A 56,805-nucleotide genomic window follows, 5' to 3' on the forward strand; every position below is an offset into this window, starting at 1 on the left:
TTGTCGAGGACGCCGACCACCAGGAAGAACAGCGTCAGCGCGAGCGCCGTCGCGAAGTCCTTGGTCGACCAGAGCCAGATGATAACGGGGAACAGCACGATCGCCGCCCCGATCTGCACGATCGCAAGCAGCATCACGACCAGCGCCAGCAGCCCCGCGCTCGGAATTCCCGCCAGCTTGAAGCCGATGCCGGCCAGGAGCGCTTGCAGGACGGCGACGCCGATGACGCCCTGGGAGACCGCTCGAATCGTTGCGCCGGCAAGGTCGAGGAAGTGCTCGCTCTGCTCGGGCACGATACGGGACAGGAAGCCCCTGCACGCCGCGGCAAGCTGCCGTCCGTGGGGAAGCAGGAAACCCGCCACGACGACCGCCAGCACAAACTTCAGTGCTCCGACCCCTGCGTTGCTGGCAAACGCAAACAGGATCCCGGCCAGCGGCTTCAGATGCGGCACGACCTCGCGCAACACGGCGCGCAGATTGGTCGATGCCCGATCCCAGAGGTCATGGAGCGGGCCGCCGATCAGCGGCCAATCCCTGATCTCCGGCATCGGCGACGGCACGACGACGTTGCCGGCGCTCAGCTGTTCGGCGAGCTCCCTCACCCCCTCCACCGCCCCGATCCCGAGCCAGGCCGCCGGTCCGATGACGACACCCAATGCCATCAAGGTCAGGACCAGAGCGGCAATGCCCGCGTGGCCGGCGAGCATCGCGGTGAGCCAGTTGAATACCGGATAGAGCGCGACCGCGAGCACGACGCTCCAGGCCAGGATCGGCACGAACGGGCGGACCAGGACGAACGACCAGTAGATCAGCAACGCCAGCAATCCGAGACGGATTGCGAGTTGGATGAACTCGTCTCCGGCCACGAGTTGGCGAGGGGTTTTCAAGGGCGCGCTTCCGATTGAGCGTCAGCAGGCACGGAGGAAGCCGTGGCATCGCCTTGGCACACGCTGCTTGATCCAGATCAAGCGTCGGATGGTGCCGGCTGACAGGCTTGCCTCCGCATGATCCGGAATTTGGTCATGCACTTGCGCGCCGTGTCGATCGCGGCCGCACGCGTCACCCCGATGTGGAGGACATCATGAAGAACACCAACACCCTGCTGGCCACGATCCTGCTTGCGAGCACGATCGGCATTGGCGCAGGCCAGGCGGCCCCGCTGCCGACCAACGTCGCAGCCATGAAAGGCATGGTCGACAATGGCGTCGTTGAGGCTCGTTGGGGCGGCTGGGGTGGCGGCTGGCGCGGTGGCTGGGGCTATCGCGGCTGGCGAGGCGGCTACGGCGGCTGGGGTTATCGAGGATGGGGCGCCGCCGCTGCCGGCGCGATCGTTGGCGGAGCCATCGCGAGCTCGGCCTATGGTGGATACCCCTATTACGGCGGATATGGCTATGGTTATGGATACGGCTATTGCCCGCCTGGTGGCGGTTACGGCTATTCGCGGGCCTACTACGCCCAGCCGCGCTACTATTACGGATGGTAGCGAATTTGCAGCGATCTTGATGCGGATTTAGCGCTCAGGGCGACAGCAGTCCAAAGGCAAACGCGACAGTCGACACCATCCCGGCTGTCATGACGACCATTCTGAAAGCAAAATCGCCGTCGATCGCTTCAAGCCAATGACGCAACCGACCGCGAACGTGGGCCGGCCGGCATGCGCGAAGCATTTGACCAAATATGTCGCTGCCGTTCCCCATGGTGTCTACGTAGATCACGGTGGAACCGGGTGTCCAGTGCAGCTTGTGCCACACGATCGAGATCAGACGCGACAACCTGCCTAACCCAATCGGGCTATAGGAGCCGGGCGGTTGACGCCGTGACACCTGAGCGGCGTATGACCTGACAGCGTTGTCTGCTGCCAGCTGTCGCGCCGGAAGTCAGGGCGTCTCCGCGACCGGGGGAAATTCAGTTCATCAGCGCCTTGCCGTCCCGCCCTTGCCCGTCGCCGCCTCGTAGGCATCGCGATAGCCTCTGGCGATGGTCCGGACGCCGCGTCCGATGTCGTCGTAGACATCATCAGGGAGGTTCGCGAGCGACACGCGAAGCGACCATTCCGGCGCATCGAAGCCGCCTCCGTTCAACAGCACGATGCCGTGGGCCTCGGCCAGCCTGAACGCGAGATCCAGCGGATGGACACTCTTCTTCAGGTGTTCCACGGCATCATCGCCGATGTTCTTTCGAGCCCAGAACTCGAAATCGATGAGGGCGTAGTAGGCATCATAGTTCGGATTCGGGGTCAACTTGTCGGCAAGGCCGAGGCCGTCGAGCATCGACCACAGGCGCTTGTTGACGATTTCCATGCAGGCGGCCTGATAGGCCTTGTTCACGTCCATCATCTCCGCCAGCGAGAACAGGCTCATCATGACCTGCTGCGGCAACGACAGCCCGGCGGTGTGATTGAGGGCCACGTCGCGGCTGTCGGCGACGATGCGGTCGATCAGCTTGAGCTTGCGCGGTTCGAGCGTCAGCGGCCCGTAGCGCTTGTCGAGTGCCTTGACGGCCTCGTCCGGGAGCCTGGCGATCATCTTGTCGAAGACGTTGTCTTCGTTGATGGCGATGGCCCCTAACCGCCAACCCGTGCAGCCGAAATACTTCGAATAGGAGTAGACGCCGATGGTGTTGTGCGGCAATTCGCCGAGCAACGAACGGAAGCCGTGCACGAAGGTACCATAGACGTCGTCGGTGAGGATCATCAGGTCCGGGCGCTTGGTCTTGACCAAATTGGCCAACTTGGCAATCGTCTCCTTACTTAACGCCATCCCCGGAGGGTTGGACGGATTGACGACGAAGAAGGCCTTGATCTTCGGATCTTCCAGCTTCCTGATTTCCTCGTCGGTGAACTGGAATTTGTTTTCCTGCGGCGCCCTGATCTGAACCACCTTCAAGTCGTAGTCTTCAAGGTGCGTCATCTCGATGTAGGGCGTGAAAATCGGCGTCGCCAGGGCAATCGTATCGCCGGGCACCAGCAGCCGATTGGCCTTCAGCGACTTGAAGAGGTAGCACATCGCCGCCGTGCCGCCCTCGACCGCATAGATGTCGAATTTTCCCGCCGGCCGGGGCTCGCCACAAACCGCCCACATCAGGTACTCGTGCACGATCTTCTCGTTATGCACCAGCATGCGGTCCGGTACCGGGTAATTGTCGCCGATGATCGAATCAACCAGTTCGTGGACGAAGGCATCCGGATCGAAGCCGAATTTCTTCACCGCGAAGGGCAGCATCTCGGTCAGGAAGCTCGCGCCTGGCATGTCCTTGTGCAGTTTGAGCCAGGTCTCGAACCGCCCGGCAATGCCCTTTGCCTGCGGCATGCCGCCGATCCCCGCCGGATGCTCCAACACCCGCTTGCTCTCCGTGATGGCGAATTGGCCCAGCAGGAAGAAACCTTCACGCGGCGTCGTCGCCACCCAGTTCGGATTGCCCCGTCCGGCGTTCAGGAAGGGCATCTGGCTCAGCTTCGAAGTGCTCTTCGCGAGGTTGATCAGCTCGTCCTTGATCTCGAACGGGCTCAACGCTTCGAATTTCTTTAGGGTCAGAAGATCGGCCATTTGACACTCCGGGGCGATGCAAGCTGTTGGGATGGAGGCGGACAGGCGCCTTGCGCTCAGCATGATCGGCGGCCGGGGACGCGCCTTGATCTATGTCAACGGTCTCGTGCAGCCGATGCGACTGCAGCGACGCACGCGTGCGTCGTCGGCAAGACGATGAAATCGCAAGGCTCCCGCAGTTGCGGTTGACATAGATCAACATCTATCTCGCCAACCACCGTCTGATGCTGATCGAAGCAGTTGCTCGCCCTTTTCGGCCCCCTGCGCGAGACCGAAGCAGGCGCATGCCGAAGCCCCGGGACAGCATGAACGGGTGACATCATGATCGATTGGCTATTCCAGACGCTCCGCACCTATCCCGAAATCGCGATCTTCCTCTCTCTGGCCCTGGGCTACTATTTCGGATCCTTCACCTTCAAGGGTCTCGGTCTTGGCGCCGTCACCGCGACACTGATCGCCGCGGTCATCATCGGCCAGATCGGCATCACCATCTCAGGGCCGCTCAAGCCGTTTTTCTTTCTGATGTTCCTGTTTGCGATCGGATATGGCGTCGGGCCGCAGTTCGTGCGCGGCATCGCGCAGGACGGCGTTCCGCAGGCGATCTTCGCCGCCGTGGTTTGTGTCTTCTGTCTGCTCTCTGCGTATTTCGGCGCAAAGATCGCCGGCTACGACGTCGGATCGGCCATCGGGCTCTATGCCGGCTCGCAGACGATCTCCGCGTCGATGGGGCTTGCGACCGACGCCATCAATCGCCTCGGCCTGCCCGCGGACGAAGCCAAGAAGCTGCTGGATGCCATGCCGGTCGCCTATGCCGTGACCTACATTTTCGGCACGGTCGGGTCGGCGATCGTGCTGGCCCTGCTCGGTCCCGCGCTGCTCGGCATCGATCTCGAGGCCGCATGCAAGAAATATGAGGAAGAGCATGGCGGCAAGAAGGAGCTGGGCGGTCCTGGGACGTCCTGGCACCAGTTCGATGTGCGCGCCTATCGCGTACGCGAGCGTGGGCCTGTCGTCGGCAAGACGGTCGCGCAGGCCGAGGCGCTGATTCCCGATCATCGGGTCTTCGTCCTCCGGCTGCGGCAAGGTGGCAAGATCGTGGAAGCCACCTCCGACACCGTGATCCATGCCGGCGATGTCGTCGCCGTCGCCGGCCGCCGCGATGTCCTGGTGCAGCTGATCGGCGAGCAGGCGGAGGAAGTCGACGACCGTGAGCTGCTGGCGGTGCCGATCGAGGGCGTCGATGTCTACGTAACCAGCAAGGACGTCGATGGCAAGACGCTGGAGGAACTGGCGAGGGAACCGGGCGCGCGCGGTGTATTCCTGCGCAGGATCGTGCGGGGCGCGATCGCGACCGAGATTCCGATCCTGCCGAACACCAAGATCAACCGGGGCGACATCGTCACCCTGGTCGGTCGCACCTCCGACGTGGCCGCCACGACAAAGATGCTGGGCCGGCCGGATCGCGCGACCGACGTTGCCGACGTCGCGTTCATTGGGGCAGCCATTGCGATCGGCGCCCTGGTCGGCGCCTTCGTCTACAAGATCGGGAGCGTGCCGCTCACCCTGTCCACCTCCGGCGGCGCGCTGATCTCCGGCCTGTTTTTCGGCTGGCTCCGATCCGTGCACCCGACGTTCGGCCGCATCCCGTCACCCACCGTGTGGTTCATGAACTCGGTCGGCCTGAACGTCTTCATTGCCGTGGTCGGCATCTCCTCGGGGCCGGGATTTGTCGCCGGATTGCAGAAGCTCGGCTTCAGCCTGTTCCTCTGGGGTGTCATCGTGACCACCGTGCCGCTGATCCTGGCGATGTTCGTCGGCAAATATGTGTTCCGTTTCCACGACGCGATCCTGCTCGGATGCTGCTCCGGCGCGCGTACGACCACCGCTTCGCTCGGCATGATCAACGATCGCGCCAAGAGCCAGATTCCCGGCCTTGGCTACACCGTCACCTACGCGGTCGGAAACACGCTGCTGACGATCTGGGGCATGGTGCTGGTGATGATGATGACCTAGCCGCGGCCCGGACCATGTTGATCTGGCTGCAGCAGTTTCTCGTTCGCTATCCGGAACTCGCGTTATTTCTGGTGATCGCGGCGGGCTACTGGATCGGAAGCTTCAGGATCGGCGCTTTCAGCCTTGGCCCGGTAACCGGCGCGCTCTTCGCCGGCCTCGCGGTCGGCGACTTCGCGCATGTGCCGGTCGCCGGCATGACCAAATCGTTCCTGTTCCTGCTGTTCCTGTTCGGGGTTGGCTATTCGGTCGGACCGCAATTCGTGCTGGCGATGAAACGCGATGGGTTGAAGCCGATGCTGATGGCCGTCGTCGTGAGCCTAACCGGCCTTGCAACCGCGATCGTTGTGGCACGCGCGCTGCAACTCGACCCCGGTTTTGCGGCCGGGCTGATGTCCGGCGCCCTGAGTCAGAGCGCTGCAATGGGAACGGCGACCGACGCAGTCAACGGACTGCCGGTGTCCGACGCACAGCGCGCGCTGTTCGTTTCGCACATCGCAGTCGCCGATGCGGTCTGCTACATTTTCGGCTATGCCGGCGTGATCACATTCTGCACGATCGTCGTTCCAGCGCTGCTCAAGATCGATCTGAAGACGGAAGCGCTCAAGCTGGAACAGACGCTGGGCATCACGCGCGCCAAGCCCGGCCTGGCGTCGGCCTGGCGCAAGTTCGAAATGCGCGCCTACCGGCTGGATGATGACGCGGCGATCGCCGGACTGACGGTCGCTGCCGCCGAAGCCCGCGTGCCCGGACAACGCGTGTTCATCCATCGCATCCGCCGCGGCGAGCGCATTCTCGAGGCGGAGCCTGGAACGGTGCTGGCGGCCGGCGATGTCATCGCGCTGTCAGCACCGCGCCAGATCATCGTCGAGCTGATCGAACCGCGCGGCGAGGAGGTCGAGGACCGGGAGCTGCTCGATATCCCGCTGGTCTCGGCCGACGTGTTCCTGATCAACCCAAAACTCGCGGGCACCAGTCTCCAGCAGGCGTCGGAACAGAGCTGGTCGCGCGGCCTCTATTTGCGCGCGGTGAGCCGCGGTGGTGAAGCGCTTCCGATCGCCGCCGGCACGGTCCTGCAGCGCGGCGATCTGCTTCGCATCGTCGGTTCTGACGCCGTGGTGCAGAACGCCGCCAAGAGCATCGGCGTCATCGTTGCGCCGAGCAACACCATCGATTTCGTCGTGCTGGGGCTTGCGATTTTCCTCGGCGGCCTCGTTGGCGTTCTCGCGGGATTTACGGTTGGTGGCGTCACGATCTCGCTGAGCACCAGCGTCGGCACGCTGCTCGCCGGACTTCTGGTCGGCTATCTGCGCACCCGCCTGCCGTATTTCGGCCGGATCCCCGACGGCGCCATCAGCCTGATGACGTCACTCGGACTGGCGGCGTTCGTCGGCCTGACCGGAATTCATGCCGGCCCGATCTTCCTGTCCGCCATCAAGGAATCCGGCATCGGCCTGTTGCTGGGCGGCATGATCGTCACCCTGCTGCCGCAGATCGTCGGCTTCTGCTTCGGCCATTTCGTGTTGCGCATGAACCCTATCCTCCTGCTCGGCGCATTGACCGGGGCACAGACGGTCACGGCAGCGATGGCTGCCATTCAGGAGCGTTCCGGCAGCTCCGTGGTGGTGCTTGGCTATACGCCCGCCTATCCGATCTCGAATATTCTGCTGACGACCTGGGGATCGGTCATGGTGGTGGTCTTCGCCGGATGAGCCAACGCACCTCGATGCGCAGGTTTTAGTCGAGCGGCGGACGGCGGGTATGCCAGTCGGTTGCGGATTGAAATGCGTGGCCGGCCCGGGCAAGCACGTCTTCGGACAGATGCGGGCCGACCAGCTGCATGCTCAAGGGCATATTGTCCGAAGCAAGGCCCATCGGCAGGGTTATCGTCGGGCTGCCGCTGAAATCGAACACGGCGGTAAAGCGCAGGATGCTCAGCAGCACATTTGGGTCGGTGCCGTATTCGCCCATCTTGGTGAGCGTCGGGATCGGCACGGGCATCGTCGGGATCAGCAGAAGGTCGATATCCCCGAACAACGCAGCCAGGCTGCCGCTGAACTTCAGCCGCTCATGATGGACGGCGGCGATCTCGATGCCGCTCATCGACCGTCCCTGCTCGATCAGTTGCGCGAGGTCGGGGCCATATTCCGATTTGCGCGACGGATAGGTCCCGAGATGAGCCTCCGCCGTCTCAATCGAGCACATCGGAATCCACATGCTGACAAGCTTCTCGTAGGCCGGGAACTTGATCTCGCGAATGTCGGCGCCGAGATCCGCAAGCATGCGCTCGGCATCCTTCAAGGCCGCCACCACCTGAGGGTCAATTCCCTCCTGGGTATATTTGCGATCGACCCCGATCCTCAGGCCACGGATGCCGTCCCCGAGTCCGGCCAGATAGTTCGGCACCGGCGCTCGCAAGGTCGTCGGATCGTTGATGTCCGCACCCGCGATGACACCGAGCATCGCTGCGGCGTCGGCCGCGCTCCGGCACATTGGGCCGACATGATCGAGCGAGTCGGCCAGCGGGAAGACGCCGTGCCGGCTGACACGGCCCCAAGTCGGCTTGATCCCGGTCAACCCGCAGGTCGCCGACGGGAACCTGATCGAGCCGCCGGTATCACTGCCGATCGAGCCGTAACAGAGGCCCGCCGATGTCACCACGCCGGAGCCGCTCGACGAGGAGCCGACCCAATAGTCGATATTCCAGGGATTGAGCGGCGCCTGATCGTTGGGATGATGGCTGGTATAGGCCCCCTCCGTCATCTTGAGCTTGCCGAGCGTGACAGCGCCGGCACGCTCAAGCCGATCGACAATCGTTGCATTGAAGGACGGCACGAAGTTGGCGTGGATCGTCGTGCCGCCCGCGGTCGGCGCAAATGTCGTGTAGCAGAGGTCCTTCAACCCGATCGGAACGCCGTGCAACGGACCGCGCCAAATGCCTTTAGCGATCTCGTCGTCACAGCGCTTCGCCTGCGCCATGGCGCGCTCGGCGAGAACCGTCGCATAGCCATGGAATCGTCCGTCCAGCTCCGCGATCCGGTTCAACATCGCCGCGGTCACTTCCGACGGCTGCAACTCGCCATGGCGGAACAGCCCGGAGATTTCGGTGATCGACTTGTAGTGTAACGGATCCGCTGACATCTGACGCCCTGCTGCTATTGAAAATATCATCACCGGCCGCGCCGTCGTCGGCGCGGTCGCGCTCCTCGTCGCGTCAAAGCGACTAGAACTGCACCCCACGGGTCAAGGCGCCGTCCACCACGAGATTTGTCCCCGTGATGAAGCTCGCCGCCTTGCTGGCAAGGAATACGGCGGCGTTCGCCATTTCCTGCGGCGTACCCATTCGCCCCGTCGGGTTCAGCGCCAGCGCGGTCTTGTACAGCTCGGGATTCCCGTCCTTGATCATGTTCCAGACGCCGCCCTCGAAATAGGTATTTCCCGGCGACACCGAGTTCGCGCGAATGCTCTTGCTGGCAAGCTGGTAGGCCAGGCCCTGCGTGTAATGGATGATGGCGGCCTTGAAGGTCCCATAGGGGCCGCTCGCAAAGTCGACCTCACGGCCCGACACGCTGGAGATGGTGACGATTGCAGCAGCCTTGCTCTTTTCCAGATAGGGCATCGCGGCGTTGACCAGCCGCACCGTACCCATCATGTCGGTCGAGAACTCTTTCTCCCAGCTCTCTTCGTCCTGTCCGATCGACAGCGCGCTGACATTGGCGACGACGACATCGATGCCGCCGAGCTTCGAGGCCATGTCGCCGACCCAGGCTTTCAGCGCCGGGCCGTTGGAGACGTCGACCGCACCGCCAAACGCCGCAACGCCCTTCGCCTTTATATCAGCGACCGCGCGATCCACGTCGGCCTGGTTGCGCGCGCAAATGCCGACATCGGCGCCTTCGGCGGCGAAGGTGTCGGCGATCGCCCGACCGATCCCCTTGGTGCTGCCCGTGACGAGAACCTTTGCTCCTTTGAGTCCCAGATCCATGTCCGTTCCCTCCATTTATTGTCGACTTTAAAGCGCGCGATTCCCGGCCATGCCGCCGCGGCCTGTCAGAGCAAGAGCTGGGCGCGGACATTGTCCGCATCGACCTGCTCGCCGGCCAGCGACCGCGTGATCTTACCCTTCTCCATGATGTAGCAGCGCTCGGCGATCGCCAGGATGGTGTCGAGATTCTGCTCGACGAAGATGATCGTGGTACCGAGCTCGTCCCTGAACGATTTCAGCGCGTCGCAGATATGCTGCACGATCGACGGCTGGATGCCCTCCGACGGTTCGTCCAGGATCATCAGGGCCGGATTGCCGATCAGCGCACGCCCGATGGCGAGCTGCTGCTGCTCACCGCCGGACGTGGTGCCGGCGGCCTGCCGCCGTCGCTCCTTCAGCCGTGGAAAATACTCATAGACCAATTCCGGCAATTTCTTTCCATCCGGCCCGCCGATCAGTTCGCCGACCTGCAGGTTCTCCTCGACGCTCATTTGCGGAAAGACGTCGCGGCCTTGTGGAATATAGCCGAAGCCGGCCCGCGCCCGCGCGTCGGCCTCGAGCTGGGTCACGTCCCGGCCCATAAAGGTGATCGTGCCACGCCAGGTCTGCAGCAGTCCGATCAGGCAGCGCATCAGGGTGGACTTGCCGACGCCATTGCGGCCGATCACGCCGACGATCTCGCCGCGTGCGACCTGCATGCTGACGCCCTGCAGGATCGGCGTCGCGCCGTAACCTGCCCAGAGTCCCGAAACGTCCAGGATGCGATCAGTGGGCATGAGCCTTACCCAGATAGATTTCCGCGACCTTCTCGTCCTGCAGGATGGCCTCCAGGCTGCCGCGGGCAAATATCTTGCCGAGGTGCAGCACGGTCACCCGCTGCGCGACCTGGCGCACAAACGCCATGTCGTGCTCGACGACCAGAACCGTCATTCCCTCTGAATTGAACGACTTGATTAGCTCGCCGGTCTTGAAGGTTTCCTCCGGCGACATGCCGGCCGTCGGCTCGTCAAGCAGCAGGAGCTGCGGCTTGAGCGCCAGCGCCATCCCGATCTCCAGCCACTGCTGCTGGCCGTGCGACAGCGCGCCCGCAAGCTTGCCGCTGTCCGGCGCCAGATCGAGCAGCGTCAGCAGACGCTCCTCCTCGGCGCTGCGCTCCGCACCAGAAAAGCGCTCCTGCAGTGCAATCTGGATATTCTGCCGCACCGGCAGTTCCTTGAACACGCTCGGCGCCTGCATCTTGATGCTCATGCCTCGCTGCACGCGGGCATGGGGGCGCTCGTTGGTGATATCGACAGTATCGAAGAAAATGCTGCCCTTGGTCGGCGGATAGAGTCCGACGATCAGCTTGAACAGCGTGCTTTTCCCGGCCCCGTTAGGCCCGATCAGGCAGTGAATTTCTCCGGTGTTGACGGTGAGATCGACGTCGGAGACGGCGGTCAATCCACCGAAGCGCTTGGATACGCCCTGGACATCGACAATCGCCATGGTCAGGTCTCGTCCGACTGGAGGCGGCCGGCGGCCAGCGCGGGGCCGGAGTCAGGCCGGCGGCGCCCGGTCCACCAATCGACGACAAGCTTGCCGATGCCGAGCACAAAGCCTTGCGGCGCCAGCATCACGGTGGCAAGGAGCAACGCGCCCATCAGCACCAGCGCGGCCTGCTGACTGTAGATCGTGATGGTCTGGAAGCCGAAAAGCAACAGGAAAGACCCGACCAGCGTCGCCGTCAGATCGCTGCGTCCGGAGAATGCGACCCACACAATCGGCATGGCCGCCGCCGGGAGGCCAATGCTCGACGGCGTGATGAACTGTCCCCAGGAGGTGTACAGCGCGCCGCTGAGGCCGGCGAGGCCGCTGCCGATCACGAAAGTCAGAAGCTGATACTTGCGGACGTCGTAGCCGAGCATCTCGGCGCGCTGCGGATTTTCCCGCGTCGCCACGATCACGTTGCCGACGCTTGAGTTCACCAGCATGCGCAGCGCGACGTAGACGATCACGATCAGGGCGATCATGACGTAGTAGAGCGCCGAACCTTCGATATAAAAGTCGCCGACGGCAAGCGGATCCATGCCCTTCATGCCGTTGAAGCCGTTCAGCCGCGCGGTGCCGATGTGCCATTCCGGCCCCGCCGTCTGTCCGAGGAAGAAGGCGAGAACAAGCGTCGCCGAGAGGGTGACGATGCCGAAGAAGATGCCGCTGATGCCGCCCCAGATCATGAAGTAGCCGAGAATTCCGGCCGCAACCATCGCGACAATGACCGAAAGGACGAGCGCGGCGATCGTCATCGTGCCACCGCCCATGTTGATCGCCAGCACGCCGTATCCGTAACCGGCGATGCCGAAAAACAAGGTTTGGCCGAACGACAGCATACCGCCATAGCCCCACATCAGGCATAGGCCGAGCGCCATGAAGATCCAGATCAGGAAGTAGGAGAAGTTGCCGACATCATAGGAATCGGCGAACAGCGGATAGATCAGCGCGCCCGCCAGCACCGCGAGGAAGCAGGACCAGAAGATCTTTCCCCGTCCGAGTGTCTGTGGGCCTTCGAGCAATTTCAACATCGAGAGAATTCCCGTCTAGCGCCCACGCCGAACCAGTACGCTGGATAGTCCTTCAGGCAGCACACGGACGATCAGGATGACGGCAACCAGCATGCCGATCTGGCCGATGATCTGGCCGTAGCTCGCATTCAATGCCATCCGGATCATCGCCAGGAACACCGCGGCCGGCGCGGTTCCGAGCAGCACATTCGCGCCTCCGATCACGACGGTGACAAAGCTCTCGACAACGAAGGTCGCGCCCATGGTCGGGATCAGCGTCATGGTCGGGGCGTACAGTGCCCCGCAGAGCCCCGCGAGGGCCGTTCCGATGCCGAAACTGATGGAATAAATTCGCCCGGTGCGCGCCCCCAGCGCCTTCGCCATCGCCGCGTTCTGCATCGTAGCGCGCGCGATCACGCCAAAGGGGGTCTTCATGAAGATGATATAGAGCCCGGCGAGTACCGCCACCGCGCAGCCGAACAAGACGAGCCGGTAGGTCGAGAACGTGTATTCGCCGATCGCAAAGCTTCCCTCGGGCGTGCCGATGCCCCGCACCGCAGAGCCGACGATCAGGAGCATCGACTGCGTCACGATCAGGCTGAGACCCCAGGTCGCGAGCAGCGAGTCGAGTGGACGCTTGTAGAAGCGCCGCACGATGAGAAATTCGACGGCAACGCCAATGATGCCCGCGGTCAGCGCGGCCAGGATCTGGGCGATCGGCAGCGGCACGCCGAGATTCACCAGGCCGACCGTCACATAGGCGCCGCACATGATGAACTCGCCATGCGCCATGTTGATGACGCCCATCATGCCGAACACGATGGCAAGGCCCGCCGCCGAGAGGATCAGGAACGCGAAGACGTCGGCGAACTGATAGAATACCGAGAAGAGTTCAGCCGACATCCTGGTCTCCGTGTTCGCGGCGCCACAGCATCGCGGCGCCGGCGTGGTTCAAGGTCGCGACATCTGACACACCTGGCACGGCTGTCACGCGTGACACCAGCAAGATCCGTGCCCGCCGCGCGTCACGATTTGTTCGGAAGATGGCTCGGCGTGTACTGATCCTTGTCGTTCTTCTTTGTGAGGTCGCAGCCGATCTCGCCGAGCCAGTAGGGCTGGATCGTGCCGTAGTCCTTCTCCACGGTCACCTCATGCTTGGGCCCGACCGAGATCAGACGCATGCGGTGCGAGGTATGCTGGCTCTTCGGATCGATGCAGACCTTGCCTTCGGGCGCGTCGATGCAGGCATCACCCGCCGCGATCACCTTGCGCATATCCTCGAGCTTGATCGACTTCGCCTTCTCGACCAGCGTCTTGTACATGTAGAGCGCGTTGTAGGCGTTGTAGCCCATGTCGTTGATGTAGAGCTCGTCCGGGAATTTGGCGTGCCAGCGCTTTTTGAAGTCATTGGCTTCGGGCGTGTCGATTTCTTCGAACCAGTTTGCGGTGGCATGCATGTTATTGAGGGCCGGCGGTTTGAACCGCTTGTGCTCGAAGCCGAGCATGACCTTGATCGACGAGCCCATCGGCAGATTGAGGTTGGCCGCAGCGGCCTGCTCGAAGAACGAGTCCTGCGCAGCGCCGACATTGATCGTCAGCAACCAATCCGGCTTGGCCTTCTGGATGTTCTGGATCGTCTGTGCGAATTGCGAGACGCCGAGCGGGATGAACTCCTCGCCCACGACCTCGCCGCCCAGATCTTTCATGATCTTCCGGTTCCACTCCGCCGAGATCTGGCCGAAATTATAGTCGGCGGCGATGACGTAAACCTTCTTGCCGAATTTCTGGACCATCCACGGAATTAGCGTCGAGAACTGCTGCTCGGGCACCGCGCCCATGCTGACCATGCTGGCGTCGCAGACCCCGCCCTCATACTGGTTGGTGTAGAAATATGGCGTGGTGGTGCGATCCACGATCGGCCGCAGCGCCTCGCGCGAGGCCGAAGTGATGCCGCCGATCAGCACGTCGACCTTGTCGCGGTTGAGCAACCGCCGGCCGAATTCCTGGTACCGCGCATTGTCGCCCTGCGGATCGAGATGGATAAGTTCGATCTGCCGCCCGAGGATGCCGCCGCTCTTGTTGATCTCTTCGACCGCAAGCTGCGAGCCGTGCAGCTTCGGCATGCCCATGAATGCCAGGTCGCCGGAGACGTCTTCGAGCAGACCGATCTTCAGCGGCGGCTCGGCCGCCTGAGCGGCACCAATTGCCGCGGTCCCCAGCATTGCACCAAGCAAAGCCATTCCAGCTAGTCGCCCCGAATACATCGCGAAATCCCCTGTCGTTGAAGGATGTTTGAAGTCACGCCTTGAGGTAGTTCTTCAGGATCGACGCCCCCATCGTGTATTTGGGATCGACCATATTGCCGAGCCGCATGCGGCCCGCCTGGCTGAGCAGCATGTAGGCGTCGATCTCGTCGAAGCCGTAGTCGGCCGCCATCCATCGCACCAGTTCGCGATAGGCGATGCGCGCCGCGTCCTCGAGCGGGCGCGCGCTGCCGATCGTCATGATGAAGTCGCGCGTCTCGAGCCGCGGCCAGGCAAAACTCCAGTTCTTGATCAGGTCGATCTGCAGCGTCACAGTTGCACGCTGCTCCATCGCGACGCCCGAGAGCTCGCCGTCGCCCTGCGTGGCGTGGCAGTCGCCGACGTAGAGCAGCCCGCCTTCGGTGTGCACCGGAAAATAGATGATCGCGCCAGGCGCGACGTCGGGCAGATCCATGTTGCCGCCGTGATAGTCGGGCTGCAGCGAGGAGATCGCCTCGATTTCCGGTGAGACGCCGATCGTGCCGATGAACGGCTCGTACGGCAGCGTGATCTTGTCGTTCCAGCGCACCCCGTTGCGGTCGACATGCAGCTTCTTGACGCGTTCAGGCAGTGGCGGATTGAGCATGGCCGTGGCGGCGGTGCCGACCAACCCGCCGAACTCCGGAATGATGCAGGTCGTTCCTGCCGGCTGCGCGCCGCGTGTCTCGACGTCGCGGATGTAGACAGCGAGGCAATCGCCCTTCTTGGCGCCCTTGACCGCAATCGGTCCGCATTGCGGGTTCAGGTACGGAAAGTTCAGCTTTGCCGTGGGGCTGTCGCTCTCGCTGGTGATGACGCCGCCGAAAGCATCTTCGGTCTCGACGACGACCACCCCGCCAGGATCGATCGACAACGTCGGCTTAGCGTATGGGCCGTAGACGTAGTGAAACCCACCCTGCTGCTCGATCGTCAAACCATGGGTCGTGCCGGTGGCGCCCTTGGCGAGGGCCCGCTTCGCCATGATTGAATTCTTCAACCAGTCTTCTGCGCTCATGCGATAGCTCCTCAAGCTCTCAGATACCGGGATGGCGCTTGTGCCAGTCGGTGACGCGCTGGAATGCGTCGCCGGCGCGGACGAGGCTTGCCTCCTCGAAATGGCGGCCGACAAACTGGAAAGCGACCGGCCCGCCGTTTGCCGCAAAACCGCCCGGCAGTGTCACCGTCGGACTTCCGGTCATGTCGAACGGACAGGTGAAACGAAGCAGCCCGGCGATGAGCGAGGCGTCCTCGCCGAGCGCCGCCATCTTGGCGAGCGTAGGCGCGGCAAACGCCTGGGCCGGAACCGCGATAAGATCGACTGTTTCGAACAGAAGCCGCACCGCACCGCGGAATGCTTCACGCCGCAGCACGATCTTCTGATAGTCCATGCCGGACTGCTGCCGGCCGAGGTCGAGCAGGCCAGCGAGCGCCGGCCCGTATTCGTCTTTGCGCGCCGGATAGGTTGCCTCATGCGCGACAGCCACCTCGATGCCGCACAGCGGAAACCAGTCCTCGATCACGGCCTTGGGGTCGGGGAACGTGATATCCCTGATTTTCGCGCCCAGATCGGCCGCAACGCGCAGCCCCTCGGCGAGCACCTTGCTCGCGGCCTCGTCGGTTCCTTCACTGGTCCAGCGCCGGTCGACGCCGATGGTCACGCCGCGCAGGTCGCCGGACAGGCCGGCGAGATAGTCCGGCACGGGCAGCGGCACCGACGTCGTGTCCTTGGGATCCTGCCCTGCGACCACACTGAGCATCGCACCGCAATCAACAGCGCTGCGCGCCATCGGCCCGATGTGGTCCAGCGTCGCAGCAAGTTCGAACGCGCCGTAGCGGCTGACCCGCCCCCAGGTCGGCTTCAGCCCGGTGATGCCATTGGCCGCCGAGGGAAAGCGGATCGATCCGCCGGTATCGGTGCCGAGCGATCCGAAGCACAGGCCCGCCGCAGTAGCGACACCCGAGCCGCTCGAGGATGCGCCGGACCACAGATCCGCGTTCCAGGGATTCTTCGGCGGGTCGATCTGCGGGTGATGATCGGCGTAAGCGCCCTCGGTCTGCTGCAGCTTGCCGAGGATGACCGCGCCGGCATCCTTCAGCCGTGCCACCACGGTGGCATCCTCGCTCGGGCGGAAGTCGCGGTGAATGGTCATGCCATGCGCCGCCGGCGCACTCTTGACCCAGCAGAGGTCCTTGATCGCGATCGGGACGCCGTGCAGCGGCCCCTTGATCTTGCCCGACGCGATCTCCTTCTCGGCCGCGGCCGCCGCCGCGAGCGCCGCATCGGCCATCACATGGGCATAGCTCTTGAGCTTACCGTCGAGCTGCCCGATCCGTTCGAGCACCGCCTTCGTCACCTCGACGGGCGACAGCTTCTTCCTTTGGATCTGCTGCCCGACTTCAACCAGTCCGAGATAGTGAAGATCTGTGGTCGCCATCGCATTCATCCCCGCGCTCAATCCGGCGCAAGCGCAGGCGGGCCAATCACCGCGCATGCACCACCGGCTTGGCGACACGGATGCATCGCCAATGTGTTTGGCAGCAAAAGAAAAAAGCCACCCGCACCTCGGAAACGAGGTGGCGAATGGCTCTAATGCCGCGGCTATGATCTATCGCATGGGGTCCAGGATCGAACGGAGCACTTAGTGCAGGGACCAGGACGTCATAGGCCGGATCGACGCACGCAAGGTTCGACAGGAAACCCGTAGGAGAAAATTCTAAGGAAGTGTCCGGCGCATTGTCAACGAGGCGAGCTGCACAAATTTCGCGATGTGCATGCGCAGCAATTCGGCATGACCTCTTGCACCGGCATCGGCGAAGATGGTTTCCTGTATCCCTCGCCGCCGAAGGCCTTCAATGACAAAGCCGTCCATTCCAGTTGGCATCATCTGCTCGCAGCACGGGCCCTATCAGGCGATGGGGCGCGAGATCCTGAAGAGCACGCTGATGGCGGTCGACGAGATCAACAACCAGGCCGAGTTCGACTTCACCGTTACCGCCCATGTCCGCGATCCGCGCGGCGTCATTGCGGAGTATCACACGGTCTGCGACGACCTCATTCGCAACGTCGGCGTGGAGCACATTATCGGCTGCTACACCTCGGCTTCGCGCAAGCAGGTGTTGCCGATCGTTGAGCGTACGGATCGTCTGCTGTGGTATCCCGCGCGATACGAGGGCTTCGAGTGCTCCGACAACGTCATCTATGTCGGCGCCTCACCCAACCATAACGTACTGCCGCTGGTGCGTTACGTTCTGGACAATTTGTCGCGCGAGATATTCTGTGTCGGCTCCAACTATGTCTGGACCTGGGAGACCAATCGGGTCACCCGCGAGCTCGTGACTGCATCGGGCGGGCGAATTGTCGCCGAACGGCTGCTTGAGCTCGGCGAAAGCGCGGTCGGACACATCGTCGACGAGATTGTGCGCCGCCGGCCGCCGGTGGTGTTCAACACGCTGGTCGGCAGCTCGAGCTACGACTTCATCCGCGCGTTTCACGCCGCAACCACGGCGGCCGGCCTCGACATCCCGATGTTGAGCTGCAGCCTGTGCGAGCCTGAGCTCAAGATCGTCGGATCCGCATCGGCCGGATGCATCACCTCATCGGCCTATTTCGAAAGCATTCGCCTGCCCGAGAACCGCGCCTTCGTCGCACGCTGGAAGGCGCGCTATGGCGACGACAGCAGTCCCTCCGTCGACGGCCAATCGGCCTATGTCGCGGTCTATCTCTTGGCGCGCGCGCTGCAGCGCGCTGGCGCGTCCAACATCGGCGAGGTCAGACGCGCCGCTGCCGGATTTCGCTACAATTCGCCGCAGGGCCCGGTGTGGATCGACGGCGGCAACAATCATTGCGTCCTGACGCCGCGGCTCGCCGTGTCCAACGCCGATGGACAGTTTGATATCTTCTGGGAAGCTGACGCACCGGTAAAGCCTGATCCCTATCTGACGCAGCTCGACGTCGCCGTCAGTCCCGCAAGGGACGGAGCCTCGCCGAATGCGCCGCATTTGCGGGTGGTGAAATGAGCAAGCCGTCTTCATTTTCGCTGCGCGGGCGCAAGGCGCTCCTTGTCATCAAGGACGAACGCGACGCCTCGATCGTCAAACGTCAGTTCGAACGCCTCGGCATCGACATCGTCGCATCGGAGCCCGGCGGCGTCATCGGCGGCCGCCCTGATATCGCGCTGGTCGACGATGAATTCCTGCCGCTGGCCTCGCCTGCACAGCGCAAGTTCCTTGCCGGATGCCCAATCATCGCGTTGGTCGGCACCGAGACGCCCAGCCGCCTGAAGCTGGTGCTTGAGCTAGATCCGGCATCCTTCCTGATCAAGCCATTGCGCTCGGCTGGCATTTACGCTGCGCTCGTCATGGCATTGGAAAAGAACGAGCGCACCAACGAGCTGAAGCAGCAGGTCTTCAAGCTTGAACAGCGTCTTCGCTCGCGCCGGATTGTGCTAGCTGCCGTCCTTCAGGTCATGCACTCTCGTGCGCTGGCGGAGCCGGCCGCATTTGCACTAATTCGGCGAACCGCCATGGAGCAGCGCAAGACCATCGAGGAAATTTCTGCGGAGATCACCATGAACGGCTGCCTGCCTCGCGCCGGCTAGACCAGCGCTCGATCTCGCGCGGCACACAACCGACTGTGTCGGCTGACCCGATGCCGAGGTTCGGGCCGGGACGCAAATTATTTCCGGCGTCAAGATGGCGGTGCAATATAGTCACTGCCGTCGGGTAGTTCTGCGAACTCGAACCTGAAGAACCGGGTCGCCAGAAAATAGAGGCCGATGGAAAAAAGCACGGTGTAGGGAAACCAATAGAGCGGCCAGTCGACGTAGCCGACCTGGACCTGGCCGGCTCCGGTCAGGAAATCGACCATCACCGGATTGGGTGCAGCTCCGGTGAGCACGCCTAGTCCGGTCACCGACGGCAGAATCCAAGCGAGAAGGAGCATGGCCTTGCCGATCTGACTGCTGCGCGGAAGGCCAACAGCCTCGGTCAACCCGATCACGATCGGAACGAGCGTCGCCGCACGCGATAAGGCCGAAACCAACCATTGATGCGTTGCACTCACTGAACATCGGGCACATCGCTCTTCTTTGCCTACCGCTCAAAAGTGCATAGGGCGCTTGCGGTGCCGCCTATCTCTCACTCGGTTCGTCGTGAGCCTTCGCGAGAGCGTTGGGCTTGGTGCGCCATCGCAAGACATCTGGAATAATCGATCAATCTGCGCCCGCGGATGGCAGGCGTATCGTTACTCGAAGTCCGCCGAGTGGAGACCGGTCCAAAGTAAGGGATCCGGCGTAAAGCTCGGCTAGCTCGCGCGTGATCGACAGGCCGAAGCCAAATCCCGGAGAGCTTTCGTCGAGCCGTTGGCCGGCCTGCATCGCCTGCGACATCTGCTCTGGCGAAAGTCCTGGTCCATCGTCCTCGACGACGAGAACGACGCTCCGCGTCTCTTCGCGAGATCCGACCGCGATTTTGCTGCGGCACCAGGAAAAAGCGTTCTCCAGCACGTTACCCAGCATTTCGTCGACGTCTTGCTGTTCACAGGCCACCGCGAGGCCGGCTGGTATGTGGTTGGCGAAATCGATCGCCTTGTCGGCGTTCACTTTGCCGAGGACGAGACCGAGATCCGCGACCCGTGGCGCGATCGCCGTTCTGGTCCGAACCGGACCGCCAAGTGCGGCCGATCGGGCGCGACCCAGATGATGCCGGATGCGCCGGTCCATCAACACGACGAGGCCATGAAGATCCTCGGAGCCCGGGGTTTGCTTCTGAAGCGCGATCGCCAGCGTCGCGAGCGGCGTTTTCAGGCCGTGGGCCAGATTCGAAACGTGTTTGCGCGCCCGCTCCAGGTTGGTGGCGTTCTGAACCAGCAGCGCATTGAGTTCTGCCGCCAGTGGCTGCACCTCGCCCGGCTGCGCGTCAGGCACATTGTCACGAAGTCCAGCTCTCACATCGGCGACAGCTTGACGAAGTCGTTCGAGGGGACGCAATCCCAGGCGAACCTGGATCAGCATCGCTGAGATCAATGCGATGCCGAGCGCCGCGAGCGACAGGGCCAATGTACGCATCGCTTCCCACAACGGCCCGCGCACCGCGTCTCTCGGAGCGGAGGCCACGATCCTGACGGGGGCACCGGACACCGCCACATCGAGGATGCGGAAGTGAAGCATGCGGTCGTATGGGCCCTTGCCGTCGGCAGGCAGCGGGTGTTCTCGCGGAGGCGGATCGTCGCCGATCGGGGGAGGCGGCGGGGGCGGCAAGGGTCTGCTGCTGATGTCGGGCGGAGCCAGATCCGCCGCCTCGAGCGACCGCGACCGTAAGACATTCTTTGGTCCGGAAATCTGCCAGTACCAGCCGTGTCGGCGCCGGTCGAACGGCGGTCCGTCGGCGGATCCCACGAGACGCATGTTGCCGCCGCCATCGGCTTCAAGCATAGAGGCGAGGAAGAGAATCTGCGCGTCGAGCCTCTGATCGATCTGTCCCTGCACGAAACGATGCAGCACGAATGATATCAGGATCGCGGAAACGATCAGGGCCGCGGTGATGAACACTCCGGCTCCGATCATGAGGCGCCGGCCGAGCGATGCCTTCCGGCTCATCATGGGGATCCCGAGTTGAGCTTGTAGCCGCGGCCCCTTTCGGTCTCGATCAGTGCCTTGCCGACCTTGCGCCGGAGCCGCGCAACGATCACTTCGATGGAATTCGAATCCGTCCCGACGTCGCCCTCATAGACCTTTTCCGACAGCAGGCCTCGCTCGACCACGGTATCCTTGCGCAGGATCAGGCATTCGAGAACACGCCACTCCAACCCCGTCAGTTTCAACGGCAGTCCATCGAGCTCGAACACACCGGTTTGCGTTTCGAAGCTCAGGGGTCCGCAGGAAATTCGCGGCGCAGCATGCCCGGAGGCGCGACGGACCAGCGCGCGAAGGCGCATGACCAATTCCTCGATCCGGAATGGCTTGGTGAGATAGTCATCGGCCCCGGCCTTGAAGCCTTCCACTTTGTCGGTCCAGCCGTCGCGCGCAGTCAGGATCAGCACCGGCAGATGCCGGCCCTGCTTCCGCCAACCGCGCAGCACCTCGGCGCCGGGCACCTTGGGCAGCCCGAGATCGAGCACCGCGGCATCGTAGGACTCGGTTTCGCCGAGGTGCTGTCCGTCCTCGCCGTTGGCGGCGATGTCGACCGCGAAATTCTCCTCGCGCAAGGCTCGGGCGATCTCTTGCGCGAGCAGGCGATCGTCTTCGACCAGAAGGATTTTCATTCGGCTTACACCTCGGACCGGAACTAGGCGCCCAAGCTTAACCCAACCTGAACGGAACGGTTCAGGCTGGATTGGGGACGGTGCCCTAGGCTCCAGGTATCGCAATCACGAAAGGAGCGCTCAATGACCGAAAGCGATGCACAGAGGGATGCGAGCCCCTCGCTGCCCGGACGCCGGCAGACCCGGCATCATGGCCTGTTGGCAGGGGCCGCGCTTGCCGTGCTTGCCGCCGGCGCGGCTGCCGGTGCCGGCGGCGTTCGCGTCGCCCAGAATTGGCAGCCGCGAAGCATCATGCTGTTACGGCCAACCGCGATCGAGAGGTTGCAGTCCGGCCCGTCTGCAGTCAGGGGCAACGTGGCTGAGATCTTCGGCCACCTGTTCGTCGTCGAAGACGGCAGCGGCCGCGCACTGGTCGACCTCGGACCGCGTGGAGATAACGCCGACGTCGTCACCAAGGGAGAGACGGTTACGATTCAGGGCATGTTCGATCAGGGGATCATCCACGCTCAGATCGTATCGCATGCCGACGGCCGCACGGAAGCGTTCGGTCCTCCGCCGCATCCGCCTCGCGGGGCGCCCCCACCTCCTCCGCGGGCCGATGCGCCGCCAACCCCGCCTCCTCCAGGGGCGCCGCCTCCGCCACCGCGGGCCGACGCTCCGCTACCTCCTCCTCCGGGGGCACCGCCTCCGCCGCCGCGGGCTGACGCTCCGCCACCTCCGCCTCCTCCGGGACTCAAGGCGCTGTGACCGAATGACGAATGGATGAAAACCAGGAGACCAGGATGTCCGAAGACCAGATCAAATTGTCCGGCAAGATCGTGCACGTGTTCGCGCACCGGTTTGTGGTTCAGACCTCGAAGGGCGTAGTGCTTGCCGATCTCACGCCGCACGGAGCGGATCTCGTCGAGCTCAGGATCGGTGCCGATGTCGAGCTGGAAGGAGAACAGAAGCCTTCTGAGCTCAAGGTGACGCGCTTCGCGTGCGATGGCGCAAGCCTGGCGATCCAGCGCAAGGAGAAGCCAGATCACGGCCATCACAAGCCAGCGGATCCCGCCACGGCGATCGAGGCCGCTCGGTCGGCCGGGTTCGAACCGATGGGTGCGCCCCGCCGCAAGCCGAAGCATTTCGAAATCGACGGCCGGCGCAACGGCGAGACCTACGAACTGCACATCGAACTGGATGGACGGATCCGAAAAGCCAAGCTCATCGGCAACGGACATGAAGCTGCTTGACGCTTAAGGGGACGACTGACGTTGCTCTGAGCAGCCGTAGTCGGCAGTCGGGACAACGGGCCCGAGCCGGACTCAGTCGAGGATCTTATCGGACGGGCAGATTGTCTAATCAAGCATCGGGATACAACGTGTCGATAGCACCAGCGACCTCATACAGCGCAAGTCCAGAGAAGGCGCTTCGCCCGCTGCTCGCGCTGAATTTCTTCATGGCGGACATGCAGGCCGGCGTCGGCCCGTTCCTGGGCGTATTTCTCCTCGCTCACGGCTGGCAGAGCGGCTGGATTGGGACGGTGATGACGGCGGGCGGCGTCGCCGGCATGCTGATGACAACGCCGGCTGGCGCTCTGATCGACGCCACGCACAGCAAGAAACTGTTCGTCATCATTCCCGGCATCTGCACCGTCGTTGCGTCCGGCATCGTACTGCTGTCGCAGGAATTCTGGCTGGTGGCAGCCTCACAGGTCGCGACCGCGATTGCAGGCGCCGCGATCGGTCCGGCCGTCGCTGGCATCACGCTCGGCATCGTGCGCCAAGCCGGCTTGAACCGGCAAATTGGCCGCAACCAGGCCTTCAACCACGCCGGCAACATGGTGGGTGCCGGACTTTCTGGATTCATTGGCTGGGTATACGGCTTCACGGCAGTGTTCTGGCTCGCCGCGCTATTTGGCGTCCTGTCCATCGTCTCGGTGCTGATGATCCCGAGCGCGTCGATCGACGACGCTGCAGCTTGCGGGCTCGGACGCGAAGGCAATGATGACACGCCGGCGAGCGGATTGCAGGTGCTGGTCGAATCGAAACCGTTGCTGGTCCTCGCCGCAGCGCTGTTATTCTTTCACCTCGGCAATGCGGCGATGCTTCCACTCTACGGATTGGCCGTCGTCGCCGACAAGCAGGCCGATCCGGCAAGCTTCGTCGCCATGACCATCGTCATCGCCCAGGCCACTATGATTCTCACCTCGCTGGCTGCGATGCGGATGACCGAGAGGGAAGGATACTGGCTGGTCCTGCTGGTGTCGTTCATGGCCCTGCCGATCCGGGGTATTATAGCTGCGTGGCTCTTGAACAGATGGGGTGTCTATCCGGTGCAGATTCTCGATGGTGTCGGGGCAGGCCTGCAAAGCGTCGCCGTGCCGGGACTGGTCGCCCGAATCCTCGATGGCAGCGGGCGGATCAACGCAGGCCAGGGGGCGGTCATGACGGTCCAGGGCATCGGCGCTTCCCTCAGCCCTGCGATCAGCGGCTGGATTGCGCAGGAGTTCGGCTATGGTCCGATGTTTCTCATTCTCGGCGGCTTCGCCACAGTCTCGGTCGTGCTGTGGAGCGTCTTCGTTCCGTTGCTGAGGCCAGTTTGCGCGACGAAACCTGCGCGCACATCAGACGGATTGGCGCCACAGGTCGTGGGTGTTGCCTGATGCTTGTCAACAACGCCGCGACCTGCGGAATCGCGGGTCTTGCGACCCTGGGCGTCATCGCTCGTCCGTGGAATCTTCCAGAATACATCTGGGCGGTGACCGGAGCCATCTCGCTTATTGCCTTCGACCTATTGCCATGGCGAGACGCCGTCACGGCCGCTGGGAAGGGCACGGACGTGTACTTCTTTCTGATCGGCATGATGCTGCTGGCCGAGGTCGCGCGGAAAGAGGGCCTGTTCGACTGGCTCGCCGAACAGGCCGTCATTCATTCGCGCAACTCGGCCTCCCAACTGTTTTCGATCGTCTACGCGGTCGGGACGCTGGTCACCATCTTCTTGTCGAACGATGCCACTGCGGTCGTGCTGACGCCCGCGGTTTATGCCGCGACGCGTACCGCAAAGGTCGAACCGCTGCCTTATCTGTTCGCCTGCGCGTTTATCGCCAACGCGGCGAGTTTCGTGCTGCCGATCTCGAACCCGGCGAACCTCGTATTGTTCGGCGCCCGGATGCCGACGCTGCTGGAGTGGCTGCACCACTTCCTGCTGCCATCGATCGCAGCGGCCGCAGCGACATTCATCATGCTCCGGATCAGCCTGCGGAACAGCCTGTTGGGTGGCGTCGATGAACTCGAGGGAGAGCGCGCCGGACCGACGAGGAATGCTGCGATCGTCGCAGCCGGGATCGGTGCGACGGCGTTGGTTCTGCTCGCCGTGTCGGCCTTTGGCCTCGATCTTGGAATCCCGACTTTCGCCTGCGGTGCGGTGGTGACCGCGATCGTGCTCCTGCTCGGCCGCAAATCGCCGCTCTCTGTCGCACGTGATATCTCCTGGTCGGTGCTGCCCCTCGTCGCCGGACTGTTCATTCTGGTCGAAGGTCTCAACCGAACGGGCGTCCTGCCGACACTGGCCGAAGAACTCAGGCGAGCCGCCGTGCTTTCGCCGCATGGAGCTTCATGGGGAGCCGGCATCATCACGGCGATGGCGTCGAACCTCATCAACAACCTGCCAATGGGACTGATCGCGGCGACCACGACGCAAACCGCGCAGGTCTCCCACTACACCATTGGGGCGGTGCTGATCGGCGTCGATCTCGGACCCAACCTTTCGGTCACCGGATCGCTCGCGACGATCCTGTGGCTGATTGCGCTGCGGCGCGAAGGTGAGCACGTAGGTGCGCTTCGCTTTCTGCGGCTCGGCGTTCTGGTCATGCCGCCGGCATTGGCGCTGTCGCTTCTTGCGCTATCGCTAGTCGCGTCATGAGGTCGCGTAAGAGCAATGCGAAGCCTAAGCCGCTGATCTGGCCGGCGAGCTCTAAACCACCGCGACTGGCGAAGTGTTGCCGAGATTGACCTCCCAAGCCGTGGGTGCGCTCAACTCGACCGAGCGCAGTTGGCGCGCCGCAATCGGTGGCGGCCGCATTCCGCTTGTGGTCCACTAAGGACCTCTGCTTCGTCCTCGTCTGGCCACATGTCGTGCACTTCGGCCGATGCTGTTGGCTCCGCGCAGTGGCCAACCATTGTCTCGAAAACGGAATCTTTGTTCGCGCCCTTGGCGATACGCTGATCCTCTCACCCCCCTTGTCATCGATGAGGAGCAGATTGGTCAGATCGCCGATGGTATCAAGAACGGCATTCGGACATTGTGAGCTGCGGAGGCGCCGACGGCGGCACGCCGACCAACTTGCGGCCGTCGGAAAACATCCTTTGAGGTCATCAGGTCGGCTACTACCGATCCGTTCCGGTAGCGTGCGTTGCCTTGGCTCGCTTCCCGCACTTGAAGGAGTTATAGGAATTTCTCTCGACCTTTCGCTTTGATCTCGGTCTCCAGTTGACGATCAAGCTTGTCGAGGCTTCGCCTCAGAACCTCGATTTCGTGCGGATCGAGCGCGGCCGTGAGCTTACGCTCGACCCGAACAACGAATTTCTCAATATCCTTGTAAACCTTGCGGCCCTCGGCTGACAATCTAAGGCTGGCGCGTCGTCGATCGGCCTTGTCCAGGTCTCGATGAATGAGCCCGCGGCGTACCAACAAATCAATCGCCCGGGCAACCTTGGAGGCGTCCGACGAGGTTAGCGTTGCAAGCCGTGCAGCGGTCAGGGGCTGATGCCTGGCAATGACCGCAAGGCTTCGCCAGGCTGGCATCGTCAGCTCGTAACGTTCTTCATACATGGGAGCAATGAAGCTACCCAGCCGCGAAGCGATGAGACCAAAACGGTATCCGGTCCAATTCTCAAGCGGAAGGATCGTGCTGAGTTTGTTCAAGAAGATTCGCTCGCGATGATGGGAGCAGAACCATAACGAGTCGTGCCGCACCTCTCAACCCGTCGGGTATTCGGAGATCGCGCCATTGACGCAGGATCAAATTACTTGCATAATGAAAATAATAAGCAATCAAAAGAAGCAAGGAGGTCACTATGTCGAAATCGACTGACGGCCAGGATCTGACGCTGGTTGGCCCAGGCACGGTCATGGGCGAGATGATGCGGCAGTACTGGATCCCCGCCGCGCTCTCTTCGGAACTATCAGTCGACGGCGACCCGATGCGCTTGATGCTGCTCGGTGAACAGCTGATCGCCTTCCGTGACAGTTCGGGGCGGGTCGGCGTGCTGGACCATCAATGTCCGCACCGCTGCGCCTCGCTGTTCCTCGGCCGCAACGAACACGACGGCATCCGCTGCGTCTATCACGGCTGGAAATTCGACGTTGACGGCCGCTGCCTCGAAATGCCGAACGTGCCCCCTCCGCAGGACTTCAAGGAAAAGGTCCGAGCAAAGAGCTACAAAGTGCGCGAAAGCGCCGGCCTCATCTGGGTCTACATGGGCGCCCGCGCCGAAGCGCCGCCGATGCCGATGCTCGAGGCGCTGTTCGTTCCCGAGCAGGATTTGACGGTCACCATTCTGCAGCGCGAGGCCAACTGGCTCCAAGGCCTCGAAGGCGACATCGACACATCGCATTTCGGCTTTCTGCACGCGGGACACATCAATCCGGACGATTTCGAGGAGGGCCATCCGGCCCGGCACACCGTATCCAACCGCGCGCCGGAGTACAAAGTCACCGAGACCGACTGGGGAACGATGTACGGTGCGTTCCGGCCGGAGACGGACGGCCAGATGCACTGGCGCATGGCGCATTTCTGCCTGCCGTTCTGGACCCAGACACCGAACGCCGATTTCGCCGACCATGTGGTCGCGAAGGCCTGGGTGCCCATGGACGACACCCACACGATGCTGATCTCGATCTATGGCGGCCGCGCCAAGGGGGCGACTTACTCGAGCTCCAAGCTGAAATCCGGCGGCGGCATCCCGGGAGCCGACGGTCTCGATTATCTGCCCAACACCACGGACTGGTTTGGACGCTGGCGTCCGGTCCAGAACATCGGCAATGACTGGCAGATCGATCGCGAGGCTCAGCGTAGCAACAAGATCTACACCGGCATCCGCAACATCGTGATGCAGGACCAGGCCGTCACGGAGAGCATGGGGCCTATCGTCGATCATACCAAGGAACATCTCGCACCGAGCGACGTGATGATCTCGCGGACGAGACGCCGCCTGCTAAACGCGGCACGGGCATTCGCCAACAGCGGCACCGTGCCGTCCGGCGTTGACGATGCCGAGGTGTTCTTCAACGCGCGCGCAGGATCGTACTACGCGGACGCGAAGCTCGACTGGCTCGAGGCTTATCAGGACAAGTTGAAGACCGCCATTCGCTGGCGTGCACCGAGCCAGCAGGCGGCGGAGTAGCGCCGATGTCCGCGCCGGATTGGAAGCAGCGCGCGCGCATCACGCGCCGCGCTGCGGTGTTTGGACTGACGGCGTCTTCGATCCTGCCTTCGATCATGGCCCCGGCGAGGGCGGACGACCAATGGTCCGCACTCGTCGCCGCGGCGAAGAAGGAAGGCCGGGTGGTGCTCTACAGCGCCTTCGTCGGCCTTGCTGCGCACAAGGAGCTCAAGAAGGACTTCGAGTCCGCCTACGGAATCACCGTGGACATTCTCGAAGCCCGCGCGAGCGAGGTCCGGGAACGCATCCGCATCGAGCAGGCGGCTGGCCGCAACGCTGCCGACGTCTCCGAGAACGGGCGGACCACGACCACGCTGCAGATCAAGGAGGAGCGCGTTTTCGAGCCGCACGGTCCCCTCCCCAGCCTCGGCCGTCTCAAGGCGGATTTCCCCAGCGACGGCATGCGGCTGCCGATTTTTGCAATAGTCTACGGCATCCTGGCGAATACCATGCTGGTCAAGCCGGCGGACGAGCCGAAGAGCTGGCTCGACCTGACGGACCCGCGCTGGAAGGGCAAGATTCTCAGTGACGATCTGCGGACGCTGGGCGGCGGCGGTGTGCTCTTCTCCGTCCTGCAGGACCTTTACGGGCGCAGCTTCCACGAAAAGCTCGCCCAGCAGGAACTGAAGTTCAGCAGAGAGATACCCGCCAACGAACGGCGGGTGGCCCGCGGCGAGCTGCCCCTCTACATCCCTGACAGCCTGACATCGCTGCTCGAACTCAAGGGGCTGCCGGTGAAGTTCATCGCGCCCAAAGAGGGTCTGCCTTATGTCGGCTACGATCTCGCGTTGCTGAAGAATGCGCCTCACCCCAACGCAGCACGGCTGCTGATGGAACATTACCTCGGCAAGACGATGCAGCAGAACCTGGCGAAGCTGGGGTTACTGCCGACCACGACCGACGCGCTGACAGGTGTCGATCCGGCGGTGGCGCAACTCGAGACGACCAAACTTCTCGGCACCACCGATCCCGAACGCATGAACGAGATGCTGTCCCTGGCTCAGCAGATCTATCGCTGAGACATCCGGCGGCGACCGGTTATGAGGCTATGCTGGCCTGCTCCGGCACAGCCCATGCCGACGTCTGCGGAACGACGACGGTCACGTTGTCGCCGACGGCGAAATCGCCGAACGATGGTGCATCGACGTTGAGGCGGCCGTCACCGGTCTGCACGACGACCGACCGGGTCGGCCCGCGGAAGATCGTGTGCGCGATCTGCCCGGACCACCGAAGTTCGTGGTCTCTGTGGGCCGCGTCAGGCGGCGCGATACGGGCGTCTTCGGGACGGACCATGACGGTTACGGCCTGTCCCGGCCTGATCTCGCTCGCCGACTCGCACGCACCGCGCCAGCCTTTTCCGACGACGTCGAGCCGCACCCGGCGGTCGTCGATCCGCGCGCAGGCCTCGACACTGGCCTCGAGCAGATTTGGTGTTCCAAAGAAGGCCGCCACGACCCGGTTTGCGGGATAGCGGTAGATTTCCTCGGGCGCGCCGATCTGCTGGATCCGGCCGCGATCCATCACGACCACACGGTCGGACAGAGCCATCGCTTCGGCCTGATCATGTGTCACGTACAGGCTCGTCATCCCGAGCCGTTTCTGGATCGAACGGAACTCATCGCCCATCTGCAGGCGAAGCTTTGCGTCCAGATTGCTGAGCGGCTCGTCGAGCAGCAGAACCTTGGGTTCGAAGACGAGGGCCCGCGCGATCGCCACCCGCTGCTGCTGGCCGCCGGACAGCGCCGGCGCCGGCCGCTCGGCGAAGCTTTCCATCTCGACCAGGCGCAGTGCCTTGCCGACCAGATCGCCTATCTCGGCGGTGGATTTGCGTCTCACGCGCAGCGGGTACGCGACGTTCTCGAAAACCGTCATATGCGGCCAGATCGCGTATGACTGGAAGACCATGCCGAGCCTGCGGCGCTCCGAGGGAACGAAGAGGCCGCGCCCTGCATCGCTCACGACCTCGTTGCCGATGCTGATGCGGCCGCCGGTATTTTGCTCGAGGCCCGCAACCATCCGCAACGTCGTGGTCTTGCCGCACCCCGACGGCCCCAGCAGGGTCACGAATTCACCCTCGCTGACGCGCAGGTCGACGCCGTCGACCGCGACGAAATCACCGAAGACGCGGCTCACTTTCTCAAGAACGACATTCGACATGGCATGATCCAGGCCCGGTCACATTCCACCGATGCGGCTGTTGATGAACTTGAGTTGAACCCATCGGAAGATGATCACGAGAACCATCATGATGAGCCCGATGACACTGACCTGCTCCGCATTGCCGTTCGCCCACAGCTTCAGCAAGACGACCGACAACACCTCGGAGCCGACCGAATAGAGCAGAACGGATGCGCTCAGTTCGCGCATGATGCCGAAGAACACGAGGACCCAGCCGACCGCGAAGGACGGCCACGCCAGCGCAAGGACGATGCGCCTCATGGTCTGCAGCCAGCTTGCGCCGTGCACCCTGGAGCACTCCTCGAGGTCGAACGAAAGCTGCGCATATGCGCTCGACATCGCCCGCACCGAAAGCGGCGTCCCGAGCGAGATGTAGGCCAGCAACAGCGCCCAGATCGTGCCGTAGATCGGAATCCCGTGAGGCAAAAGTGCAAACCCCCAGAGAAACCCGACACCGAGGACGATGCCGGGCATCATCCAGGGCAGCCAGGCCATCGAATCGATCAGCAGCCGGCCACGCCATTTCGTGCGGACCGAGACATAGGCGACGGTAGCGCCGAGCAACATGGTCAAGGTGGCACCGACGAGACCCAGCAACATCGTGTTGCTGAACCCGCGCCAGAATTCGCTGCTGCCGAACACCTCCCGATAGTGCTCGAGTGTCAGCATGTCCAACTGATAGAACCCGAAGAACTTGAAGAACGAGCCGATGATGAGTTGGCCGACCGGGAGAACCACCGTCACCACGAAGAATAGAACGCAGAACGCAAAGGTTGCCCATCGCCATGCGCCGAGTTTCATCACCGAAGGCGAATAGCCCTTGCCGGTGATGGTCTGAAAGCTCCGGCCGCGCAACATCCGCCGCTGCAGGAGGACGATCAGGAACAGCAGCGCCATGATGACGAAGCTGACCGCGGTCGCATACTGATATTGCGGCGGCGACCGCTGGTTGATCGAGTCATAGATGTCGGTGGTGATGACCCGAATTCCGGCCGGCGAGCCGAAGAACAGCGGAGACTCGAAGTTCTCGATGCCGCGAATGAAGCTCAGAATGGCCGCGCCGGTCAGCGCGGGCAGCATGAGTTGCAAGGTTACCGTACGAAAAGTCCTCAGGCGCGACGCTCCGCACATCGTCGCGGCCTCTTCGAGGCTCGGATCCATCGCGCGGAAGGCGTCGACGATGAGAAGAAACAGGAACGGCACCGAATACTGCATCATGTGCCAGACCACGCCGCCATATGAATAGACGTTGATCGGCGCCGTCTCGGACCCCGTGATCCATTGATAGAGCTGGTTGAGCAACCCGACCTGCGGGTTGCCGAGCATGCCCCAGGCCATCGCGGTCAGGATCGGGGGAATGAAGAATGGAAGCGTGATCAGTACTTCCAGCGCTCCGCGGAACGGCGTGTCGGTTCGAGCCAGAATCCAGGCAAGCAGGACGGCCAGGATCACGGAAGGAATAGTCTTGGCCAGCGAAATGCCGACGGTGTTGAGCAGCGTCACCGCGCTCTGCAGCGTGATGACGTCGCGATAGCCGTCCAGATTGAACGTTCCGGCCATCCCCGGCGGCGTCGAATGCAGGCTGCCATAGAGCAGCATCGACAACGGATAGACGGAAAGGAAGGCGAGAATGGCGGCGAGCAGCACGAGCGCCGCAATGCGGCCCGCTGCAGTCGCCTGCAGCCACCGCCCGAGCCCGCTCAAGGCGGCCGGGCGCCTCTCGACCAGGTCGTTCACTCCCTCTCCGGCTGAAATACTCATGGCCCTCTCAGGGATAGAGCTTCTTGGCGAGTTCCATCATCGAAGGACGCTCAGCCAGCTTTGCGGGACCGATGATCTTGGCGTTCACGAACTGCTGCGCGTCCGGATTGGCGCGCTCGGCAGCCGCCGCGTTCACCGGCAGCATCCAGGCATTGGCGTAGAGCAATTGCGCCTCGACACTGAGGAAGTGGTCGATGAACAAACGCGCGGCATTGGGATGCGGCGCGTTCTTGAGCACCGCGAGATCCATCTCCGCGTAAGGTGCGCCCTCCTTCGGAATCACGACCTTCACCGGCAAGCCCTTCAGATCGGACGTGAAGGCAAAGATCTGCGGGATATAGATGGCGTACTCGCCGCGCGCCACGCGGCGGGCGTCGTTTCGCATGTCGCGGCTGAACACCGGCTTTTGCTCGGCGAGCTTCTGGTTGAAGTCGCCGCCCATGGTTTTTTCCAGAATGGCGAACATGGTGTTTCCGCTGCCGAGCGGCCGCATATCGTCCGAAAGGATCTTGCCCTTCCATTTGGGATCGTTGAGATCGCTCCAGCTCGTCGGAATGTCCTGCTCCTTGATCAGCCGCGTGTTGATCAGAATACCCATCGGCTGCATGAAGGCCGGCACGCTGTATTCGTTGGCCTTGAAGGGCGGCCGCAGATGGGCGGCATTCGGGATCGGCGGCAATTTCTGCACGAAATCGCCGTTCTTGAGTTGCTCCTCGATCATGGTCGTCGTGACCATTTCCGCGTCACCCAGGAAGCGGCCGGCCGCCTGCTCGGTGCGGATGCGCTCGGCGAGCTCGCTGGCGCGCAGGTCGAGGCTCTCGACCGCAATTCCGTACTTTGCTTCGAACGACTTGAGCACGTCCTTGAAGTAAGGCGCGCCCAAAGCCATGTTGTAGACGACGACCTTGCCTTCCTTCTTGGCGGCCTCGACAACCTTGTCCCAAGAACCGTCATCGGCTTGCGCCGGGCTCAACAGACCGACAAGACAGGCGACAACCGCCGGCATGACTCGCTTGAACAACACGTTACTCCTCCCAAAATCCTTTTATTGGCTATTTGCTTCGCCGGTCTTTAGATCTCCAGGACTACATATTCCTTGTCGATGGTGACCTGGAACGTTTCGGCGCGCAGCTCGCCCTCGATCAGCGCTCCGCCGGACTCCACCCTCAGCTCATAACTCCGCACCTTGGTGCGGTCTGGCTCGCACCACGAGCGCCCGGTTCGCAGATCGAATTCCCAGCCATGCCACGGGCAGCGCAACAACTCGCCACGACGGCTATATCGATAGTCGCCCGGACCTGCGGCCTCGACGAGCCCGACGATACGCCCCTTGCACAGGGACGCCCCCTCGTGCGGACAACGATTGCCGACGGCGAAATACTCGCCCTCCACGTTGAAGATGCCGATCTCGCGTCCATTGACCTGGACCAGCAGGCGCTGACCCGGCGGGATCTGATCCACAGTCGCAACCACATGCCGCGCCATCAGTCCAACCTGTAGAACTTGCGGGCATTCTCATAGAGAAGCTGCTCGCGCTGCGCTTGCGTGAGGTTGGCGCGAAATGCGTAGCGCGGATCGTCGAAATCCCAATGTGGGTAGTCGGTCGAGAACAGCAGCCGGTCCCAGCCGATCCGGTCGAACAGATCGATCAATTCGGCTGACGTCGCCGGTTCTTCCATCGGCTGCGTGCTGAACCAGACCTGCTCGCGCACATATTCCGACGGTGGCTTCCTCACGTGGGGAACCTCGCTACGCAGGCGCGCCCAATGCTTGTCCATGCGCGCATTGAGCGATGGTATCCAGCCGAGGCCGCCCTCCATGATGACGACGCGCAGTTCAGGAAAGCGCTCCAAGACCCCTTCAAACACGAGACTGGCCACCACCGCCTGCATGGTCTGGGCGACCGAATGGTGTTCCTCCATGTAGTAGGATGTCCACCCTCCGCCGGTCGACGGATGGCCATTGGTGCCGCCGACATGAATCGTGATCGGCAATTTGTTGCGCACGGCCGCCTCATAGATCGGCCAGTAGCGCCGCCGTCCCAGCGGCTCATCCGTCTTGGGCAGGGTCAGGATCTGGGTAAAGTTGGGGTCACCTCCCCTGGCGTCGATCTCGGCGACGGACGCCACCGTATCCTCCTGGGCGACCAGCACCGAGGCCCGCAACCGCGGCTCCTGCTTCACCCAGCGCTCGACCTGCCAGGTGTTCATCGCGCGGGTCAATGCGGCGCCGAAGTCGAGATTGCGCTGGCTCCCCGGATTCCAGCGCAGGGGAATCAACATGCCCACTTCGATCCCGTTGGGGTCGAGGTGTTGCTTCCTCATCAATTCGAGGCTCGATCCCGGCGGCCCGCCCTCCTCCGGATAGGCATCGATCCTCGCAGCGTCGGGCGACGTGCGCGGATGCGACAGCGCCTCGGAGAAGGCGTGGCGTAGATGGCTGCCATAGACCGACAGATGCTCGATCCACCGTCTTTCCAGATAGGGATGCACCTCGGTCCACGAGGTCATCGCCGGATGGATGTCGCAATCGATGACCTTCAGCTTGTAGGTCGAGGCCCGCGGCCGCTCGAGTTCAACGGTGCTCATGGCACAACCTCCATGACCTGATCGGCCTTGGCCAATCGCGCGTAAGTGGCAAGCGCATTTTCACTGGCAATCTTGCGGAACAGTCCGTCAGGGAGCCGGCCGGAAAGAACCGCATCCCCGTCGAAATGCCAATGCGGATAGTCCGTCGAGAACAGGAACAGCTCATCCGACTTGATGTGATCGGCGAGCCGCATGATGGCCTCGCCGTCGTCCGCCGCATCGACGGGCTGCACGGTGAAGCGGACGTTGTTGCGGATGATCTCCGATGGCGTGCGCGTGACCCAGGGCACCTCGGCCCGCACGCCTTTCCAGGTCTTGTCGGCCCGCCAGATGAACCCGCTCAGCCATGTCAGTCCGGATTCGATTGCAACGACCTTGAGCCGGGGGAATTTCGCGAACACGCCTTCCGATATCAGGCTTTGCAGCTGGCTCTCGAACGCGGCGGATTGCGCCACATAGTCCTCGACATAGTGCGATGGCCACCCAATGGCGGTTGGCGCGTATCGATAGGCGCTACCTGCATGAATCCCGATCGCCAGATCGAGACGCTCGGCGCGTTCATAGATCGGCCAGAGATGCCGCCGGCCCAGCGTGGTTTCGCCGGACACCAGCATGAGCACCTGCATGAATCGGAAATCGTCGGTGCGGCGATCGATCTCCGCCACGGCAAGCTCCGCATTGTGCGACGGAATCACGATCGAGGCGCGCAGCCGCGGATCGTGGTTGAGCCAATGATCCCTGATCCAGTCATTGGTCGCCCGGCAGAACGCAGCCGCCATGTCCTCGCTGTGAAGGACCTGCGCGCCGTAGAGGCAGTTCAGGATCCCATAGCGCGGCCGAAACCGGTCGAGCACATGGTCCTTCATCGCCTGGAGCGAGGAGCCCGCCTTCGCGCCACCCTCGAGCGCCCAGTCCGGGCGACACGACAGCGGTGAGTTCTGCGGATAACTGGTCAGGCTCAGATTAAGGCGATCGAGCGCGCGAACCGAGACCATCTCGCGCCAATAGTCGTTCAGATATGGCAGGAGAACGCCCATCCCGGGCACCGCCGGATGAAGATCGCAATCGATAGCCCCGGCGTACGTCCTCGCCTGATCAAGACCGGCGACCAAGCCGTTTCCTTCCATGTCGCTCTCGCCACTTTTTTCTTGGAATTGGGAGATTGAGCTCTATGTTGATATGTCAATAAATGTTTTGTCAAGAAATTTGATCTGGATAAATCGCGCTGCAAAAGTGAGACTTTGGGCGAAGATTTGCTGAGGGAGATTCCTGGAATGCCTGCGGCCAAGAAGCGCGAGGTTGAGCAAGCGTCGAACGACCGCGCGCGCACTGCCGGAACGCTGGCGCGTGAACATTTGGCCGTGCTGGTCTCGACCATCGGCATGCGTCTCAATAGAGGCGCGACTGCGTATTATCGCTCGGTCTGGAACATCGGCGCGGTCGAGTGGCGCCTGATCATGACACTCAAGAGCATCAGTTCGCTGAATGTCAGCGAGTTGTCGGACGCTGCGGACATAGACAAGGCCGCCGCAAGCCGAAGCCTCGCGATCCTGGAGGAGCGCGGGCTCGTATCGGTCGAGCAAACGCGATCGCGTGGCAGAGCTGCGATCGCCAAGCTGACGGCCGAAGGTCGAAAATTCGCCGTCAAGTTGACGGAGGTCTCACGCGAACGAGACGCACGACTTTTCAGGGAATTCACCCCGTCCGACAAGGAGAGACTACGCGATCTCCTGCACCAGCTCGCCCGCTCGCTGGAAAAAGCCGATTGGGAGCACTGACTGCGGTCAATGCTCTCCTCGACGAGGCGATCAGATGCTTTGTCGTTCGCCGTCAAGGAGCGGGCCCTGATCGAACTTCGATCATCTCGCAAGACACCTGGGACTTCCGTCACGCCAGCGCCGCGGACGGCAGACGTACCGCCACTTGAAGTCTCCGAGTGCAGACCGATTCAATGGTAGCGGGGGTCCGCTACATCGCTAAACCCACTATTTTGGAAGCCCTGTTTTCTTGCCGGCGGGCAAGCTTAACTCACGAGGTCGCCTCCTTATAGCCCGTCAAAGCCCGCCTTTCGCACCGGCTGAACAGTCGGCGAGCAGGGCCCAAGTCGGGGGCGCAACTATCGATACCGACAAGACTACGCTGCATCATCCCCGGATGCTGCGCTGCATCACAGGCCAATCGAGGATTTTCCGACAGATCGAACCGTGGCGTTCGAAGTTGGATCGATCCAGCGGCGTCGAATTTAAGGCTGGCTGCTGCCCGGTTCCATCATCGCTACCTTTGCTAGAACCATTCAAAATGTATATTGTGACCTCGTCACCGGGCTTGAGAGAGAATGCCTGGGACCTCAGGGAAGCGGGACGCTGAAGGGGTTGTTTGATCGCACGGCACGGCCGGTTTAGCGGCGGGTGCGGCGGCATGGAATTCGACTCGGGCGGCCATCCGGCGGCCTGGAGGGTTTTGCCGTTGCCCCTCGCCTGGTCCGTCCCACCGCCGCAGCGAGCAGTCCCCTGCAATCGGATGGTTGATCACGCGACCCGTGCGACCGGGTCTCGTGGCCCTTGACCTCGGAGGAGCCAGGATGGACCAGCGAGAAGTGCTGGCGGCGTGGGAGAAGTTTGTCGAGCGCGGAGCGTTGTCGTCCGATTTGAGGTCGTCGGTTGCCGCGTCGTGGCAGAGATCCAGAAACCATCACGTCACCGTCGATCGGGCGCGGGCGCCGCTCGTCGCCGACGCCGAGTTGTTTCGCCGTCGCGCCAAGCACGCTTCGCTTCGTCACGCCGCCCGCTGCGCTCTCGATAATTCCAAGACGTTCCTGCGCGATGCGAATTCGATCATGATCCTCACCGATCCCAGCGGGCTGATCATCGATACCCAGGGCGACGACAGGGTTATCGACGCCGGCCGCGCGGTTCATCTCGAACACGGAGGACGCTGGAGCGAGGCCGATATCGGCACCAACGCGATTGGCGCCGCGATCGCAGAATCGAAGCCGGTCCAGATCCGCGGGGCAGAGCATTTCTGTTCGGAGGTGCAACGGTGGACCTGCGCTGCCGTTCCGGTTCACGATCCCAGCGATGGCGAATTGCTTGGCGTGGTGGACATCTCGGGCCCCGCCAGCACCTTCAATCCGCAGAGCCTTGCCTTGGCGGTCGCGGTCGGCCATCACGTCGAAGGCGTCCTGGCGCAATCCATCCGGCAGGAACGCGAGGAATTGCTGTGCCGCTTTCTAGCCAAGAGGGCGCAATGGTCGAATGACGAATGCATCGTGCTCGACCGTCGCGGCACCATCCTCCATGCCACGGAGCGCGCGCTGAATGCGATCCGGCATGACCAGCACGGCATTCACGACGACGCACCGACCCGATTCCTGAAGACGGTGCCGTTCGATGAGTGGCCAGGCAGGTTGAACGAGTTGCTTCCAAACGCCAGCTTCAATCTCGTCAAGAACGAACGCTCCGGCATCGGCGCCATCGTGGTGCTGCATGCACGACGACGCCAGTTGGCCACGCATCAGAGCGCTCAGAAATCAAGGTTAGTGCCTGAACACCGCGAGACCACGGGCCCATCGTCCGCCCGAAAGGACTTAAGGCTGGAGACCCCTTCGGTTCCGGGCGCGGCCGCTGGATTCGTTGGCCGCGATCCCGCGGTGCGAGCCGTCGTTCGTCAGGTCGAAACCGCGGCGGCGCGCAAGATGCCGATCCTGATCCGCGGTGAAACCGGGACCGGCAAGGAACAGCTCGCGCGGCATGCCCATGCAGCGAGCGGGCGGACCGGCGCGTTCATCCCGGTCAATTGTGCCGCCCTGCCCGAAAGCCTGATCGAGACCGAACTGTTCGGCTACGCCGAGGGTGCATTCACCGGCGCGCGGCGTGGCGGTGCGATTGGACTGGTCAAGGAGGCCGATGGAGGCACGTTGTTCCTGGACGAAATCGGCGACATGCCTGTTGCGTTGCAGGCCGTGCTGCTGCGGCTGCTCGACGACTGGACCGTACGCCCCGTCGGCGGCGTCAGGTCGAAAGTCGATGTTTTTCTTGTCTCCGCAACCAACGCCCGGCTCGACAAGGCGGTTGCCGAAGGCAGGTTTCGATCCGATCTGCTCTACCGCCTCAACACGCTCGAGGTGACGTTGCCGAGACTGCGCGATCGCAGCGATTTTGACGCCATCGTTCGCCATCTGCTCGATACGATCGATCCGAGTTGTGAAATCGCCCCGGCCGACATCGCCCATCTCGCCACGCGCCCTTGGCCCGGCAACATCCGCGAGCTTCGCAACGTGCTGGCGCGCTTCACCATTGCCGGTGCGGATGGCGCCTCGAGCGAGACGCCGCGGGAGGATGTCGCCCTGCACGCCCCTGAAGCGGCGTCCGGATCGCTCCACGACACCCACAGGGCACGAATCCTTGCGGTCTACGCGGAGACCGCCGGTAACGTCAGCGAGACCGCGCGACGTCTTGGCGTTTCGAGAAACACGATCTATCGCGCGCTCGGGCAAAAGCGGCCTGAATGAGCCGCAGGCGTATCCGACCATCGACACTGCCGGTGTCGCTGCACCGAGCGCTACTTGGCGCGAACCGCTCGCGTCAGATTGACGATTCGCGCCGTTGATCAGAGCAGTTCGGCACCACCGCCTCGTGCCGGTCCTGCGGTCGGATCGTAGTCATCCGGCTTCTTGGCGATCAAAGTCTGCGTCGTCAGGATCAGACCCGCCACCGATGCCGCATTGCGAACCGCGCAATAGCACACCCTGACCGGGTCGATGATGCCCGCTTCGACAAGATCGACTGCCGAACCATTGCGCGCGTCGAGGCCATGACCATTCCTGGCCTTGGCAATCTTCGCCACCTCCGCCTCTGCGTTCAGGCCGGCATTGCCGGCAATGTAGAACAGCGGCCGACTGAGCGCGCGTTGCAGCAGCTCGGCGCCCTGCCTGGTGCTGCCTTCCAGACGACCGATCAACTCGTCGAGTTTTCCGGCGGTCCTGAGCAAGGCCAGGCCGCCGCCCGGGACGATGCCCTCTTCGATCGCCGCGCGGGTCGCGTTGATCGCATCCTCGATCAGCTGGGTCCGGCGCTTCTGTTCCACCGGTGTCGCGCCGCCGGCGAGGATCATCGCCGTGCCGCCGGATAGTTTTGCGATTCGCTCCTGGAATTTGTCCCGTTCGATATTTTCAGGAGCGGCCTCGTATTGCCGCAACACCTGCTCGCGTCGCGCAACGATGTTCCTTTGGTCACCGCCACCCGCGGTGATCAGGGTCTTCGAGGCGGAAATGCGCACCTGGCGCGCAGAACCGAGGTCATGCAGCTCGACCTTTTCGAGCCTTCCGCCGAGATCGACCGAGATCACGCGCCCCCCGGTCGTGATCGCAATGTCCTCGAGCATCGCCTTGCGCCAATGCCCGAATTCCGGCGGATGGATCGCGGCGACCTTGAAGCCGCCGCGTTCCCGGCGTGCCAGCAATTGCATGATGATCGGCGGCGCAACCTCCTCGGCGATGATCAGCAGTGGTCTGCCGCTCTTCTCGATCAGCGAGATCACGCCGGCGAGCTGCTCACCGGTCTGGATCTTGATATCGGTCATGAGGATGAAGGGATTGTCGAGCACGACCTGCATTTTCTCGACATCGGTCACCATGTGATGCGAGAGATAGCCGCGATCGAAGGCCATGCCCTCGACGATCTCCAGCGTCGTCTCGACCGTGCTGCCATATTCAACCGCGACGATCCCGTGATTGCCGGCACGCTGGAATGCCTCGGCCACCATGTCGCCAAGCGCCGCGTCATTGGCGGCAATGCTCGCCACGGCACGCAGACCGGCGGCACCCTGCAGCGGCTTCGCCGATCGTCTGAGCGCGGCGATAGTCTCGGCGACCGCCAGTTCCAGCCCCTCGACCAGTTCGACCGGATTTGCGCCAGCCGCAAGACATTTCAGGCCGTCCTGCACCAGGACGTCGGCAAGCACGGTGGCCGTGGTGGTCCCGTCTCCCGCCACTTCATTGGTCCGCGCCGAGACCTCGCGCAGCACCTGCGCACCCATGTTCTCGAACGGGCATTCCAGCTCGATCTCGCTGGCAATACTGACGCCGTCGCGCGACACGATCGGCGTCCCGATCGGCCGGTCCATGATCGCGTTCATGCCCTTCGGTCCGAGCGTCCCCCTCACCGCCTTGGCGAGCTTGGCAACACCTCTACCCAGAGCGGCCCGCGCGGCTTCATCGTGCAGCATGATCTTCGGCATTTTACATCCCCGACTGTTGGCTTGAGGTCGTCTCGTATGCACTCGCTCTCTTGCTGCACGCCGGCATCATGGCACTTGCTCGCCACCCGGCGAGGCCGGCATCGCCTTAGATCTCGGGACGAATGGCGTTTCGAGGTCGAACCGGGCGGCCAAAAGACCGCGGCACAGCGCGCCGTTGAATTCGGCATTGATGCCGACACGCCGCAAGCCCGACAGATAGCCTGCAAGGCCGTCGGTGCTCAGCCGCGCGCCTTTCACGTCAACAAAGGCCGCCGCATCACCCCGCGCGGAGCCGACGACCGCACGTCGTTCGAGATAACGCCGAACCAGCTTCTCTCCGGTATCGTCGAGCGGCAGGCAGCCAAGCTCGGCCAGCGTCAGGCCCACGATCTGCTCTGGAGATTGCCCCAATGCGATGAGGTGACGGAGCAGCGCGACCTGTCGGCGCTGGAATGCCTTGACGAGGAACGTCTGACGCAGATCGTCGAGGTCGCCATCGGCCTCGGCGCCAAACGTCTCCTGGAACGACCGGCCCTCGGCAAGACCGGCATTGATCTTGTCGGCATACATGTGCTCGCCCAACACGACGCTGACGCCCTTGACCCAGTCGAGCCGGCTCACCGCCCGGCGCATGTCGTCCGCCATCAGGAACGAGAAATTGGCCGCACACCAATAGGTCGGCAGGCGGAATTCGATGTGGACACGGCCGGCCGCGTCTACATCGGCGCGGGTCACGAAATTCAGCTCGGTGACGGACTCGTCGAGTTCCGGATCCATCACGTCCTGCAGGCATGCCCAGATCTGGGCCCGCCTGTCTTCAATCGAACGGCCTTGTGGCCGCATCGCGCTCTCAACGGCCCCGTTCATGGCCGTCACCTCGGCGCATGAACGGCTTCGGGCAGATGCGCATAGCCGCCGCCGGCCCGGATCTTCTTCTTCTGCGCCTCGACATCGATCCCGTAGATACGCGCCGCGTTGAGGCCGAGAATCTTCGTCTTGGCTTCCATCGACAGCACCGAGCCGGTCTCCTTGGTGACGTCGGCTGGAATTTCAAAGGCCATGAACTTGTCGATCAGCCACTTCGGGGTCCAGATCCCATAGTCGCTGCCGTAGAGGATCTTGTCCTCTCCGACCCAGAACAGCAGCTCGGAGATGACGTGGGCGAAATAGCCGGGCCGCGAATGGATGAAGGGCAGCGCCACCGCGAGACCGGCGTACACGTTGGTCTCCTGGGTCGCGATCCAGCAGAAATCGTCCAGCCGCGGCAGGCCGCAATGCTCGACAATGAAGTTCAGGTCCTGGAACGAGGTCGCGACGTCGTCGATATCGGCGACATCGAACGCATCCCGGTTCAGCGGAATGATCGTCGGGCCCTTGTGGACGTGGATGTTCTTGATGCCGAGCTTCTGCGCCGCCTCCAGATACTGGTAGGACGCCTTGTCGGTGAGCTTGTACCCCTTGGATTCGCCGCGCCATTCCGCGGTGTAGAGCTTGACGCCCTTGAGCTTGTGCTTCTCGGACAGCGCATGAAGCTCTTCCAGACCCTTGCTGCCGTCACGCGGATCGAATGCGCCGTTCAGGATGAAACGATTCGGATGGCTCTTCTTCATCGCCGAATTTCGCTCGGTGGTGTTGAAGCCGTTCTTGTAGAAATCGGTGAGATAGGTCGGCTGCAGGATTGCCATGTCGTCATAGCCGGTGACGAACAGATCGTCGAACATCGTCTTGGCGTCGTATTTCTCGAACTTCTCCTTTTCCCATTTCTCGGAGGGCGGGCTCAGATTCGAGTGATAAGCGTAGAAGCAGTCGATGAACTGCTTGCCGTGAACGTTCTTCTGGTTCGCCGGGCTGCCATCCCAAAAATGCGTATGCCCATCGATGACAAAAATCTCTTCACCCTTGGCTGTCCTGTACATGACGTTTCTCCTGGTCCCGCTGGATTGTGTGTTGTGCTGAGGCGCGTGATTGATGTCGTCGATTGCGCCTGGCCGGCGTCGCGCCGGCCAGGGCTTGTTCGCGAGCGGCCGTCAGATGATGTATTTCATCATCTCGTTCATGTCGCCGAACAGCATGACGGTGTTGTCGTCGATCATGACCATCCGGCCGTAGTGCGTCGAGGTCGAAATCTCGAAGAGATGCGGGGTCATCACCCGCCCCAGCTCCTCCGAAATCTCGTCCATCTTGAATTCCATCTTGCCGACGCCGTCGATGCGGATCATCGCGGGCATGTAAGTCACCTTGATATGGTCATGCCGGCTCATCACCTCGGCGATGGCGCGCGCCTCGACGCTGTCATTCATGGTGACGCCGCATTGATGCGACACCGTGTCCTCGAACGTGATGTCTTTCATCGATTTGAAGATGTTGTCATTCTCTTGCAGCATGTCGATCTCCTGAAGGATTTGTTGTGACGGAGGTGAAGCGGTGCCGGTCAGGACGCGAGATTCGCCGGAACCGTCAGACCAAGCTCGGCGGCGATGCCTTTGATCCGGTTCTTCGCGTGGGCCAGTGCGTCGGCGAATGCCGCGACCTTGACACGCGGCTGCGACCAGATCGGTTGCAGATGGTTGGCGGCATCGAGCGCCAGGTCGGCATGCTTGACCAGCCACTTGTTGAACAGCGCAAGGTTCTGCGCCGCGTAGGTGGGATCCGTGCCGAGGATGTGGAACAGCTCGACAGTGTTGGCGAGATTGCGCTCGTAGTCGGCTTCCGCGGCGGAGACGACCGCCGGGGTGATGAAATCGTTCTGTGCGGAGGCCGCCTGCATCAGGAAGCCTGACCGGAACAGTTCGCCGACCAGCGGCTCGAACACCACGTTGGTCGCAAAATACTGCTCGAGGTAGTCGTTCGAACCCATCACGGATTCAACCGACTTGCGCACGCCCTGCCAGGTGGGGTCCTCGAGCCAGTGTTTCTTGCCGGCGGCAATGTCGAAGCCGGCAAGGTCGAGACCGATCTCGCTCAGATAAAGCGTGATGTCCTGCGCGAAACGCAGCTTGTAGGACGAGTTGGTCAGGATCGCGTTGTTGACCATCTGGGTGTAGCCGTAACGCTGCGCCTGCATGGTCGAGGTGCCGAGGCCGAATTCGGCGTGCTTGTAGGCGCCGAGATGGTTCTGCAGGATCTTCACCCAAGCAGGATCGAAGCGGGTCGGCGCGCCCGATTTCCGGCCGTTCTCGATGGTATTCTGCACCATGCCGCAGATCGTCGACTGGCGCTGGTAGTGGGTTCGCTCCCACTCCTGGTCGACGGCGCGGAATTTGTGCCAGTTCGAGCTCTTGGCCGCCGTCCAGTCCTTGGAATAGGTCGGCGTTCCGTCCGGGAACGAGATGATCCAGTCCTGCAGCAGATAGCGCTCGGGATCCGGTTGCACGTCGACCGTCATGTCCTCGTAATGAGTCGCCTTGCGGCCCTTGGGTTCGAAGTAGTTGTATTTGCGGCTGTCGGAGCCCGGAAAAACCGCGGCTCCTGCCGCTCCGGATTTAACGGCTGCTGCGGGCTTGGCCGCTGTCGTTGCTCTGCTCGTCTGTGCGCTCATCGTTCACTCCCTTTTGCCATTCTGTTCTGCGACGAATCTTTGAACGCCGTCATCGCACCGCCGGCGTAAACTTGTCGAAATAGATGTGCTCCGGCTCGACGCCGTTCATTTGCAGGACGGGCAACACGGCGTCGATCATCGGCGTCGGCCCGCACGCATAGGCGTCGATGGCGCCGCTCAATTTCTCCTCGCGCAGATGGCGCAGCACGACCTCGTGGATCAGCCCGGTCTCGCCGTCCCAGCCGTCGTCCGCTTCGGCATGCGAGAGCGCCGGTACGAACTTGAAGTTGTCGAGCCGTGCCGCGATCGCCGCGATCTCGTCGAGGTAGAACAGGTCGGCGCGCGTCCGGGCGCCGTAGAAGAACCGGACCGGCCTCTGCTCACCGCTGCCGATGTGATCGGCCAGAATCGACCACAGCGGCGACATCCCTGAACCGCCGCCGATCAGCAGCATCGGCCCGGGGCGCTCCTCGCGCCGGAAGCAAGTGCCGTACGGCCCCTTGGCAGTCACGGCGTCGCCAATAGCCAGCTTGCCGTCGAGCTGCGACGAGAACGCCCCGTTCGGATATTTCTTGATGATGAAGCGAAGGTTGCTGCCGTCACCCGGAGGGTTCGCCATCGAGAAGGCGCGGGTGATGGAGCCATCCTGAAGTGTCAGATCGACGTACTGGCCGGCCCAGAACTTCATCGGCCTTTCGATCTCGACCTCAAGCAGGCGAATGTCGGATGTCAGCGCTGTGATCCCCGCCACGCGGCCGGCAAACGCCTTGACCGCGATCGAGCGGCTGAGCAGATCCTCGTCGTAATTGAGCAGTTCGACGCTGATATCGCTGTAGACATGGGTCCGGCACAGCAGGACGTGGCCGGTCTCGCTCTCGTAGTCCGGCAACGCGAAGGTCGAATATTTCAGCAGCTCGATGTCGCCATCGATCAGCTTGGATTTACAGCTACCGCATTGGCCTTCCTTGCAGCCATGCATCAACGAGATGCCCTGACGGAACGCCGCATCAAGGACGGTCTCGCCCTCTTCCACTTCCATCTCGACGCCCACCGGCTCGAAACGAACCTTGTGAATCCGCACGTCCGTCATCATCCCCGCCTTCGTCCCGCCAATTGAGTAGACAGATCCGGCAAGCCGTTCTTGCCGGTCCGGCAGGAGGGGCCACCGAAGGCAGCCCCTCCTGTCGTCATTTGCTAGTTGCAGGGGTTGACCTTGAAGCCCTTGCGGTACTCGGCCGTCGCGACCTCGCGTTCGGCGGGCGACAGCGCCCTGAAGCCGCGCAACGGACTGCCAAGCGTGTGTCCGCGCACGTGATCTAGCGTCCACATGTCCTTGGCGTCGAAGCGCAGATGCGGCTGCGCGATCATGGTTTTGCCGTCGGGCCGGACGAAGCCGAGATCCTTGATCGCGTCGGCGACATCCCAGCCGTGATAGCAGTCTTCCCATTCACGACGACCGCTGAAGCGGCCCATCGCCGGCGTCGCCCGGCCCTCGTATTCGGCAGCGAACGCCACCTTGTGAGTCCAGCGGCACCCTTCGGAGCAATAAGTGTAGACCTTGCCGTCGACCTCGTCGCAGACGAAGTCCTCGCGGATCAGGCACGGGACCATGCAGCTCCAGCACCGGTGCGGGTACACATAACCCACCTCGCTGTTGAAGAGGATGTTGGTCTCGCCGGGCACGCTGAGCTTGGCGTGCCACTTCCAGAAGTCGCCGAATTCGGCGTACCAGCCCGGATACTTGTGCTCGAACCACTCGAAGTCCCGTTCGGTCTGAGCCTCGATGCGCCAGAAGTTCACCGACCAGCCGACCGTGAAGAATTGCGCGGTCTTGTGGATGTAGTTCTTCTTGACGATGCGATCCCAGGCAGCGGCGACGTCGTCGTGGTGGATCTTGATGCCGTACTTCTCGAGCGGCAGCATGTAGGTCCGGTAATAGTCCTCGTAGATCCAGCGATGCCAGAGTTCGGCGTATGACTCCTTGTTCTTGTCGCGGTTGGTGGTGCCGTATTCGATGAACGTCCCGATCGCGGCATCGACGATCGCATGGTTCTGCCAGAACGCGTATTTGAGGTCGCGCTCGAGCAACTGATGGTTCGACGGATCGTTGATCATGGCCATCAGCATCGAGTGACCGTTGCCGATGTGACGGGATTCATCCGACTGGACCGACAGGAACACGGTCGGCAACGCATAGTCGCCGTTGCGCGCGGCTTCCGACGGCATCGCCACGAACAAGGTATTGGTGAACGCCGTTTCGGCAACGACGGTCAGGTAGACGTTCGCCGCGGTGATGGCGTCACCGGTCAGGAAGCCTTCGGCGAACTGGCGGCCGATCGTGGTCGCGTAGCACTTGCCGAATGCGGCTTCGGTGATGTCGAACCCCGCCGGATCGATGTAGTTCTCCATGTACCACTTCTTGAGGTTCATCTGGATCGTCGAGTGGCGGAACTCGTCGACCATCTGCATGGTGAAGCCGGTGCGCAGCTCCTCGCCGGGCGCCAGCCGCCCGACCATCGCCATCGAGCGTGCCGCCGAGATCTCCGGGAACGGAATGATCGCCAGGAACAGCTTCATCCACTCGACCCATCGCGGCTCGACGTTACGGAACATGTCGCCGCGCAACGCCGCATCCAGCGCGCCGTAGACGCGGTTGTCCTTTTCTTCCTGCATCGGGAAGTACGACCGCAGGACCTGCTTCATCGGGTCGCGCGGCGTCTTCGAGATCTTGTAGTCGGTCGGGAAGGTCATCGCTTCCTGCACGTAGCTCGGCGTCCAGCCGAGGTCCGCGACACGGTTGGCCGCTTCAGCGATGCTGATGCCCTTCTGCGCGGTTATCTTGTTGAGTGTCAAACTCGCAGTCATTTCCAGCTCCTTTGAACGTTGCGTTGTCTCAGCGTTTGTCGCGTTGGTCCCAGGTCAAAACACCTGGATCGCATTGTTGAAATTCTCGGCTGCAAAACTCACTTTGATTCCGGTAAATCGATTCCTGATCTGCTATCTCGTCGTCTTACGTCAGTTCGGCTTCTCGGCGCCGGCGGACCTGTCGCTTCCGTCGGCGCGTTTGATGAGGGGCTTGCCTTCGGCGACGAATTTCGCCGACAGGACCAGCGCCCCGATTGCGAAATCCTTGCCGTGAGCGGCGATCATCGCCTCGGTGAGTTCGGCGAGCTGAACGAAGAAGACGTCCTTCGACTTGTCTTCCTCGCTCATCTCCGATTGCGGAGACGGCGTACGCTCAGCTTCTTCTGATGCAATCATGGTCGTTACCTCGTTCTTGCTCGTCATGCGTGGCCTGACCGCTCGTGTTCGTCGGACGACGGGCCGTTGTCGATCTCGCGCAGAGACGTGTTGAGCCATTCGCGCTCGGCCACCAGCCGCCGATGTTCCTGGCGAAGAGCTTCCAGTCGTGCAGCCGCACGATCCAGTTCGGCATTCGCCGCGGCTCCCGCCTGCGCACCAGCGGCCTCGCGCCGGGCGCATGCGAGTTCGATTTCGGCGCCACCCCGCGCGTGCTCGTTCTTGATCTGCCGCTCGTTGTTCTCGACCATCTCGTCGATCAGCCTGTCGCGGGCGATCATCCGATCGCGGGCGCGCCGCAATTCGCTCTCCTTCTCGATACTGGTCTGCGGCCCGCGCGGGCTGTCGTTGGTCACTCGCGCCACTCTCGTTGGATGAACGTGACTGAAGGCGAACATCTTGCGGTGCACGAACTACGGAATCAGGACGGCGCGGCCGTGGATGCGCCCATGATGCAAATCATGCAGCGCGTCATTGGCCTGGCTGAGCCGGTATTCCTTGGTATGGAGTTCGACGAGGCCACGATCGGCGAGCGCCATCAGCTCGACCAGCTCCGCGTAAGTGCCGACCAGGTTGCCGACGATGGTCTTTTCCGACGTGATCATGTCGATGGTCGGGATGTCGATCTTCCCGCCATAGCCGACGATGTAGTAGTAGCCGCCGTTCGCAGTGATCGACAGGCCCTTGGCGATCGCATCGCCTTCGCCGACAAAGTCGATCACAGCCTCGGCGCCGCGCCCGCCGGTCAACCCCAGCACGGCCTCGACCTCGTTGCCGTCCGCCTTCACGACATGATGCGCACCGCACTTTTTGGCGAGCTCGAGCGACTGGTCGGCGCGATCGATCACGACGATTTCCGCCGCACACAGCGCTGCGAGAACCTGGATACCGATGTGACCCAGTCCGCCGGCGCCGATCACCGCGACATATTCGCCGGGCAGCAGATGACGCGACGCCTTCTTCGCGGCGCGGTAGGCGGTGAGTCCGGCGTCGGTGTACGGAGCGACATCCTTCGGTGCCAGCGATTTCGGCAACTTGATCAGGGAACGCTGTCCGGTCAGCAAATATTGCGCATAGCCGCCATTGGCATTGATACCGGGAAACGCGCTGTCCAGCGCGTGCATGTCGTTACCGCGCCGGCATGCAAGACAATGCCCGCTGGTCACCAGCGGGTGGCAGATCACGCTGTCGCCGACCTTGACCCCTTCGACCCCCGGCCCGATCGCCTCGACCCAGCCCGCATTCTCGTGCCCCATGATGTAGGGAAGCTTGACGTCGACCTTGCTGCGCCAGATGCCTTCGACGATATGCAGATCGGTACGGCAAACGCCCGCGCCGCCGATCCGGACGATGACGTCCATCGGCCGCGAGATCTTGGGATCAGTCACGTCCTCGAACTTGACGAACTCCTTCGCCGTCAGTTTCTCGTCGAACTCATGAAGCACCGCAGCCTTCATCTGATCAGCCTCCCGGAAATTTTTTTTATTCTGTCGATCCCTGCGATCGCCATCCCAGCGACTAGGTCAGCAAGGCCTGTGCCAAGCGTGCAACAGCCTGATCTTTCTATTGTTCTCGCGATCGCGAGCATGCGCACGCCGATCCGCCTCGGAGCAGACTTCGCGGCGCACTGTTCCGAGTCGGAACAGTTTTGAAGGCGACGGAAGCAACGGCGCAAAATTTGGATTTTCGGGTGTTTGATCTATGATCGTGAAAACCGCGCTACGTGCGCGAACGACCCGAACCGGGCCGCGACCAAAGAGGAAATCGCCAAGCAGCGACTCCGGGAGGAGCACTGATGCTGACTGCCGGCCGACGCATGGACAACGCCTGGATGACGCTCGAGCAGCGTGGAGCGCCACCGGCAGAGCTGTTGTCTGCCGACATCTACGACAGCTGGATGCGCTGCATTTCGCTCGGCCTCGACACTTTGCGCCCGCCGGCGCCCGAGTTCGTGAGCCCGGCAACACTGCGCCAGGAGCAGCAGCGCTGTTCGCTGATCCGCGGCCTCGCGCTTGCGGAGATGCACACGCTGCATCAGCAGATTGCCGGCTCCAATTTCATGATCGCCTTTGCGAACGCCGACGGCCTGCTGCTCGACATCATCTCCGACTCGAGCTTCAGCGATGCTTCGAACGCGGCGAGCATCCGGCCCGGCACGGTCTGGACCGAGGCCAATTGCGGCACCAACGGCCTCGGCACGGCGGCCTATCTGAAGCGGGCCATCGTCGTTCACGGCGGCGAGCACTTCTTCGCCCGCTACAACAATCTCACCTGCATCGCGGCTCCGATCTTCGCGCCCGACGGCGAGCTGGCCGGCATACTGGACGCATCGTCCGACTGTATGTCACGGCAGGCACACACGCAGGCGCTGGTCGCGATGGCCGCGACCCAGATCGAGAACGGCCTGTTCCGCGAGCATCATCGCGGCGATATGCTGATCGCGTTCCACAACCGCGGCGAATATTTGCAAACGCTGAGCGCGGGCCTGCTCGCGGTCGACAATGAGGGCAGGATCCGCGCGGCCAATCGGGCGGCAAGTATTCTGCTGCATGGCCTGCCGGCTTCGCCAGGCCGTCGCTTCGCCGATGTCTTTCGCACGAAATTCAGCGCCTTTGTCGACGAAGGCCGGCGCAAGGAACGTCAGCGCCTCGAGGACGAGGTCGGCAGCCAGTTCGTCGCAACCATCGAGAACGCGCGGCAGTTCTCAATGATGCAAGCCATCTCGCGCCCGCGGCTGCCGACGCCGAAGGTCGCCACACAGTTCGTCTCTGCCGATCCGGCGATCGCGGCCGTGGTGCAGCGGGTCGGCGTGGCGGCGGTCCGCAAGATGCCAATCTTGATCCGCGGCGAGACCGGGACCGGCAAGGAGCAGCTCGCCCGCCATGCCCATGTCGCCAGTGGACGGACCGGAGCGTTCGTCCCGGTCAACTGCGCTGCGCTCCCCGACAGCCTGATCGAAGCCGAATTGTTTGGCTATGCCGAAGGTGCGTTTACCGGTGCCAAGAAGGGCGGAGCCGCGGGGCTGTTCAAGGAGGCGGATGGCGGTACGCTCTTCCTCGACGAGATCGGCGACATGCCCGTGACGCTGCAGGCGGTACTGCTGCGCTTTCTGGACGATTGGACCGTCCGCCCGGTCGGCGGGACCAAGCGCCAGGTCGACGTGCTCCTGGTCTCCGCCACCAATGCCAATCTCGACGACTCGATTGCACGAGGCCGGTTCCGGTCCGACCTGCTGTTCCGTCTCAATACGCTGGAGGTGACGCTGCCTCCCTTACGCGAACGCTCCGACTTCTCCGAGATCGCGCGCCACTTGATCCACAAGATCGATCCCTTGATGGATCTGACGGGAGGCGCGATTGATCGCCTGGCCGAGCTGGATTGGGGCGGGAACATCCGCGAGTTGCGCAACGTTCTGTCCCGATTGTCGCTGGCCGAGCCGGGAGATCTGATCGACGAGGCATCCGTCGAGTCGGTCCTTACACATTCAGCAGCTGAACGCCTGCCCGGCAAGGCCGTCGGTGCCGGCGGAGCGAAGGCCAACCTGCATGAGCTTCAGCGCTCGCATGTGCTGAGCGCGTATGCGGAAACCGGCAATAACATCAGCAAGACCGCGCGCCGGCTCGGCGTGTCGCGCAACACGATCTACCGCGCCCTTCGCGGCAAGCAGGACCAGCACGATCGCGGCGAGGAATGACTGCACGATCCAGCTTGGCCGAGGGCGCCGAAGCCCAGGTCCTAGTCTGATCGAATTCGGAGTGTCACCATGTTCGAACCGGAAAACAGCCTCGAAGCCCTGATGCAAGCTGCCGGAAGGGACGCCAGCATCATTCCCACGTTCTATCACGCGCTGCTCGAGGCGGAGATCTACATTCTGACGCCGGAAGCGCCGATGAAACCTGGACGCCGCCGTTCGCTCAAATTTCAGGAGCAGATCAACGTCGCAACGGTCGACTTCCAGAACATGCGATGGCACCCCGCCTTTACCTCGAAGAAGCGCATCTACGACTACATCAAGGAGCCCGAGGTATGCCTTGGCGCCGCCGCGCGCAATTTGTTCAAGATGCTGCCCGACTCCAATTTCTGGCTCAATCCGTTGTCGGAATGTCAGAAACCGCTTCCGGCGACCGAGATCGCTCTGCTAATGAGCGGCAAGATATTTGACGTGACGATAAGGTCTGCGCGATAGGCCAAGGTGCTGGCCGGACAAAAACTTGGCATTGGCGCGGTAGCTTCCGGTTAGTACCAACCGACTTGCGGCCAGGCGGTGTAACTGTGGAAATCGCTGATCGGCTAAACGCCCTGCAGGCGGGAAGGCTTATCCAAACCACGCCAAAGGAGTGTGGGGAAAGATGGTAGCGGGGGGGCGATTCACGCGTTTCCCCCTCCCCCCTCGGAACTCGTCATCGTCATCCGGAGGGAAAGAAAAGCCGCTTGAGGGCGTTCTCTCTGACGCCCATTTCTGAGCCAGATGGACGCGCGAAAAGCGGGCTCGAACCACCGACCTCCGGCGCGAGAGGCCTGAACAAATGTGCCCCTAAACAGCTGGGGCACAACAGGGGCACTCCGGCTTTATTGTAGACTGGCCGACGATCCCTCTGCCGTGATCTCGAGCATCGGCGCAACAATCGTGCGTCTAGTCCACGTTCCAGGCCCGTTCGTATTCCCACCGATATGGATATCTGGCATCTCCGATGAATGCGGATAACCCAACTGTGGCTCGGCAGGGGCTATCAAGGGGTCGTTACCAAGTTTCGCACGCCCGATTTCTTAAGATAAAGCGCTGATCTATATAGTTCTTTCTCTCGACGGCCGAGCTGATTATGTTAACGAACGACGACATTTGCAGAAGTCATCATTCGCTGACATTTTCAAATTGTAACCGAACGCTGACATGTGCTAATGTAAGCGAACGCCAACATTTTGAATAGCCATGCTCATACGCACGTCGGCCGATCTCGGGGCCATCATTCGAGACACACGCAAACGCCTCAAGCTCGACCAATCGAGCCTCGCCAAGCGCATTGGCGTCAGCCGTCAGTGGGTTATTGAGGTTGAGCGCGGCCATGCGCGGGCTGAACTCGGCCTCGTGCTCCGCGCCCTGGACGCTCTCGGCATCCGTCTAGACGCAGGCAGCGAACAACCCCATGGCCGCGGTTCAGAAAAGCCAGTCGTCGATATCAATGCAATCGTGTCAAAAGCCAAAAAGAGCAGGCAATGACCAACGAACTCGTCGCGCTCCTGGACGGCAGGGAAGTCGGCCGCGTGCACAACGACGCTCGTGGCCGTCTCACCTTTGTCTATGACAGCGATTGGCGGCAAACGAGGGGCGCATACCCCATTTCGCTCTCCATGCCACTCGCGGCCGAGGAACACGGTCCCGCCGCTGTTCAGGCCTTTCTATGGGGACTGCTCCCGGACAATGAGCGCGTTCTCGATCGTTGGGCGAAGAAGTTTCAGGTCTCGGCCCGCAACGTGTTTGCCCTGATCTCTCATGTCGGCGAAGACTGCGCCGGCGCCATTCAATTCGTCACGCCCGATCGTTTGGAGAAATTGCGAAGCGGTACGGACGACAAGGTTGAGTGGCTTGACGAAGCCGCCGTCGCAAAACGTCTGCAAGCATTGAGAGAAGATCATGCCGCGTGGCGGCTGCCGCGTGATATAGGGCAATTCAGCCTCGCCGGTGCGCAGCCGAAAACCGCACTGCTTCTGCAAAAAGGACGATGGGGGATACCGTCTGGACGCATTCCGACAACCCATATCCTGAAGCCTCCGACCGGCCACTTCTACGGCCATGCCGAGAACGAACATATCTGCCTCAATCTCGCGCGTAATCTCGGCTTGCCTGTCGCCGAAACAAAGGTCATGCGGTTTAAGAATGAGGTCGCCATTGTCGTCGAACGCTACGATCGGCAGTTCGGTGGCAATAACGTCATTCGCGTCCATCAAGAGGACGTGTGCCAGGCACGCGGCATCATGCCAACCAGGAAATATCAAAGCGAGGGCGGCCCGTCCGCCACGGATATTATCGAACTCTTACGTACCCACTCCACCGAGAGCGTTGATGATCTCGATACGTTCATCGATGCTCTCGGCTTCAATTGGCTCATCGGGGGTACCGATGCGCACGCCAAGAACTACTCACTACTGCTAGCCAATGGCCCAACGGTGCGGCTTGCGCCACTCTACGATATCGCCAGCATCCTTCCCTACGACGATGTTGATCTGCAAAAGATGAAACTCGCGATGAAGATTGGTGGGGAATACAAGCTTGGTCAAATAGGTGCGCGCGAATGGCGGAAATTCGCCCGCGAAATCCGTTTCGATGCAGAAAAAGTCATTGCGGGACTGAACTCCTTGGCCGATCTGCTTCCGGACAGCGTAAGCGGCGTGTGCGCTACCGCGCAAGCGGACGGGCTAGATAACGCCGTTATCCAGAGCCTTGCCGCAAAGCTGATCGAGCGAGCCAAAGACTGCCAACGCCTTCTGAAGGGCCCCTAAGCTTGCACAAACTGACGGTTCGCGGTCGACCAGCGACTGTAGGGAACGGTATTCCGCAGCCTGTGGAGTGCAGGCCGCGAGGCTTTACTCTCCGCCCTCGTAGAACAGTTCCAACGGCAAGCCGACCAGCGCCTTGCCGATCCAGTCGCGTGCGATCACGTTGGATGGGCCCATCGCGATCGCGGCGCGCGCGTCTCGATAGGAGCGCTCGATCGGACCGCGATGGTAGCCATAGCCTCCAGTCACGGTCAGCGCGGTGGCCGCGACCTTGTTGGCGACCTCGGCGGCGTGCACCTTGAACTCGGTCAGCGGGATCAGGATCTCGCTCTGCGGCTTGCCGGCGCGCCAAAGCGTGTCAAGCCGGGCGGCGAGTTCGTTGCGCCAGGGCCGCAAGGTCTCGACCAATACCTTGGCGGCGCCGAGCTCCTGCCGGATCGCCTGATAATCCGACAAGCTTTTGTTCCTGTCCTTGTGCACGAAGCTCGTGGTGTGCGCTACCGCCGCGTCCAGCGCTCCGCGCGCCACGCCTTCCCAGACCGCGCCGAGTCCGATCAGATAGACCGGCGACACGCCGCCATAGATGATCTCCTTGCCCTGCCCCTCGGTGCCGAGCCGGTCGCGCCGTGGCACCCGCACATTGCTGTAGCGGATCGGGCCTGAATGATTGGCCCGCACGCCGAGCGCATCCCAAGGCCGTGACTCGATCCCTTCGGCCTTGCCGTCGACGATGAAGAACACGATATCGGCCTGGTCCTTTGCGCCGGGCGTGCGTGTCTGCACCACATAGTAATCGGCCTGGCCCGAGCTGGTCGTGAATGACTTCTCGGCATTGACCAGATAATCCTCGCCGTCGCGCGAGGCTTCCGAGAGATTGTACCACCAGTGCCCGCCGGTGGCGCGCTCGCTGGTCGAATAGGTGCCGAGCAGGCCGCCATTGTTGGATTTGAGCCAGCGCTCCTTCTGGTCGGCGCTGCCGAACAGATTGATAGTTTGGGCCGCGCCGACATGCATCACATAGACGAGGCCGGTCGAGGCATCGGCTTGCCCGATGCGATAGGCGGCTTCGGCAAAGTCGACGTGAGCGAGGCCGAGCCCGCCATGCTGCACCTCGTTCAGCACGCCGGTCCATCCGGCCTCCGACAGCGCACGCAGATTCTCGCGCGGAAAGCGGCTCTCCTTGTCGTTGCGATCGGCGTTCACCGTCACGGTGGCGTCGATCGCGGCGTCGAGTCTTGCATAGACGTCGCCGTCGATCTTTCGGGCGAGATTTTCTTGAGCCATGGTCATTCTCCTGTCCAGGTTGATGTCAAGCGACAGCCTGGGTCGGCTGCCGGCTCGGATCGGCTTGTGACGATCCGCCGAGATAGAGCGTCTTGATGTCGCCTCGCCGCCGCAACTCGGCGGCGGCACCCGCGAGCACGCTGCGGCCGTTCTCGAGCACGACAGCGTGGTCGGCGAAGCGCAGCGCCACCGTTGAGTTCTGCTCCGCGACCAGGATCGACAGATCCTTCTCGGCATTGAGCTGCTTGAGCGCGCGAAAAATTCCCTCCACGACGAGCGGCGCCAGCCCCGTCGACGGCTCATCGAGCACCAGCAGCCGCGGCCGCGACATCAGGGCGCGGCCGATCGCTGTCATCTGCTGCTCGCCGCCGGAGGTCAGCCCGGCCAGCGAACGGCGCCGCTCCTTCAGCCGCGGAAACAACGTGTAGACGCGGTCGAGATCATCTGCGGTCTCGGCGCGGGTCGCATCGCGCCCGATCGCGCCGGTGAAGAGGTTCTCCTCGATCGTCAGCGACGCAAAGCAGTGCCGCCCCTCGAGCACCGGCACGATGCCCTCGCGCACCAGCGTGGCGGCCGATGAACCGGCGAGATCACGACCATCGAACACGATACGGCCGGCAGTGATCTGGCCGCGACGGGCGGGCAGCAGCGCCGACACTGCCTGCAGCGTGGTCGATTTGCCGGCACCGTTGGCGCCGAGCACGGCGACAATTTCGCCCGGCTGCACCACGAGCGACACGTCGCTGACGGCGCGGATCGCGTGGTTGTAGGTCGCGGCCAGGCCGTCGACAGAGAGCAGGACTTCACTCATGGTTCGATCCGTCGGGTTGCCGGCTGCGGGAGGCATAAGGCTCCCGCAGCCGCGCGATCGGTTACTGGCTGACCGGATCGTCGCCGGAGGTGCGGGGTTTGATGCCGTGCTCCTGGGCATAGACGGCCGCGGACTTCTCGATGATCGGCCGCAGGGACGCCCAGTCCGGCGCTATCCAGTCCGAGACCACCTTCCACTTCGCACGATCCCACTGCTGGAAGGTGACGCGGCCGTCGCCCTCGTGATTGTCCCAGGTGACGTTGATCGAATGGAACAGGCCCTTGGCGCCGAGCGCCTCGACCCGCGCCGGATCGAGCTGCAGATGCTCAAAGCCCCAGCGCACCTCGTCGCCGGTCAGCGTGCGCTTGCCGAACTTCGCCTGCGCGATCCGGATTGCCTCGACATTGAGGATGCCGTTGACGATGCCGAGGTTATGGTAGACGCTGCCGATCCGCTTCTTGTCGTCGAGATTGCCCTTGCCGGCGCCATAGACGGTCTTGATGACCTCTTGCAGCACCGGATATTCGGCACCGGAGGCTTGTGTCGTGATCGCGATGTAGCCCTTGGC

Annotated in this window: 52 protein-coding genes (2 of these 52 only partly in view); 16 read left to right on the forward strand and 36 right to left on the reverse strand. The window is 62.5% G+C overall.

Annotated features, from left to right (window positions below):
- A protein-coding gene (locus tag CI41S_RS39240; RefSeq protein WP_139864354.1) for an AI-2E family transporter crosses the window boundary here: on the reverse strand, positions 1-887 show its 5' portion. 193 nt of this gene lie to the left of the window's left edge; only the first 887 of its 1,080 coding nucleotides appear in the window; it begins with the start codon at positions 885-887; its stop codon lies off the left edge, out of view.
- A gap of 194 nt (positions 888-1,081) precedes the next feature.
- Here CI41S_RS39240 and CI41S_RS44805 point away from each other — a divergent pair, with 194 nt between their 5' ends.
- Positions 1,082-1,483, forward strand: coding sequence for a hypothetical protein (locus tag CI41S_RS44805; protein ID WP_139864355.1), 402 nt, complete (start codon positions 1,082-1,084; stop codon positions 1,481-1,483).
- 34 nt (positions 1,484-1,517) lie between these two features.
- On the opposite strand, the gene CI41S_RS39250 is transcribed toward CI41S_RS44805, so the two are convergent.
- On the reverse strand, positions 1,518-1,772 hold the full coding sequence (locus tag CI41S_RS39250; protein ID WP_139864356.1) for a hypothetical protein: 255 nt from the start codon (positions 1,770-1,772) through the stop codon (positions 1,518-1,520).
- Positions 1,773-1,913: 141 nt separating this feature from the next.
- A complete protein-coding gene (gene aspD, locus CI41S_RS39255) occupies positions 1,914-3,545 on the reverse strand; it encodes an aspartate 4-decarboxylase (protein ID WP_139864357.1) in 1,632 nt (543 codons plus the stop codon).
- Positions 3,546-3,866: 321 nt separating this feature from the next.
- Here aspD and aspT (CI41S_RS39260) point away from each other — a divergent pair, with 321 nt between their 5' ends.
- Both aspT (CI41S_RS39260) and aspT (CI41S_RS39265) read left to right on the forward strand, forming a co-directional pair.
- Positions 3,867-5,558: an aspartate-alanine antiporter gene (aspT, locus tag CI41S_RS39260; RefSeq protein WP_139864358.1), complete on the forward strand. Its 1,692-nt coding sequence runs from the start codon at positions 3,867-3,869 to the stop codon at positions 5,556-5,558.
- Between the two features lie 14 nt (positions 5,559-5,572).
- Complete coding sequence (gene aspT, locus CI41S_RS39265) at positions 5,573-7,267, forward strand: aspartate-alanine antiporter (RefSeq protein WP_139864359.1); 1,695 nt, start codon at positions 5,573-5,575, stop codon at positions 7,265-7,267.
- A gap of 25 nt (positions 7,268-7,292) precedes the next feature.
- Here the strand turns inward: aspT (CI41S_RS39265) and CI41S_RS39270 are convergent, their stop codons facing one another.
- The 9 genes from CI41S_RS39270 to CI41S_RS39310 all read right to left on the reverse strand — a co-directional run bounded on the left by CI41S_RS39270 (position 7,293) and on the right by CI41S_RS39310 (position 16,794).
- Complete coding sequence (locus CI41S_RS39270; protein WP_139864360.1) at positions 7,293-8,696, reverse strand: amidase; 1,404 nt, start codon at positions 8,694-8,696, stop codon at positions 7,293-7,295.
- A gap of 82 nt (positions 8,697-8,778) precedes the next feature.
- Positions 8,779-9,540 (reverse strand): SDR family NAD(P)-dependent oxidoreductase, encoded by a 762-nt coding sequence (locus tag CI41S_RS39275; protein WP_139864361.1) that lies wholly within the window; start codon positions 9,538-9,540, stop codon positions 8,779-8,781.
- Positions 9,541-9,605: 65 nt separating this feature from the next.
- Positions 9,606-10,316: an ABC transporter ATP-binding protein gene (locus CI41S_RS39280; protein WP_139864362.1), complete on the reverse strand. Its 711-nt coding sequence runs from the start codon at positions 10,314-10,316 to the stop codon at positions 9,606-9,608.
- The gene (locus tag CI41S_RS39285; protein WP_139864363.1) at positions 10,306-11,025 is read right to left on the reverse strand and encodes an ABC transporter ATP-binding protein; all 720 of its coding nucleotides are present in this window, start codon (positions 11,023-11,025) and stop codon (positions 10,306-10,308) included. The genes CI41S_RS39280 and CI41S_RS39285 overlap by 11 nt, the downstream gene beginning before the upstream one ends.
- Before the next feature lie 2 nt (positions 11,026-11,027).
- Entirely contained in the window at positions 11,028-12,098 is a 1,071-nt protein-coding gene (locus tag CI41S_RS39290; protein WP_139864364.1) for a branched-chain amino acid ABC transporter permease, read from the reverse strand.
- A gap of 15 nt (positions 12,099-12,113) precedes the next feature.
- Complete coding sequence (locus tag CI41S_RS39295; protein WP_139864365.1) at positions 12,114-12,980, reverse strand: ABC transporter permease subunit; 867 nt, start codon at positions 12,978-12,980, stop codon at positions 12,114-12,116.
- A 122-nt stretch (positions 12,981-13,102) separates the two neighbouring features.
- Positions 13,103-14,317 (reverse strand): urea ABC transporter substrate-binding protein, encoded by a 1,215-nt coding sequence (locus tag CI41S_RS39300; protein ID WP_139484846.1) that lies wholly within the window; start codon positions 14,315-14,317, stop codon positions 13,103-13,105.
- A gap of 58 nt (positions 14,318-14,375) precedes the next feature.
- Complete coding sequence (locus CI41S_RS39305) at positions 14,376-15,374, reverse strand: acetamidase/formamidase family protein (protein WP_139864366.1); 999 nt, start codon at positions 15,372-15,374, stop codon at positions 14,376-14,378.
- Positions 15,375-15,393: 19 nt separating this feature from the next.
- Positions 15,394-16,794, reverse strand: a complete 1,401-nt coding sequence (locus tag CI41S_RS39310; RefSeq protein WP_139864367.1) for an amidase — start codon at positions 16,792-16,794, stop codon at positions 15,394-15,396.
- 418 nt (positions 16,795-17,212) lie between these two features.
- Between CI41S_RS39310 and CI41S_RS39315 the strand changes: the two genes are divergently transcribed.
- Positions 17,213-18,376 carry a transporter substrate-binding domain-containing protein gene (locus tag CI41S_RS39315; protein WP_139864368.1) on the forward strand — a complete coding sequence of 388 codons (1,164 nt, stop codon included), beginning with the start codon at positions 17,213-17,215 and terminating at the stop codon, positions 18,374-18,376.
- Positions 18,373-18,957: an ANTAR domain-containing response regulator gene (locus CI41S_RS39320; RefSeq protein ID WP_139484842.1), complete on the forward strand. Its 585-nt coding sequence runs from the start codon at positions 18,373-18,375 to the stop codon at positions 18,955-18,957. Before CI41S_RS39315 ends, CI41S_RS39320 begins: the two co-directional genes overlap by 4 nt.
- 89 nt (positions 18,958-19,046) lie before the next feature.
- Here the strand turns inward: CI41S_RS39320 and CI41S_RS39325 are convergent, their stop codons facing one another.
- The 4 genes from CI41S_RS39325 to CI41S_RS39340 all read right to left on the reverse strand — a co-directional run bounded on the left by CI41S_RS39325 (position 19,047) and on the right by CI41S_RS39340 (position 22,142).
- Complete coding sequence (locus tag CI41S_RS39325; RefSeq protein ID WP_244626833.1) at positions 19,047-19,421, reverse strand: anion permease; 375 nt, start codon at positions 19,419-19,421, stop codon at positions 19,047-19,049.
- 148 nt (positions 19,422-19,569) lie between these two features.
- Positions 19,570-20,955, reverse strand: coding sequence for a sensor histidine kinase (locus tag CI41S_RS39330; RefSeq protein WP_244626834.1), 1,386 nt, complete (start codon positions 20,953-20,955; stop codon positions 19,570-19,572).
- On the reverse strand, positions 20,955-21,620 hold the full coding sequence (locus CI41S_RS39335) for a response regulator transcription factor (protein ID WP_139484840.1): 666 nt from the start codon (positions 21,618-21,620) through the stop codon (positions 20,955-20,957). The genes CI41S_RS39330 and CI41S_RS39335 overlap by 1 nt, the downstream gene beginning before the upstream one ends.
- A gap of 297 nt (positions 21,621-21,917) precedes the next feature.
- Complete coding sequence (locus tag CI41S_RS39340) at positions 21,918-22,142, reverse strand: hypothetical protein (protein ID WP_139864370.1); 225 nt, start codon at positions 22,140-22,142, stop codon at positions 21,918-21,920.
- Positions 22,143-22,402: 260 nt separating this feature from the next.
- Here CI41S_RS39340 and CI41S_RS39345 point away from each other — a divergent pair, with 260 nt between their 5' ends.
- The 3 genes from CI41S_RS39345 (at position 22,403) to CI41S_RS39355 (ending at position 25,523) form a co-directional block, all read left to right on the forward strand.
- Positions 22,403-22,852 carry a hypothetical protein gene (locus CI41S_RS39345; RefSeq protein WP_139864371.1) on the forward strand — a complete coding sequence of 150 codons (450 nt, stop codon included), beginning with the start codon at positions 22,403-22,405 and terminating at the stop codon, positions 22,850-22,852.
- Positions 22,853-23,058: 206 nt separating this feature from the next.
- Positions 23,059-24,264 carry an MFS transporter gene (locus tag CI41S_RS39350; protein ID WP_139864726.1) on the forward strand — a complete coding sequence of 402 codons (1,206 nt, stop codon included), beginning with the start codon at positions 23,059-23,061 and terminating at the stop codon, positions 24,262-24,264.
- On the forward strand, positions 24,264-25,523 hold the full coding sequence (locus CI41S_RS39355) for an arsenic transporter (protein ID WP_139864372.1): 1,260 nt from the start codon (positions 24,264-24,266) through the stop codon (positions 25,521-25,523). Before CI41S_RS39350 ends, CI41S_RS39355 begins: the two co-directional genes overlap by 1 nt.
- Positions 25,524-26,045: 522 nt before the next feature.
- On the opposite strand, the gene CI41S_RS39360 is transcribed toward CI41S_RS39355, so the two are convergent.
- Positions 26,046-26,525 (reverse strand): MarR family winged helix-turn-helix transcriptional regulator, encoded by a 480-nt coding sequence (locus tag CI41S_RS39360; RefSeq protein WP_139484836.1) that lies wholly within the window; start codon positions 26,523-26,525, stop codon positions 26,046-26,048.
- Positions 26,526-26,677: 152 nt separating this feature from the next.
- Here CI41S_RS39360 and CI41S_RS39365 point away from each other — a divergent pair, with 152 nt between their 5' ends.
- Together CI41S_RS39365 and CI41S_RS39370 are read left to right on the forward strand one after the other, a co-directional pair.
- Positions 26,678-28,006, forward strand: a complete 1,329-nt coding sequence (locus CI41S_RS39365; RefSeq protein ID WP_139484835.1) for a Rieske 2Fe-2S domain-containing protein — start codon at positions 26,678-26,680, stop codon at positions 28,004-28,006.
- A 5-nt stretch (positions 28,007-28,011) separates the two neighbouring features.
- Complete coding sequence (locus CI41S_RS39370; RefSeq protein ID WP_139864373.1) at positions 28,012-29,064, forward strand: ABC transporter substrate-binding protein; 1,053 nt, start codon at positions 28,012-28,014, stop codon at positions 29,062-29,064.
- Positions 29,065-29,083: 19 nt separating this feature from the next.
- Here CI41S_RS39370 and CI41S_RS39375 read toward each other — a convergent pair whose 3' ends face one another.
- The 6 genes from CI41S_RS39375 to CI41S_RS39400 are packed head-to-tail and all read right to left on the reverse strand — an operon-like array spanning position 29,084 to position 35,699.
- A complete protein-coding gene (locus CI41S_RS39375) occupies positions 29,084-30,202 on the reverse strand; it encodes an ABC transporter ATP-binding protein (protein WP_139864374.1) in 1,119 nt (372 codons plus the stop codon).
- A gap of 18 nt (positions 30,203-30,220) precedes the next feature.
- Positions 30,221-31,960 carry an ABC transporter permease gene (locus tag CI41S_RS39380; protein WP_244626835.1) on the reverse strand — a complete coding sequence of 580 codons (1,740 nt, stop codon included), beginning with the start codon at positions 31,958-31,960 and terminating at the stop codon, positions 30,221-30,223.
- A gap of 31 nt (positions 31,961-31,991) precedes the next feature.
- Positions 31,992-33,008 (reverse strand): ABC transporter substrate-binding protein, encoded by a 1,017-nt coding sequence (locus CI41S_RS39385; RefSeq protein ID WP_244626836.1) that lies wholly within the window; start codon positions 33,006-33,008, stop codon positions 31,992-31,994.
- 47 nt (positions 33,009-33,055) lie between these two features.
- Complete coding sequence (locus tag CI41S_RS39390) at positions 33,056-33,469, reverse strand: Rieske (2Fe-2S) protein (RefSeq protein WP_139484831.1); 414 nt, start codon at positions 33,467-33,469, stop codon at positions 33,056-33,058.
- Positions 33,469-34,572, reverse strand: a complete 1,104-nt coding sequence (locus tag CI41S_RS39395; RefSeq protein WP_139864376.1) for an amidohydrolase family protein — start codon at positions 34,570-34,572, stop codon at positions 33,469-33,471. Before CI41S_RS39395 ends, CI41S_RS39390 begins: the two co-directional genes overlap by 1 nt.
- On the reverse strand, positions 34,569-35,699 hold the full coding sequence (locus CI41S_RS39400; RefSeq protein WP_139864377.1) for an amidohydrolase family protein: 1,131 nt from the start codon (positions 35,697-35,699) through the stop codon (positions 34,569-34,571). Before CI41S_RS39400 ends, CI41S_RS39395 begins: the two co-directional genes overlap by 4 nt.
- 147 nt (positions 35,700-35,846) lie before the next feature.
- Here CI41S_RS39400 and CI41S_RS39405 point away from each other — a divergent pair, with 147 nt between their 5' ends.
- Complete coding sequence (locus CI41S_RS39405; protein ID WP_139484828.1) at positions 35,847-36,350, forward strand: MarR family winged helix-turn-helix transcriptional regulator; 504 nt, start codon at positions 35,847-35,849, stop codon at positions 36,348-36,350.
- Positions 36,351-37,153: 803 nt separating this feature from the next.
- Positions 37,154-39,082 carry a sigma-54-dependent Fis family transcriptional regulator gene (locus tag CI41S_RS39410; RefSeq protein WP_139864378.1) on the forward strand — a complete coding sequence of 643 codons (1,929 nt, stop codon included), beginning with the start codon at positions 37,154-37,156 and terminating at the stop codon, positions 39,080-39,082.
- Between the two features lie 98 nt (positions 39,083-39,180).
- On the opposite strand, the gene groEL is transcribed toward CI41S_RS39410, so the two are convergent.
- From groEL to CI41S_RS39460, 10 genes are all read right to left on the reverse strand, one after another.
- A complete protein-coding gene (groEL, locus tag CI41S_RS39415) occupies positions 39,181-40,809 on the reverse strand; it encodes a molecular chaperone GroEL (RefSeq protein ID WP_139864379.1) in 1,629 nt (542 codons plus the stop codon).
- A 66-nt stretch (positions 40,810-40,875) separates the two neighbouring features.
- Positions 40,876-41,676, reverse strand: a complete 801-nt coding sequence (locus tag CI41S_RS39420) for a metal-sulfur cluster assembly factor (protein ID WP_172628395.1) — start codon at positions 41,674-41,676, stop codon at positions 40,876-40,878.
- Between the two features lie 5 nt (positions 41,677-41,681).
- The gene (locus tag CI41S_RS39425) at positions 41,682-42,725 is read right to left on the reverse strand and encodes an amidohydrolase family protein (RefSeq protein WP_139864380.1); all 1,044 of its coding nucleotides are present in this window, start codon (positions 42,723-42,725) and stop codon (positions 41,682-41,684) included.
- A 111-nt stretch (positions 42,726-42,836) separates the two neighbouring features.
- On the reverse strand, positions 42,837-43,193 hold the full coding sequence (locus tag CI41S_RS39430) for an MmoB/DmpM family protein (protein ID WP_139864381.1): 357 nt from the start codon (positions 43,191-43,193) through the stop codon (positions 42,837-42,839).
- Between the two features lie 47 nt (positions 43,194-43,240).
- A complete protein-coding gene (locus CI41S_RS39435; RefSeq protein ID WP_139864382.1) occupies positions 43,241-44,347 on the reverse strand; it encodes an aromatic/alkene monooxygenase hydroxylase subunit beta in 1,107 nt (368 codons plus the stop codon).
- Positions 44,348-44,396: 49 nt separating this feature from the next.
- On the reverse strand, positions 44,397-45,437 hold the full coding sequence (locus tag CI41S_RS39440) for a 2Fe-2S iron-sulfur cluster-binding protein (protein WP_139864729.1): 1,041 nt from the start codon (positions 45,435-45,437) through the stop codon (positions 44,397-44,399).
- 104 nt (positions 45,438-45,541) lie between these two features.
- Positions 45,542-47,212, reverse strand: a complete 1,671-nt coding sequence (locus tag CI41S_RS39445; RefSeq protein ID WP_139864383.1) for an aromatic/alkene/methane monooxygenase hydroxylase/oxygenase subunit alpha — start codon at positions 47,210-47,212, stop codon at positions 45,542-45,544.
- A gap of 150 nt (positions 47,213-47,362) precedes the next feature.
- Positions 47,363-47,608, reverse strand: a complete 246-nt coding sequence (locus CI41S_RS39450) for a hypothetical protein (protein WP_244626839.1) — start codon at positions 47,606-47,608, stop codon at positions 47,363-47,365.
- A gap of 23 nt (positions 47,609-47,631) precedes the next feature.
- Complete coding sequence (locus tag CI41S_RS39455; RefSeq protein WP_139864384.1) at positions 47,632-48,003, reverse strand: hypothetical protein; 372 nt, start codon at positions 48,001-48,003, stop codon at positions 47,632-47,634.
- 57 nt (positions 48,004-48,060) lie between these two features.
- Positions 48,061-49,104: an NAD(P)-dependent alcohol dehydrogenase gene (locus CI41S_RS39460; RefSeq protein WP_139864385.1), complete on the reverse strand. Its 1,044-nt coding sequence runs from the start codon at positions 49,102-49,104 to the stop codon at positions 48,061-48,063.
- Positions 49,105-49,442: 338 nt separating this feature from the next.
- Here CI41S_RS39460 and CI41S_RS39465 point away from each other — a divergent pair, with 338 nt between their 5' ends.
- The 4 genes from CI41S_RS39465 (at position 49,443) to CI41S_RS39480 (ending at position 54,145) form a co-directional block, all read left to right on the forward strand.
- A complete protein-coding gene (locus CI41S_RS39465) occupies positions 49,443-51,341 on the forward strand; it encodes a sigma-54-dependent Fis family transcriptional regulator (protein ID WP_139864386.1) in 1,899 nt (632 codons plus the stop codon).
- Positions 51,342-51,410: 69 nt separating this feature from the next.
- Positions 51,411-51,833 (forward strand): SseB family protein, encoded by a 423-nt coding sequence (locus tag CI41S_RS39470; protein ID WP_139864387.1) that lies wholly within the window; start codon positions 51,411-51,413, stop codon positions 51,831-51,833.
- A 744-nt stretch (positions 51,834-52,577) separates the two neighbouring features.
- The gene (locus CI41S_RS39475) at positions 52,578-52,865 is read left to right on the forward strand and encodes a helix-turn-helix domain-containing protein (RefSeq protein ID WP_139484817.1); all 288 of its coding nucleotides are present in this window, start codon (positions 52,578-52,580) and stop codon (positions 52,863-52,865) included.
- Positions 52,862-54,145, forward strand: a complete 1,284-nt coding sequence (locus CI41S_RS39480) for a type II toxin-antitoxin system HipA family toxin (protein WP_139864388.1) — start codon at positions 52,862-52,864, stop codon at positions 54,143-54,145. Before CI41S_RS39475 ends, CI41S_RS39480 begins: the two co-directional genes overlap by 4 nt.
- A gap of 84 nt (positions 54,146-54,229) precedes the next feature.
- Here CI41S_RS39480 and CI41S_RS39485 read toward each other — a convergent pair whose 3' ends face one another.
- The 3 genes from CI41S_RS39485 to CI41S_RS39495 all read right to left on the reverse strand — a co-directional run.
- Entirely contained in the window at positions 54,230-55,426 is a 1,197-nt protein-coding gene (locus CI41S_RS39485; RefSeq protein WP_139864389.1) for an acyl-CoA dehydrogenase family protein, read from the reverse strand.
- Positions 55,427-55,451: 25 nt separating this feature from the next.
- A complete protein-coding gene (locus tag CI41S_RS39490) occupies positions 55,452-56,237 on the reverse strand; it encodes an ABC transporter ATP-binding protein (protein ID WP_139864390.1) in 786 nt (261 codons plus the stop codon).
- Between the two features lie 61 nt (positions 56,238-56,298).
- A protein-coding gene (locus CI41S_RS39495) for an ABC transporter substrate-binding protein (RefSeq protein WP_139484813.1) crosses the window boundary here: on the reverse strand, positions 56,299-56,805 show its final stretch. Its footprint extends 825 nt past the window's final position; only the last 507 of its 1,332 coding nucleotides appear in the window; its start codon lies off the right edge, out of view; its stop codon occupies positions 56,299-56,301.

Origin of the sequence: Bradyrhizobium ivorense (assembly GCF_900696085.1) — a bacterium.
Taxonomy (GTDB): domain Bacteria; phylum Pseudomonadota; class Alphaproteobacteria; order Rhizobiales; family Xanthobacteraceae; genus Bradyrhizobium; species Bradyrhizobium ivorense.

Excerpts from the sequence above, each read along its gene's own strand:
- CI41S_RS44805 (WP_139864355.1), top strand. The coding sequence starts at position 1,082 with ATGAAGAACACCAACACCCTGCTGGCCACGATCCTGCTTGCGAGCACG.
- aspD (WP_139864357.1), bottom strand. The coding sequence starts at position 3,545 with ATGGCCGATCTTCTGACCCTAAAGAAATTCGAAGCGTTGAGCCCGTTC.
- aspT (WP_139864358.1), top strand. The coding sequence starts at position 3,867 with ATGATCGATTGGCTATTCCAGACGCTCCGCACCTATCCCGAAATCGCG.
- aspT (WP_139864359.1), top strand. The coding sequence starts at position 5,573 with ATGTTGATCTGGCTGCAGCAGTTTCTCGTTCGCTATCCGGAACTCGCG.
- CI41S_RS39270 (WP_139864360.1), bottom strand. The coding sequence starts at position 8,696 with ATGTCAGCGGATCCGTTACACTACAAGTCGATCACCGAAATCTCCGGG.
- CI41S_RS39275 (WP_139864361.1), bottom strand. The coding sequence starts at position 9,540 with ATGGATCTGGGACTCAAAGGAGCAAAGGTTCTCGTCACGGGCAGCACC.
- CI41S_RS39280 (WP_139864362.1), bottom strand. The coding sequence starts at position 10,316 with ATGCCCACTGATCGCATCCTGGACGTTTCGGGACTCTGGGCAGGTTAC.
- CI41S_RS39285 (WP_139864363.1), bottom strand. The coding sequence starts at position 11,025 with ATGGCGATTGTCGATGTCCAGGGCGTATCCAAGCGCTTCGGTGGATTG.
- CI41S_RS39290 (WP_139864364.1), bottom strand. The coding sequence starts at position 12,098 with ATGTTGAAATTGCTCGAAGGCCCACAGACACTCGGACGGGGAAAGATC.
- CI41S_RS39295 (WP_139864365.1), bottom strand. The coding sequence starts at position 12,980 with ATGTCGGCTGAACTCTTCTCGGTATTCTATCAGTTCGCCGACGTCTTC.
- CI41S_RS39300 (WP_139484846.1), bottom strand. The coding sequence starts at position 14,317 with ATGGCTTTGCTTGGTGCAATGCTGGGGACCGCGGCAATTGGTGCCGCT.
- CI41S_RS39305 (WP_139864366.1), bottom strand. The coding sequence starts at position 15,374 with ATGAGCGCAGAAGACTGGTTGAAGAATTCAATCATGGCGAAGCGGGCC.
- CI41S_RS39310 (WP_139864367.1), bottom strand. The coding sequence starts at position 16,794 with ATGGCGACCACAGATCTTCACTATCTCGGACTGGTTGAAGTCGGGCAG.
- CI41S_RS39315 (WP_139864368.1), top strand. The coding sequence starts at position 17,213 with ATGACAAAGCCGTCCATTCCAGTTGGCATCATCTGCTCGCAGCACGGG.
- CI41S_RS39320 (WP_139484842.1), top strand. The coding sequence starts at position 18,373 with ATGAGCAAGCCGTCTTCATTTTCGCTGCGCGGGCGCAAGGCGCTCCTT.
- CI41S_RS39330 (WP_244626834.1), bottom strand. The coding sequence starts at position 20,955 with ATGAGCCGGAAGGCATCGCTCGGCCGGCGCCTCATGATCGGAGCCGGA.
- CI41S_RS39335 (WP_139484840.1), bottom strand. The coding sequence starts at position 21,620 with ATGAAAATCCTTCTGGTCGAAGACGATCGCCTGCTCGCGCAAGAGATC.
- CI41S_RS39340 (WP_139864370.1), bottom strand. The coding sequence starts at position 22,142 with ATGCGATACGATCTGAGCGTGGATGATCCCCTGATCGAACATGCCCTG.
- CI41S_RS39345 (WP_139864371.1), top strand. The coding sequence starts at position 22,403 with ATGTCCGAAGACCAGATCAAATTGTCCGGCAAGATCGTGCACGTGTTC.
- CI41S_RS39350 (WP_139864726.1), top strand. The coding sequence starts at position 23,059 with ATGGCGGACATGCAGGCCGGCGTCGGCCCGTTCCTGGGCGTATTTCTC.
- CI41S_RS39355 (WP_139864372.1), top strand. The coding sequence starts at position 24,264 with ATGCTTGTCAACAACGCCGCGACCTGCGGAATCGCGGGTCTTGCGACC.
- CI41S_RS39365 (WP_139484835.1), top strand. The coding sequence starts at position 26,678 with ATGTCGAAATCGACTGACGGCCAGGATCTGACGCTGGTTGGCCCAGGC.
- CI41S_RS39370 (WP_139864373.1), top strand. The coding sequence starts at position 28,012 with ATGTCCGCGCCGGATTGGAAGCAGCGCGCGCGCATCACGCGCCGCGCT.
- CI41S_RS39375 (WP_139864374.1), bottom strand. The coding sequence starts at position 30,202 with ATGTCGAATGTCGTTCTTGAGAAAGTGAGCCGCGTCTTCGGTGATTTC.
- CI41S_RS39390 (WP_139484831.1), bottom strand. The coding sequence starts at position 33,469 with ATGGCGCGGCATGTGGTTGCGACTGTGGATCAGATCCCGCCGGGTCAG.
- CI41S_RS39395 (WP_139864376.1), bottom strand. The coding sequence starts at position 34,572 with ATGAGCACCGTTGAACTCGAGCGGCCGCGGGCCTCGACCTACAAGCTG.
- CI41S_RS39400 (WP_139864377.1), bottom strand. The coding sequence starts at position 35,699 with ATGGAAGGAAACGGCTTGGTCGCCGGTCTTGATCAGGCGAGGACGTAC.
- CI41S_RS39405 (WP_139484828.1), top strand. The coding sequence starts at position 35,847 with ATGCCTGCGGCCAAGAAGCGCGAGGTTGAGCAAGCGTCGAACGACCGC.
- CI41S_RS39410 (WP_139864378.1), top strand. The coding sequence starts at position 37,154 with ATGGACCAGCGAGAAGTGCTGGCGGCGTGGGAGAAGTTTGTCGAGCGC.
- groEL (WP_139864379.1), bottom strand. The coding sequence starts at position 40,809 with ATGCCGAAGATCATGCTGCACGATGAAGCCGCGCGGGCCGCTCTGGGT.
- CI41S_RS39420 (WP_172628395.1), bottom strand. The coding sequence starts at position 41,676 with ATGAACGGGGCCGTTGAGAGCGCGATGCGGCCACAAGGCCGTTCGATT.
- CI41S_RS39425 (WP_139864380.1), bottom strand. The coding sequence starts at position 42,725 with ATGTACAGGACAGCCAAGGGTGAAGAGATTTTTGTCATCGATGGGCAT.
- CI41S_RS39430 (WP_139864381.1), bottom strand. The coding sequence starts at position 43,193 with ATGCTGCAAGAGAATGACAACATCTTCAAATCGATGAAAGACATCACG.
- CI41S_RS39435 (WP_139864382.1), bottom strand. The coding sequence starts at position 44,347 with ATGAGCGCACAGACGAGCAGAGCAACGACAGCGGCCAAGCCCGCAGCA.
- CI41S_RS39440 (WP_139864729.1), bottom strand. The coding sequence starts at position 45,437 with ATGACGGACGTGCGGATTCACAAGGTTCGTTTCGAGCCGGTGGGCGTC.
- CI41S_RS39445 (WP_139864383.1), bottom strand. The coding sequence starts at position 47,212 with ATGACTGCGAGTTTGACACTCAACAAGATAACCGCGCAGAAGGGCATC.
- CI41S_RS39450 (WP_244626839.1), bottom strand. The coding sequence starts at position 47,608 with ATGATTGCATCAGAAGAAGCTGAGCGTACGCCGTCTCCGCAATCGGAG.
- CI41S_RS39460 (WP_139864385.1), bottom strand. The coding sequence starts at position 49,104 with ATGAAGGCTGCGGTGCTTCATGAGTTCGACGAGAAACTGACGGCGAAG.
- CI41S_RS39465 (WP_139864386.1), top strand. The coding sequence starts at position 49,443 with ATGCTGACTGCCGGCCGACGCATGGACAACGCCTGGATGACGCTCGAG.
- CI41S_RS39470 (WP_139864387.1), top strand. The coding sequence starts at position 51,411 with ATGTTCGAACCGGAAAACAGCCTCGAAGCCCTGATGCAAGCTGCCGGA.
- CI41S_RS39475 (WP_139484817.1), top strand. The coding sequence starts at position 52,578 with ATGCTCATACGCACGTCGGCCGATCTCGGGGCCATCATTCGAGACACA.
- CI41S_RS39480 (WP_139864388.1), top strand. The coding sequence starts at position 52,862 with ATGACCAACGAACTCGTCGCGCTCCTGGACGGCAGGGAAGTCGGCCGC.
- CI41S_RS39485 (WP_139864389.1), bottom strand. The coding sequence starts at position 55,426 with ATGGCTCAAGAAAATCTCGCCCGAAAGATCGACGGCGACGTCTATGCA.
- CI41S_RS39490 (WP_139864390.1), bottom strand. The coding sequence starts at position 56,237 with ATGAGTGAAGTCCTGCTCTCTGTCGACGGCCTGGCCGCGACCTACAAC.